This is a genomic window from Bradyrhizobium sp. UFLA05-109, assembly GCF_054185165.1.
On record NZ_JBBIAR010000065.1, the window covers coordinates 1 to 53,112 of the forward strand.

At 63.9% G+C, this 53,112-nt stretch carries 41 protein-coding genes; 19 read left to right on the forward strand and 22 right to left on the reverse strand.

From position 1 onward, the window contains the following. Together Q3C01_RS34910 and Q3C01_RS34915 are read left to right on the forward strand one after the other, a co-directional pair. Positions 1-385 (forward strand): ribonucleotide-diphosphate reductase subunit beta (locus Q3C01_RS34910; RefSeq protein ID WP_458149807.1); only part of this gene is annotated, 385 nt, incomplete at its 5' end. 193 nt (positions 386-578) lie between these two features. After that, positions 579-2,042, forward strand: a complete 1,464-nt coding sequence (locus Q3C01_RS34915; RefSeq protein ID WP_458149808.1) for a GH1 family beta-glucosidase — start codon at positions 579-581, stop codon at positions 2,040-2,042. A 128-nt stretch (positions 2,043-2,170) separates the two neighbouring features. Here the strand turns inward: Q3C01_RS34915 and Q3C01_RS34920 are convergent, their stop codons facing one another. Further along, positions 2,171-4,306, reverse strand: a complete 2,136-nt coding sequence (locus Q3C01_RS34920; protein WP_458149809.1) for an alkaline phosphatase family protein — start codon at positions 4,304-4,306, stop codon at positions 2,171-2,173. Continuing rightward, positions 4,293-5,972: a multicopper oxidase family protein gene (locus Q3C01_RS34925; RefSeq protein WP_458149810.1), complete on the reverse strand. Its 1,680-nt coding sequence runs from the start codon at positions 5,970-5,972 to the stop codon at positions 4,293-4,295. Before Q3C01_RS34925 ends, Q3C01_RS34920 begins: the two co-directional genes overlap by 14 nt. Before the next feature lie 683 nt (positions 5,973-6,655). Between Q3C01_RS34925 and Q3C01_RS34930 the strand changes: the two genes are divergently transcribed. The 3 genes from Q3C01_RS34930 to Q3C01_RS34940 all read left to right on the forward strand — a co-directional run bounded on the left by Q3C01_RS34930 (position 6,656) and on the right by Q3C01_RS34940 (position 9,251). Then, on the forward strand, positions 6,656-7,297 hold the full coding sequence (locus Q3C01_RS34930; protein WP_458149811.1) for a hypothetical protein: 642 nt from the start codon (positions 6,656-6,658) through the stop codon (positions 7,295-7,297). Between the two features lie 138 nt (positions 7,298-7,435). Next, positions 7,436-8,668: an acetyl-CoA C-acetyltransferase gene (locus Q3C01_RS34935; protein WP_458149812.1), complete on the forward strand. Its 1,233-nt coding sequence runs from the start codon at positions 7,436-7,438 to the stop codon at positions 8,666-8,668. Between the two features lie 280 nt (positions 8,669-8,948). Then, on the forward strand, positions 8,949-9,251 hold the full coding sequence (locus tag Q3C01_RS34940) for an HU family DNA-binding protein (RefSeq protein ID WP_027528369.1): 303 nt from the start codon (positions 8,949-8,951) through the stop codon (positions 9,249-9,251). A 237-nt stretch (positions 9,252-9,488) separates the two neighbouring features. Here Q3C01_RS34940 and lon read toward each other — a convergent pair whose 3' ends face one another. Together lon and Q3C01_RS34950 are read right to left on the reverse strand one after the other, a co-directional pair. Further along, on the reverse strand, positions 9,489-11,873 hold the full coding sequence (lon, locus tag Q3C01_RS34945; protein WP_458149813.1) for an endopeptidase La: 2,385 nt from the start codon (positions 11,871-11,873) through the stop codon (positions 9,489-9,491). Between the two features lie 8 nt (positions 11,874-11,881). Next, the gene (locus Q3C01_RS34950; protein ID WP_458149814.1) at positions 11,882-12,268 is read right to left on the reverse strand and encodes an Hsp20/alpha crystallin family protein; all 387 of its coding nucleotides are present in this window, start codon (positions 12,266-12,268) and stop codon (positions 11,882-11,884) included. A gap of 413 nt (positions 12,269-12,681) precedes the next feature. Between Q3C01_RS34950 and Q3C01_RS34955 the strand changes: the two genes are divergently transcribed. Together Q3C01_RS34955 and Q3C01_RS34960 are read left to right on the forward strand one after the other, a co-directional pair. Then, a complete protein-coding gene (locus tag Q3C01_RS34955) occupies positions 12,682-14,493 on the forward strand; it encodes a chloride channel protein (RefSeq protein ID WP_458149815.1) in 1,812 nt (603 codons plus the stop codon). 165 nt (positions 14,494-14,658) lie between these two features. Continuing rightward, a complete protein-coding gene (locus tag Q3C01_RS34960; protein WP_458149816.1) occupies positions 14,659-15,549 on the forward strand; it encodes a dihydrolipoyllysine-residue succinyltransferase component of 2-oxoglutarate dehydrogenase complex in 891 nt (296 codons plus the stop codon). Positions 15,550-15,612: 63 nt separating this feature from the next. Here Q3C01_RS34960 and Q3C01_RS34965 read toward each other — a convergent pair whose 3' ends face one another. Then, on the reverse strand, positions 15,613-16,845 hold the full coding sequence (locus tag Q3C01_RS34965) for an MFS transporter (protein ID WP_458149817.1): 1,233 nt from the start codon (positions 16,843-16,845) through the stop codon (positions 15,613-15,615). 438 nt (positions 16,846-17,283) lie between these two features. Between Q3C01_RS34965 and Q3C01_RS34970 the strand changes: the two genes are divergently transcribed. Then, positions 17,284-17,667, forward strand: coding sequence for a hypothetical protein (locus Q3C01_RS34970; protein WP_458149818.1), 384 nt, complete (start codon positions 17,284-17,286; stop codon positions 17,665-17,667). A gap of 43 nt (positions 17,668-17,710) precedes the next feature. Here Q3C01_RS34970 and poxB read toward each other — a convergent pair whose 3' ends face one another. Then, positions 17,711-19,447: a ubiquinone-dependent pyruvate dehydrogenase gene (gene poxB / locus Q3C01_RS34975; protein ID WP_458149819.1), complete on the reverse strand. Its 1,737-nt coding sequence runs from the start codon at positions 19,445-19,447 to the stop codon at positions 17,711-17,713. 136 nt (positions 19,448-19,583) lie between these two features. Beyond that, entirely contained in the window at positions 19,584-19,802 is a 219-nt protein-coding gene (locus tag Q3C01_RS34980; protein ID WP_458149820.1) for a hypothetical protein, read from the reverse strand. A gap of 228 nt (positions 19,803-20,030) precedes the next feature. On the opposite strand from Q3C01_RS34980, the gene Q3C01_RS34985 reads away from it, so the two are divergent. The 4 genes from Q3C01_RS34985 to uraD all read left to right on the forward strand — a co-directional run bounded on the left by Q3C01_RS34985 (position 20,031) and on the right by uraD (position 22,643). Continuing rightward, positions 20,031-20,306, forward strand: a complete 276-nt coding sequence (locus Q3C01_RS34985) for a hypothetical protein (protein WP_458149845.1) — start codon at positions 20,031-20,033, stop codon at positions 20,304-20,306. Between the two features lie 90 nt (positions 20,307-20,396). Then, positions 20,397-20,810, forward strand: coding sequence for a DUF3830 family protein (locus tag Q3C01_RS34990; RefSeq protein WP_458149821.1), 414 nt, complete (start codon positions 20,397-20,399; stop codon positions 20,808-20,810). Between the two features lies 1 nt (position 20,811). Then, complete coding sequence (gene puuE / locus Q3C01_RS34995; protein ID WP_458149822.1) at positions 20,812-21,744, forward strand: allantoinase PuuE; 933 nt, start codon at positions 20,812-20,814, stop codon at positions 21,742-21,744. Positions 21,745-21,755: 11 nt separating this feature from the next. Then, complete coding sequence (gene uraD, locus Q3C01_RS35000) at positions 21,756-22,643, forward strand: 2-oxo-4-hydroxy-4-carboxy-5-ureidoimidazoline decarboxylase (RefSeq protein ID WP_458149823.1); 888 nt, start codon at positions 21,756-21,758, stop codon at positions 22,641-22,643. Here the strand turns inward: uraD and Q3C01_RS35005 are convergent. Beyond that, positions 22,640-25,366 (reverse strand): molybdopterin-dependent oxidoreductase, encoded by a 2,727-nt coding sequence (locus tag Q3C01_RS35005; protein ID WP_458149824.1) that lies wholly within the window; start codon positions 25,364-25,366, stop codon positions 22,640-22,642. The genes uraD and Q3C01_RS35005 overlap by 4 nt on opposite strands. Next, positions 25,363-26,190, reverse strand: coding sequence for an FAD binding domain-containing protein (locus Q3C01_RS35010; RefSeq protein WP_458149825.1), 828 nt, complete (start codon positions 26,188-26,190; stop codon positions 25,363-25,365). Before Q3C01_RS35010 ends, Q3C01_RS35005 begins: the two co-directional genes overlap by 4 nt. Positions 26,191-26,330: 140 nt before the next feature. Here Q3C01_RS35010 and Q3C01_RS35015 point away from each other — a divergent pair, with 140 nt between their 5' ends. Further along, a complete protein-coding gene (locus tag Q3C01_RS35015; protein WP_458149826.1) occupies positions 26,331-27,677 on the forward strand; it encodes an 8-oxoguanine deaminase in 1,347 nt (448 codons plus the stop codon). A 109-nt stretch (positions 27,678-27,786) separates the two neighbouring features. Here the strand turns inward: Q3C01_RS35015 and Q3C01_RS35020 are convergent, their stop codons facing one another. The 4 genes from Q3C01_RS35020 to Q3C01_RS35035 all read right to left on the reverse strand — a co-directional run bounded on the left by Q3C01_RS35020 (position 27,787) and on the right by Q3C01_RS35035 (position 32,489). Further along, positions 27,787-28,863, reverse strand: a complete 1,077-nt coding sequence (locus tag Q3C01_RS35020) for a BMP family ABC transporter substrate-binding protein (RefSeq protein WP_458149827.1) — start codon at positions 28,861-28,863, stop codon at positions 27,787-27,789. A 75-nt stretch (positions 28,864-28,938) separates the two neighbouring features. Then, complete coding sequence (locus Q3C01_RS35025; RefSeq protein WP_458149828.1) at positions 28,939-29,856, reverse strand: ABC transporter permease; 918 nt, start codon at positions 29,854-29,856, stop codon at positions 28,939-28,941. Continuing rightward, positions 29,843-30,934, reverse strand: coding sequence for an ABC transporter permease (locus tag Q3C01_RS35030; protein WP_458149829.1), 1,092 nt, complete (start codon positions 30,932-30,934; stop codon positions 29,843-29,845). Before Q3C01_RS35030 ends, Q3C01_RS35025 begins: the two co-directional genes overlap by 14 nt. Further along, positions 30,918-32,489 carry an ABC transporter ATP-binding protein gene (locus Q3C01_RS35035; RefSeq protein WP_458149830.1) on the reverse strand — a complete coding sequence of 524 codons (1,572 nt, stop codon included), beginning with the start codon at positions 32,487-32,489 and terminating at the stop codon, positions 30,918-30,920. Before Q3C01_RS35035 ends, Q3C01_RS35030 begins: the two co-directional genes overlap by 17 nt. 567 nt (positions 32,490-33,056) lie before the next feature. Between Q3C01_RS35035 and Q3C01_RS35040 the strand changes: the two genes are divergently transcribed. After that, positions 33,057-34,163, forward strand: coding sequence for a hypothetical protein (locus tag Q3C01_RS35040; protein WP_458149831.1), 1,107 nt, complete (start codon positions 33,057-33,059; stop codon positions 34,161-34,163). Positions 34,164-34,337: 174 nt separating this feature from the next. Here Q3C01_RS35040 and Q3C01_RS35045 read toward each other — a convergent pair whose 3' ends face one another. From Q3C01_RS35045 to Q3C01_RS35070, 6 genes are all read right to left on the reverse strand, one after another. Continuing rightward, positions 34,338-34,823, reverse strand: a complete 486-nt coding sequence (locus Q3C01_RS35045; protein ID WP_458149832.1) for a nucleoside deaminase — start codon at positions 34,821-34,823, stop codon at positions 34,338-34,340. A 13-nt stretch (positions 34,824-34,836) separates the two neighbouring features. Then, positions 34,837-36,369 (reverse strand): ABC transporter ATP-binding protein, encoded by a 1,533-nt coding sequence (locus tag Q3C01_RS35050; RefSeq protein ID WP_458149833.1) that lies wholly within the window; start codon positions 36,367-36,369, stop codon positions 34,837-34,839. Next, positions 36,366-37,049 (reverse strand): biuret amidohydrolase, encoded by a 684-nt coding sequence (gene biuH, locus Q3C01_RS35055; protein ID WP_458149834.1) that lies wholly within the window; start codon positions 37,047-37,049, stop codon positions 36,366-36,368. The genes Q3C01_RS35050 and biuH overlap by 4 nt, the downstream gene beginning before the upstream one ends. Before the next feature lie 110 nt (positions 37,050-37,159). Then, complete coding sequence (locus tag Q3C01_RS35060) at positions 37,160-38,086, reverse strand: ABC transporter permease (RefSeq protein ID WP_458149835.1); 927 nt, start codon at positions 38,084-38,086, stop codon at positions 37,160-37,162. 1 nt (position 38,087) lies between these two features. After that, entirely contained in the window at positions 38,088-39,200 is a 1,113-nt protein-coding gene (locus Q3C01_RS35065; RefSeq protein WP_458149836.1) for an ABC transporter permease, read from the reverse strand. After that, a complete protein-coding gene (locus Q3C01_RS35070) occupies positions 39,197-40,309 on the reverse strand; it encodes a BMP family ABC transporter substrate-binding protein (protein WP_458149837.1) in 1,113 nt (370 codons plus the stop codon). The genes Q3C01_RS35065 and Q3C01_RS35070 overlap by 4 nt, the downstream gene beginning before the upstream one ends. Before the next feature lie 476 nt (positions 40,310-40,785). On the opposite strand from Q3C01_RS35070, the gene Q3C01_RS35075 reads away from it, so the two are divergent. The 5 genes from Q3C01_RS35075 to Q3C01_RS35095 all read left to right on the forward strand — a co-directional run bounded on the left by Q3C01_RS35075 (position 40,786) and on the right by Q3C01_RS35095 (position 47,830). Next, positions 40,786-41,970, forward strand: coding sequence for an allantoate amidohydrolase (locus Q3C01_RS35075; RefSeq protein ID WP_458149846.1), 1,185 nt, complete (start codon positions 40,786-40,788; stop codon positions 41,968-41,970). Positions 41,971-42,069: 99 nt separating this feature from the next. After that, positions 42,070-43,443, forward strand: coding sequence for a hypothetical protein (locus Q3C01_RS35080; protein WP_458149838.1), 1,374 nt, complete (start codon positions 42,070-42,072; stop codon positions 43,441-43,443). A 251-nt stretch (positions 43,444-43,694) separates the two neighbouring features. Further along, positions 43,695-45,749, forward strand: a complete 2,055-nt coding sequence (locus Q3C01_RS35085; protein WP_458149839.1) for an alkaline phosphatase family protein — start codon at positions 43,695-43,697, stop codon at positions 45,747-45,749. A 90-nt stretch (positions 45,750-45,839) separates the two neighbouring features. Then, the gene (locus Q3C01_RS35090; RefSeq protein WP_458149840.1) at positions 45,840-47,405 is read left to right on the forward strand and encodes a tetratricopeptide repeat-containing sulfotransferase family protein; all 1,566 of its coding nucleotides are present in this window, start codon (positions 45,840-45,842) and stop codon (positions 47,403-47,405) included. A gap of 2 nt (positions 47,406-47,407) precedes the next feature. Beyond that, on the forward strand, positions 47,408-47,830 hold the full coding sequence (locus Q3C01_RS35095; RefSeq protein ID WP_458149841.1) for a hypothetical protein: 423 nt from the start codon (positions 47,408-47,410) through the stop codon (positions 47,828-47,830). 7 nt (positions 47,831-47,837) lie between these two features. On the opposite strand, the gene Q3C01_RS35100 is transcribed toward Q3C01_RS35095, so the two are convergent. The 3 genes from Q3C01_RS35100 to Q3C01_RS35110 form a co-directional block, all read right to left on the reverse strand. Next, positions 47,838-49,157 carry a dicarboxylate/amino acid:cation symporter gene (locus tag Q3C01_RS35100; protein ID WP_458149842.1) on the reverse strand — a complete coding sequence of 440 codons (1,320 nt, stop codon included), beginning with the start codon at positions 49,155-49,157 and terminating at the stop codon, positions 47,838-47,840. A 119-nt stretch (positions 49,158-49,276) separates the two neighbouring features. Further along, positions 49,277-51,937, reverse strand: coding sequence for an aconitate hydratase AcnA (gene acnA, locus Q3C01_RS35105; RefSeq protein WP_458149843.1), 2,661 nt, complete (start codon positions 51,935-51,937; stop codon positions 49,277-49,279). Between the two features lie 21 nt (positions 51,938-51,958). Then, positions 51,959-53,112: MFS transporter (locus Q3C01_RS35110; RefSeq protein ID WP_458149844.1), on the reverse strand; the 1,154-nt coding region annotated here is incomplete at its 5' end.

Below are 53,112 nucleotides of genomic sequence, written 5' to 3' on the forward strand. Positions count from 1 at the left end.
GTACATCCTGCGCGACGAGAGCATTCACCTGAACTTTGGCATCGACGTGATCAACCAGATCAAGATCGAGAATCCGCATTTGTGGACGCCAGAGTTTCAGGAGGAGGTCCGCGGCATGATCCGGGAGGCAGCCGAGCTCGAGGCCGCCTATGGTCGCGATACGATGCCGCGCGGTTTCCTCGGCCTGAACGCTGCGTTGTGCGAACAATACATGCACTTCATCGCGAACCGACGCTGCGCGCAGATCGGTCTGCCGCCCGTATTCGCCGTGGTCGAGAACCCGTTCCCCTGGATGTCGGAGGCGATGGACCTTAAAAAGGAGAAGAACTTCTTCGAGACCCGCGTCATCGAATACCAGAACGGGGGAGCGCTGAGCTGGGACTGAAGCCGCACGCGTTCCAAGCGGGGATGAGGGTGACTTTCCGGGAATGCTGCACTCACTTCCAGAAAGGGGGAGGGAGGACGGTTCGGTTCTTGTCTGCAGTTTGCCAACGGGCTCACATGCAACTGCCACTTCTCAAATCGGCCCTGACCCTCCATTGTGCCGGTCCGAAACGAATGGAAGTGGAACAGAACCCATGTCGGACAAGGTCTCGCGTCGTCAGTTTGCGAAGATCGCGGGGCTGTCCGCAGCGGGGATCGCGGCCCCCGGACAATCCGTCGAGGGAAAACCGGCAGCCGCGCCGCGCCCGGCGGGAGGCTTTCCGCCGGGCTTCCTCTGGGGCACCGCCACTTCGTCCTACCAGGTCGAGGGTGCGGTCGCCGAGGACGGGCGAGGGGTCTCGATCTGGGACACGTTTACGCGCGTGGCCGGCAAGATCGAGGATGGCACCAATGGCGACCGGGCGAATGAGCATTACCATCGCTACAAGGACGACATCGCGCTGATCAAGGAGCTCGGCTGCAAGGCGTATCGCTTCTCGATCGCCTGGCCGCGGGTTTTTCCGGACGGCGACGGCAAGCCCAACCCGAAGGGGCTCGACTTCTACAATCGCTTGATCGACGAGCTCCTGGCAAACGGCATCGAGCCGTGGCTCACTCTCTATCATTGGGACCTGCCGCAATCGCTGCAGGATCGCTTCGGCGGCTGGCGCTCGGCCGAGACCTGCAAGGCGTTCGGCGACTATGCAAGCTATGTCGCGCGGCATCTGACCGATCGCGTGAAGAACGTGTTCACGCTGAACGAGAGCGGCAGGTTCGTCTATTTCGGCTATGGCATCGGCATCGACGCGCCGGGGCTGACGCTATCGGAAGCCGAGGTGAACCAGGTCAGGCACAACACCGCGCTGGCGCATGGGCTCGCGGTGCAGGCGGTCCGCAGCTCCGGCCGCCGGGGCACCCGGGTTGGGCCCGCCGAGAACATCGATGCCTGCATTCCAGCGATCGACACGCCCGAGAACGTCCGCGCCACCGAGATCGCGCTTCGCGAGCTGAACGCGAGCTATCTCAACGTGATCATGGAGGGCAGATACACCGACGCCTTCCTGAAATTCGCAGGGCCCAACGCGCCGAAATACACCGATGCGGAGCTGAAGATCATCTCCTCGCCGATCGACTTCCTCGGCCTCAACATCTACGCGCCGCAGCATTACGTCGTGGCCTCCGACAAGGGCGCCGGCTTCTCGCTGCTGCCGATCCCAAAATCGTTTCCGCACATGAATTCGGACTGGCTGCGCGTCGGCCCCGAGACGATCTACTGGGTGCCGAAGCTGGCGGCGAAGATCTGGAAGACGGGCCCGATCTATATCAGCGAGAACGGCACGTCCGGCGACGATGAGGTCACCGCCGACGGCAAGATCTTCGACACCGACCGCATCATGTATTTGCGCAACTACCTCGCCCAGCTCGAGCGCGCGACCGCGGAGGGCGTGCCAGTCCGCGGCTATTTCCTCTGGAGCCTGATGGACAATTTCGAGTGGATCTACGGCCTCAACAAGCGCTTCGGCCTCTATCACGTGAACTTCGAGACCCAGGTCCGCACGCCAAAGCTCAGCGCAAGCTTCTACCGCAATGTGATCGCCAAGAACGCAGCGGGGGTGTGATCTGTCTCCCTTATCTCCCTTGCCGTCGATCCGTTAGTTGATCCCCAATAAGCAACGGCCGCCCGTGAAGGGCGGCCGCCATCATTTGATGATCGTCAGGCTGACTAATGTTCCGGGAATCCCGGCTCTCAGTGGTCCGCGAACTCGAAGAAGTCGAAGAGATCGCTGATCGCCGGACTGTTGAGGGGAACATAGGGATTGCTGAACTCGGCGACCGGGTTCGGGAAGTTGTCGCGACTGCGATGCGTGATCGTCGGCAGCTGCCAATTGCGCTCTATGAATTTGATGATCGAGACGTGATCCGCGTAGTCGTGCGAGATATGGCCCGGCTTTACGAACGGTGACACCACGATCAGCGGAATGCGAGTGCCGTCGCCGAAAAAGTCGAGCGGCTGCACGTAGCCCGAGTCGTAGTAGCCGCCGCCTTCGTCGAAGGTGATGAAGATGGCGGTGTCGTGCGCGTAGGGCGAAGCCTGGATCTGATCGACGATCTTCTTGGTGAAGCCTTCGAACAGATCGAGCTTAGAGGACGCCGGGTGGCCGTCGACGAAGCCGCTTGGCTTGACGATCGAGACTGCAGGCAGGGTCCGAGCGGAAATATCTGCATACAGTTTCGTCGAGTCGTGCAGGTGCTCGGCAACCTGGTCCGGATGCGACATGATGGACGTGTCGTACTGGAACGGATTGCAGATGTTGCAGTATTCATCCGCGGTCGGACCCGTCGCGCCCCAATTGAGCTGGTACGGATCGTCGACGTAGTTGTCCCACTGGTCGCCATAGTACTTCCACGAAATGTTCTTGTCGTTGAGGAGGTCGCCGATGCTGCGGGTCGACGACGGCGGAATGGTGAACGGCGTATTCGACGGATTATGGTCGATGTAGGCGTTCTTGCCGTTGCCGAACCAGCCGGGATTGTAGTTGTTCAGCAGATAATAGTGGCCGGGCTCGCAGTGGGGATCAATCGGGTGAGGCAGTGACTTGAGATAATCCGTGATGGGCTTGACGCCGGGCTGGCTGGGATCGGAGCAATCGCTGTACGAGCCGCCGCCGGAGGCCGGCGAGACAGAGAACGGCGGCGGATAGCCGGAGTTATAGCTGTTGCCGTAACCATCCTCGGTGTACCAGTTGTTGGTGTCGGACGCCGGATTGGGGTTTTCGATCATATGGACGACACCGGCATCGGGGGTGCCGCCGAAGACCTGAACCCCGTTCGGCGGCGCCGCCGGCTTGCCGTCGGAGTCGCTGAACCAGAGCGCGTCGGCATGGCCGAACATGATGTGGTTGGCGCCGGTGCCGCCGTTGACGGATTGGTGGAAGTTGTCGCTCATCGCGTACTTGTCCGCCAGGCTCGTGAAATAGGGCGCGTCACCCTTTTGCACGTTGTAGAAGCCGAGCGCGGTCGAACCTTCTCCCGTGGTCACTGCGCCTGGCGCATATTGGGTGCTGAAGGTCTCCGGCTGCGCAGCGCCGTTGGCACCGGCACCGACGGTCACTTCGACCCAGGCGAACAAATTGCCGGTGCAGCCCGAGGGATTGTCCCGGCTGGCGGAGCCCTTACCGCAATTCAATTGCTGCCACATCTGGTAGAAGCGATGCACCGGGCTCGCTGCGTAGCTCTCGTAGGGGAATGTGTTGCCGTTGGTCAGCTGAAACGGGCCGGCCGGCAGGCTGTTGACGGCGGTGATGCGCTGGTCCGGCGTTTTCGAGGTCTGGCCGGTGCCGCCGGTCAACAGTGAAGAATAGTAGCTCGGGTCCAACCCGGTTTCCGTTTGCTGCGCGAGCGTCAGGCTCGCCTGGCACTGCGAGATCGGCGTGCTGCCGCACTTGTTGGGGATGTAGGAGACCTGGGGTCCGCCGACCAGCGGAGCCGGCAGCTGATCGTTGGGGAAGGTCTGCTTCGGCGGGCTCAGCAGAAACGCATCCTTTGTACCGATGTCCTTTGCAGCCAGCTGATGCGCCTGTTCGAAGTTGGGGCCGGGGACCGCGTTCTTGTTGGCATCGAGCTTGATGATGCCCCTGGAGAGCAGGTTGTCGACGGTGTTCCGGCGCTCCTTCGGTACGTAGGTCGCGAACACGTGGTCGAAGCTGCGGTTCTCGCCGATGATGACGATGACGTGCTTGATCGGCGACCGCGTGTAGTGATCGGCGGAGGACGGCGCGCCGCCGGCAAGCACTGGACTCAGGCAAAATTGCCCCATCGCCAGTGCACTCAGCCCGATGCGGCAACTGTCCAGCAAACGTGACTTGCGTCTATTTAAACTCATTCTGCGCTCCCTTGGTAAGTTGTTGACCTGACGACTGGGTGGAAACGGCGGTGTCGGTCGGCTCGACACGGATGCGTCCCATCATGCCGTTGTCCTCATGCTCGAGGAGGTGGCAGTGATAGACGAAGGTGCCGACGATGTTCGGGTCGCGAAAATCCATGCGCAGCCGTACGCTCGGATATTGCAGCATGCGGCCGTTGTAATAAGGGACGTTGACGGTATCGCGCACGAACGGCTCGTTGACCTGCATGCCCGACCATTCGCGCAGCTCGAAGTGAAGCTGGTGGGTGTGGAAGTCGTGCAGCTCCGTCGAGCGGTTCTCGATGATCCAATCCTCGACGTCGCCTTGCTTGACGACGATGTCCGCAACGTCGGAACCGGCGTCGAACGGCTTGGGCTTTTCGCCGTCCACGGTGATGTAGAACGTCACCGGGCTGTTGGGATCGTCCGGATTGGCCGGCTGCTCGGAGAAGTACAGTTTTCTGACGCGCACTGGCGCAACATCTCCGATCCATGGGCGAGCGACTAATGGCAGCGGCTGCGGATTTGCCGGCAGCCTCGATTGCGGTTCGGGCGCATCGGCCGCCGCCGTGATCGACACGAGCGCGCGGTTGGGATCGTTTTCACCGGCCGGTCCGGTATCGACCGTTCGCGTCACGAGCAGCGCCGGCACGCCGAGCGGTGGGCCTTCGGCGATGAATTCGACGCGGGAGCCGGGGGGCACGCCGATATGATTGACCCACTCGACCGAGCGCGCCGGGCTGCCGTTGAAATGGATCGGCACGCCATCGATGGCGACGATGCCGAGCGGTTGCGGCGCGCGCCGGAACACGAGTGCGAGATTCAGATAGGTGATCGCCGAGGCGTTGAGAACGCGCCAAAGCTGTCGCTCGCCCGGCTTCATCTCTAGCGATGCCGGCGGATAATCGGGATAAGGCACAGGCAGGAAATTGACGGACAGGTCTTTCGCCGGCCTGCCGAAGCCGGTGCCGTTGTTGGTGGTGTCGCCGTCACTGTCGAGCTGATTTTTCGGGACGACCGGCTCGGATTTTGCCGGCGGTGCGTCGGGATTCAAAAGGTCGAGGTCGCGGATCACCAACACCCGCTCGGGGAGTCCAGCCAATTCCGGAGCAGCCCGCTCGACGCCCTCTATGATCAGGGCGCCTGACGCTCCGCCGAGCACCTGCGCCTTGCTGTAGCCGTGAATATGCGGGTGATACCAATAGACTCCGGGCGGCTCGTCGGCGGGAATGCGCAGCCGATATTCGAATGGCGGATCGTCCGGCTGGATCGAGGTCCTCAGCACATCGTCCTGATGGCAAACCGGCGGGGCCGTCAGCCCGTGAAAGTGCAGATTGGCCGAGGTCGGTCGCATGGCGTCGCTGCCGCACGGATCCGATATCTTTCGCGACACACACAACGGCGCCGGAAACGGCAGCGCTGGCGGCTGATCAGCAACCGGGCGTGCCGGCGCAAGCTCGGTGAGATCATTCTTGAAGCGCACGATCAGCAGATCGCCCGGCTTGACCCGCAATGTCGGCGACATCTCGCCATCGGGCGTCAGGTAGCAGTAACGGGTCGAGCCGTCCGGTTGCTTGCTGTTGTGAATGGCCAGATCGACCTGCAGGACCCCGTCGTTGCTGCGAAGGTCCCGCGGTTCCTCCAAGGCGCTTCCGGACGTTGGTCGCCGACAGGGGTCGCGTTGCGGTTGCAAAGTCTGCGTAAGTCCGCTGGTTCCGAGCAATGTCGCGAAGCTGATCGCTCCGAGCCCTAGTATCGCGAACCAGGTCACGACAGCGAATACGCCAACGGACCATCGTCGCGTCGATCGACTTCGGCTGGTCCGACCAAGCCAACCCAGTGAGCGCGCTTCGGAATCAATCATTGATAGACCCGGTCCCGCTTCATTGAGGATGACGGAAAAATGACGGTCGCTGCGTCGTATCGACGCGCGTGTTTTGTATCACCCGCTCTCTGACAGGTTGTTTACACGACGATGACACGCGCGATCGCAGTCGACCGAATTCTCATCTGGCAGGTGACGACGATCAGTGCTGTGCTGGAGGCGAAGACGAAAGACTTCGCAAGCAACGTCCGACGGCGTCGTGTACTTTGCGCGAGAGACGTCGATGCTTGCGTGCGATGTCGGATTGGTCGATCTGCTTGATCAAGGTCACGTCGCATGTAATAACGCCGGCCCGCGATCAATCACCGGAACGGCGTTGGGCCAACCGATCGGCTGGAATCTGACGATGCTTGGCTTGGCTTGGGTCGCGGTCGCCAGAATTTGCGAATGGTTTCAGCTCGGTGATACCGGCACGGGTGCGCTGTATGGCGGGGCGGACAACGATGCTGAAACCGACCTGGTGCCTGTTCCTGGTCTCGACGCTCTGCGTGCTTGCTCCGAATGCGGCGCTGGCTGCGGACAATTTCAGTGAAGAAGCAGCGCGCGGCGCCGGTGATTTGGCCGCAACGCCGTTCGGGGATTCCACCGCAGTTTCCGTTTGGGTGCCGAGCGCGCCTGCCCAGCAGCCGGGCGGCCGCGCGCGACGCGGCAATCCGCTGTGGGAGGTCTCGCTCGAGAGTCTCAGCGTGACGCGCGAGCGTCCGGTGTTTTCGTCCTCCCGACGGCCGCCACCAGCCGCTGTGCCTGAGATCGCCGTCGCGAAGCCGCCGTCGCTGCCGAAGCCGGCGCAAGAGGAGCGTCCTCTGCAGCTATCGCTGGTGGGCACCGTCACTGGCGGCGACCGGAGCCTTGGCATTTTCGTCGACCAGATCTCAAAGTCTGGCTTGCGTTTGAGAATAGGCGAAGAACATCAGGGCTGGACGTTGCAGGCGGTGCAGGGCCGCGCGGCGACGTTCGCGCGGGATCAGCAGAGCGTCGTCCTGAATTTTCCGGAGCCCGGCACAGGGGCGCCGGCGCCACGCGTCGAAGTTGCCGATGTGGCATCTCCGGTCGACGAGCCCAGGCGGCCGCATGTCCATCGTTAGCCGATCGGCACCCGCGGTTCTACTTTGCATGGGGTTGTTTTCGGCTTTTTGCAGCGAGGGCGTCCGCCACCGCGCATTGACTCCGTTCTGCCCCTGATTCAAAACCGTCCTCAACACTGATAACAAAGGACAACGCCCGTGACCGACGCGCTGATCATCGATGCCTGCCGCACCCCGCGCGGCGTCGGCAAGGCCGGCAAGGGGGCGCTGTCCGGCATCCATCCGCAGCAACTGGGTGCGACCGTGCTGCGTGCGCTCGCCGATCGCACCGGCATCGACACCGCAGATGTCGACGACATCGTCTGGGGCTGTAGCGCGCAGGTCGCAACGCAAAGCGGAGACCTCGGGCGGATGTCGGCGCTCGATGCCGGCTATGACGTGCGCGCCAGCGCGGTGACGCTCGACCGCTTCTGCGGCTCCGGCATCACCAGTGTCAATATGGCCGCGGCTTCGATCATGGCCGGTGCGGAAGACCTCGTCATCGCCGGCGGCTGCGAGATGATGTCGATGGAGGGACGGCGCGGCGGCGGTCCCATGATGATGGATTCCGGCAATCTGCGCCTGCGCGCAAAGCATCCGCAGTCGCATCAGGGCGTCTGTGCGGATGCGATCGCGACCATGGAGGGTATCACACGAAGGGATGTCGATGCGCTCGGGCTGGAGAGCCAAAAGCGCGCGGCGCATGCGATGGCCAATGGCCACTTCAAGAAGAGCCTGGTGCCGGTCTATCGCGAGGACGGCAGCCTCGCGCTCGATCACGAGGAGTATCCGCGGCCACAGACCACGATGGAGGGACTTAGCAGCCTCAAGCCGGCATTCCCTGCGATCGCCGACTATGCGCTCGACGACAAGGGGACGACGTATCGCGGCCTGATCCTGCAACAATATCCCGACCTCAGAATCGACTTCGTGCATCACGCCGGCAATTCGTCTGGTGTCGTCGATGGCGCCGCCGCGATCCTGCTGGCTTCGCCGGCCTATGCCAGGGCGCACGGGCTGAAGCCTCGCGCCCGCGTGGTCGCAATGGCGAATATGGGGGACTCGCCGACCCTGATGCTGAACGCGCCGGTGCCGGCGACCCGCAAGGTGCTGGCCAAGGCCGGGCTTGGCATCGACGACATCGATCTGTTCGAGATCAACGAGGCCTTTGCGGTGGTTGCGGAAAAATACATCCGCGACCTCAGGCTCGACCGCGCCAAGGTCAACGTCAACGGCGGCTCGATTGCGCTCGGCCACCCGATCGGCGCCACCGGCTCGATCCTGATCGGCACCATCCTCGACGAGCTCGAGCGGCGCGACCTGAAGCGCGGTCTCGTCACCATGTGCGCAGCCGGCGGAATGGCGCCGGCGGTGATCATCGAGCGGGTTTAGCCTTATTTTATAGAGTGAATTGCGCTCCTCCTTGCACAAAGGGGGCGCTCGTCGCTTGTCGAGAGCATGGAATCAGCTTTAGCAAGGGCGTCGCGGGCCTTTGAAATAAGGTAAAAAGCGCTGTTTTGGCTACCACCCGCTCTGGAAGTGGCTAAAAAGCAGGGTTTTTTGTCACAGCGGGACAAAAAAGCCCGTAATTTCGCGACAAAACTGTACAGAAGGCTATAGGCCTTCAACGGTTGGTCTAATATGCAACCGGCAACGAATCAGAGGAGACACGATGCCAACCCAACTGTCCAAATCGCAGCTGATCGAAAAGATCGCGACTGCCACCGAGCTTTCCAAGCGCGACGTCAAGAACGTCATGGAGACCTTGACGGACGTCGGCCACAAGGAGCTCAAGAAGAACGGCCTCTTCCTGGTGCCGGGCTTTGCCAAGTTCGTGGTCATCAAGAAGCCCGCGACCAAGGCGCGCAAGGGCACCAACCCGTTCACGGGTGAAGAGATGATGTTCAAGGCCAAGCCGGCCCGGAAGATCGTTCGCGCACGGCCCGTGAAGGCCGCCAAGGACGCCGTGGCCTAACGGCTAAAAGCAAAGGCCCCCTCCACAAGAGGGGGCCTTTTGTTTGAGGTGCCGCAGGGGCGAGGCGGAGGGGTCAGCCCCTGCGGTATCTGGCTTTGACCCTAACGGGCCGAAGCTGACCGCGCGGCGCAGGGATCTGCTCCCGGAGCCGGCCGATCGCGCGATCGAGCCATTGCCGCAACCGCTGCACCGTCCGCTTCGTCTTCGTCCTTTTCAACACCATCGTCATCACCGTTCTCACTCGGCTGCCTCGACCTGCGCCTTGGCCGGGTCAAGCGCTTCGGCGACCGCCTCGTCGACCCGTTCGAGCCAGATGAATTCGAGGCTCTCGCGCGCGCTCTTCGGGATGTCGTCGAAATCCCGCTTGTTGCGCGCCGGCAGCATCACCCGCTTCAGACCTGCGGCTGCGGCCGCCACCACCTTCTCCTTGATGCCGCCGACCGGGAGCACCAGGCCGCGCAAGGAGATCTCGCCGGTCATGGCGGTGTCGTTGCGCACGGTGCGGTTGGTCAGGAGCGAGGTCAGCGCCGTGAACATTGCAACGCCTGCGCTCGGGCCGTCCTTCGGGGTGGCGCCTGCCGGGACGTGAACGTGGATGTCGCTCTTCTCGAACAGCGCCGGATCGATGCCGAGCTGGGTCGCGCGGCTCTTCACGAGCGTCAGTGCGGCCTGCACGCTCTCGCGCATGACGTCGCCGAGCTGGCCCGTCAGGATCAGGCTGCCCCTGCCGGGCACGCGCGTCGCCTCGATGAACAGGATGTCGCCGCCGACCGGCGTCCAGGCAAGCCCGGTGGCAACGCCCGGCACGCTGGTGCGTAGCGCAATCTCGCCCTCGAAGCGCGGCTGGCCGAGCACGGGCGCGATGTCCTTCGGCGTGACCGCGACCTTGGTCGCAGTGCCCTCGGCAATCTGCACCGCCGCATGCCGGAACACCTTTCCGATCTCGCGCTCCAGCCAGCGCACGCCGGCCTCGCGTGTGTAGCCCTTGACGATCAGCTTCAACGCCTCCGGCTCGATCTCGGCCTGTTCTGTCGTCAGGCCATTGGCCTCGAGCTGACGCCGCACCAGATAGCGCGTGGCGATCTCGAGCTTCTCGTCCTCGGTGTAGCCGGCAAGGCTGATGAGCTCCATGCGGTCCAGCAGCGGTCCCGGGATCGAGTCCAGCATGTTGGCGGTGGCGATGAAGACCACGCGCGAGAGGTCGAAGGGCACACCAAGATAGTTGTCCCGGAACGTGCCGTTCTGCTCGGGATCGAGCACCTCCAGCATCGCGGCCGACGGATCACCCTGCACGCCGCGGCCCATCTTGTCGATCTCGTCCAGCATCATCACGCAGTTCCGGCTGCCTGCCTTCTTGATGCCCTGGATGATGTTGCCGGGCAGGGCGCCGATATAGGTGCGGCGGTGGCCGCGGATCTCGGCCTCGTCATGCACGCCGCCCAGGCTGACGCGCACGAAGGGGCGATCCATCGCGCGCGCGATGGACTGGCCAAGCGAGGTCTTGCCGACGCCCGGGGGGCCGACGAAGCACAGGATCGGCGCCTTGCCCTGCGGCGCGAGCTTGCGCACCGCGAGATACTCGATGATCCGGCTCTTGATCTTCTCCAGGCCATAGTGGTCCGCATCGAGGATGCGGCGCGCCTCCGCGATGTCGATCGGCTTCTCCTCGGGCAGCGCCCAGGGCAGTTCGATCAACCAGTCCAGATAGGTGCGGACCATGCCGGCTTCGCCGGCGGCCTCCGGCATGCGCTCATAGCGGCGCAGCTCCTTCTTCGCATGGGCTTCTGCCTCCGGCGACATTTTTGCTTTCGCGATCGCCTCGGTCAGCTCGGCGACCTCGGCCGCCTTGCCATCTCCTTCGCCGAGCTGCCGCTGGATTGTCGCCATCTGCTCGCGCAGGATCGCCTCGCGCTGGCGCTCGTCGAAGGCCGCCTTGGTTTGCTGGCCGATTTCGTTGGAGATGCGCAAGACCTCCAGCCGCTCGGCGAGCCGCTTCGACACCTTGTCCATGCGGACGGAGAGATCGACAGTCTCCAGGATCTCCTGCTTGTCCTGCGGCTTGATGTCCATATAGGCGGTGGCGAGATCAGCCAGCGCGCCGGGCGCGGTCGTACCCTGGAACATCGCCACCAACTCGGGCGGCACCTGCGGCAGAAGCTGGATCGCCTCGATCGCCTGGCGCTGCAGGTTGAGGAAGCGCGCCTCGATCTCCGGTGACGTCGTGGTCGGCTCCGGAATTTGCTGGATGCGCGCAGCCGGGAACGGCGTCCCCGGCAGGAAGTCGAGGATGCGTGCGCGCTGCACGCCCTGACAGACGATGTGATGGGTTTCGTCGGGCGCGGTGATGTAGCGAACGATGTTGGCGATGGTCGCGATCCGATAGAGGTCGTCCGGCGCGGGGTCGTCGATGTCGGGGTTGCGCTGGAGCACGATGCCGATCGGCCGCTGCTCGCGCAGCGCCTGCTGCGCGGCGGCGATCGACTTCGGCCGCCCGATCGCGATCGGTGCGATCACGCCTGGAAACAGCACCATGTTGCGGACGGGGATGACGATCAGTGCGTCGTCCGGGATTTTTGCGGCTTCGCTGGTCAGGGTGGTCTCGGTCTGTTGTTCGTTGGCCATGGTCGACCTCAGGCGGATTTGGCGAGGCGTAGCGCGACGCAGCCGTCCATCACGAAACGACTGATCGCATAGCGTCCAACTGGCAGTGCAATACGGCGCTCGAAACGCCCCTGCGGCAGCTCAAGCCGGTGGATGCGCGCGTTGCGCAGCTCCGGCGGCAGCGTGCGCCGGCCCGAGATGATGAGCACCCCGTCATGGATCACCGTTTCGACATTGTCGGGATCGACGCCGGGTAGGGCAACGAGGATCAGGAGCTCCCGGTCGGTCTCCAGCACGTCGATCGGTGGCTCCCAACAAGACTCCTGGCGGCCGAACTGCTGGCGCAGCCGCTCGCCGCGATTGAGCTGCTCCAGGGCTTCGGAAAGCATCCAGTCGAGGGGATTTTTGGGTTGCATGGCGCGGGCTCTGGGATGGAAAGGCTGCATATGGTGCGCCCCCTGCAAAAATCCAGCGCGCCTGCCGGGTAGCGGTCGCCCCCTCCGCTTCGCAATCGTTCCTCTTAGTCCCGCCGGCTCAGCATCCTGCTTGCGGTCCATTCGGCGCAGTTCGTGCTGAGCAGCGCGGCCGCGGTCCGCGCCGATCTGTCGTGGGATCAATATATTGATTTTCTTGTAATTTTCGCGCGACGCCCGGGGCGGACATATCACCCTCCGCAAAGCCGTCCGCTTTCTCTTGCGCAGCCTCATGGCTTTGACGTAACTCGGGTCGGTGAGGGCGCGGAACGCGCGCGTCGCCAGGATGCCGATCCCGATGACAAACCAGCGCATGGCCGGCGACGGCACGGCCGCAGAATAGAAGAGCCTCGCCGGTGTTCGCGCGGATCAGGCACATCGTCGATCGCAAGAGATCGCACAAGGGATCGAACAAAGCGTCGAACCGGATGCTGGTCCGCATCCGCGCCCTCCTGCGCAGCAATGAATTCTACCTGATCCCGCTCGCGCTTCTGATCGGCATCGCCACCGGCGGCGTCGTGACGCTGATGGCCGAGATCGCGCAGATTGCGCACGTCCTGATCTTCGGCATTCCCGTCGACGTGCGGCTGTCGGCGAACGCCTATGTCAGCCCGTGGGCGGCGCTGAGCGCGCCCGCCCTTGGCGGCCTGGCGCTCGGGATGATGGAATGGTCGCGGCGGCGGCTGAAGATCTCCAGCGCTGTCGACCCGATCGAGGCCAACGCGCTGCGTGGTGGCAATCTGTCCCTGCGCGACAGCGTGGTGGTCTCGAGCCAGACGCTGATCTCCAACGGCTGCGGCGCCTCCGTCGGCCTCGAGGCCGGCTACACCCAGATCGGCTCCGGCATCGCCTCGCTGCTCGGCCAGTTCTTCAACCTCCGGCGCAACGATCTCCGCCTGATCGTCGGCTGCGGCGCCGCGGCCGCGATCGCAGCCGCCTTCGGCGCTCCGATCACCGGCGCGTTCTATGCCTGCGAGCTGATCGTCGGCGTCTATGCCGTCGGCAGCGCCGCGCCGATTTTGGCTGCCTCACTCGCCGGCGCGTTGACCGCGCAGTGGCTCGGCGGCGCGCCGTACTCCATCGAGATACCGAAGGTGAGCACGGTCGGCATCGAGCAATATCTGGCGCTGATCGGGCTCGCGCTCGTCACCGGCGGCGTGGGCATCGCCGTGATGCGCTCGTCCTCGACGTTTGAGCGTCTGTTCGCCTGGCTACCGGTCTGGCTGCGCCCGGTGATCGGTGGCCTCATCGTCGGCTCCTTCGCGATCACCACCCCGCAGGTGCTGGCGGCCGGCCACGGCGCGATGGTGCTCGATCTGTTTCACGACATGACGATCGGCCTGATCGCGCTGATCATTGCGCTCAAGCTGACGGCGTGCCTGATTTCGCTGGCATCTGGCTTCCGCGGCGGCCTGTTCTTCGCCTCGCTGTTTGTCGGCAGCCTGATCGGAAAATTCTTCGCTGCCTTGCTGCTGCTGATCAGCCCCAGCTTCGCGATCGATCCGCTGGTTGCGATGCTCACGGGCATGGCGACGCTCGGGGTCGCCATCGTCGGCGGTCCCCTGACGATGTCGTTCCTGGTGCTGGAGATGACGCGCAATGTCGACGTCACCGCCGTGGTGCTGGCGGGCTGCATCGTCACCTCGATCTGCGTGCGCTTCATGTTCGGCCATTCCTTCTCGACCTGGCGCCTGCATTTGCGCGGCGAGACCATCCGCAGCGCCAACGACGTCGGCTGGCTGCGCAACCTCACGGTCGAGCGGATGATGCGGAGCGACGTCGGCAAGGTGCCGTCCTCGACGACAATCGCCGCCACACGGCGCGAGTTCGCGCTGGGCTCGCGTCCGGGCATCGTCGTCGTCAACAACGCCGACGAATATGTCGGCCTCGTCATGCTGCCCGACCTGTTCTCCAGCGACCTCGACACCATCGCCGACGACATCCAGGTGATCGAGCTCGCCCGCTACACCGACATCGTGCTGATTCCGGAGATGAACGTAAAAAGCGCGATGGCGGTGTTCGACGAGGCCGAGGCGGAGATGCTGGCGGTGGTCGAATCCGCCGACAGCCGCAAGGTGATAGGCTTCCTCACCGAGACCTTCGCCCGTCGCCGCTATGTCGAGGAGATCGACAAGGCCACCCGCGGCGTGTTGGGCTCGTTGTCGTAGCACTCAGCGGTATTGGAGGAGGGGTGCCGCGGCGCTCGCCGCCACCCGGCCTCACACTTTCCATGATGGGGTCTTGCTTTGGACAAACCGCATTGGCGATGATGAGCCAAGCGGAAATGCGACGAACGCTCTTCGGGGCGACATTGGGCTGGGGTAGGAGCGCCAATGAATTCCGTGTCAGATCCGACACAAGTCGAGCCACATTTTGTGCTGTCCGCGCGAATGGACCAAGAGCTCACACACACCTACGAGAAGATCAGAAGCGTGGATGAAGAAATTGCGCGCGCCAGCGAGCAGCTTTCCAGGCTGGAGCGCGAGGAGCGACAGGAGCGTGATGAAGCGCGCAGCCGCCCGCCGCGCGGCCGGCCAGCGCTCCGCGGCTTCGTTGGCTTGGCGCTGGCAGCGGGGATTGGCACCGCGGCCCTGGTCTCGCAATCATCCCACGGTGATGGGATCAGGCAGATGATCGCAGGCTGGGCACCGCTGCATGCTGCGCTGCCCTCACCTTCGCAAGCAGAGCCGGTGCTTGCCGCGCAGCCCGGCCTGGCGCCTGTTCAGCTGGCCCAGGCATCGCCCGCATCGCCGCAACCGGAGCCCCCCTCGCAGACCGTCCCGGAGGCGGTCGCGCCGACCGCGACCGTGCTTCCTCCGCAGGTGACGGAATTGCTCGAGAAGATGGCGAGCGATCTCGCCAACGTGCAGCAAGGCATCGAGCAGCTCAAGGCAAGCCAGGAGCAATTGAAGGCGAACCAGCAGCAGATGTCGCTCGACAACCTCAGGGTTGCCGATGAGTTGAAAGCGAGCCAGGAGCAAATGGCGCGCCTTGTTATGAAAACGCCCGATATCAAGACGTCGGTCAATGCCCCTGACCAGACGGCGGGAAAGCCTGTTCATCAGACCTCCGATCCCAACACGCGCCCGAAGACGGCCGCTGCCGCCGTGCCTCCGCCGCGCCCGGCTGCAGCATCGTCACCCAAGCCGGCGCAGGCGGGTCCCGCGCCGCATCCGGCGGTGCGACGGCCAGCTCCGGTGCAACTGGAGTCCGCACAACAATAGCTTGTCGGTGCGGCTCTTGATCTCGGCCCGCGGACGCCGTCCGTGGGGATCGAGGGGTAAATCTCACTCCAGTCGGTCGACCTGGCGCAGGATTGGGAACAGCTTCATCCACGACAGCGCCACTGCGATGGTGCCGATGCCGCCGAGCAGCGCTGCAGGCATTGCGCCGAGCAGGGCGGCGACCATGCCGCTCTCGAATTCGCCGAGCTGGTTCGAGGCGTTGATGAAGAGGAAATTGACGGCGCCGACGCGGCCGCGCATTGCATCGGGTGCGGCGAGCTGCACCAGCGCGACTCGGACGATGACGCTGATCGTGTCGGCCGTACCCATGGCCATCAGTGCAGCGATCGACAGCCACACGGTCTGCGACAGAGCGAAGACGATGGTGGCAAGCCCGAACGCGATCACCGCCTGGAACATCCGCAGGCCCGCACGACGCGCGATTGGATGGCGCGCGATCACCGCCGTCATCAGAAGTGCGCCAACGGCCGGCGCTGCCCGCATCACGCCGAGCGCCCACGGGCCGGCATGCAAGATGTCCTTGGCATAGATCGGCAACAGTGCGGTCGCGCCGCCGAGCAGCACGGCGAACAGATCGAGCGAGATCGTACCGAGGATAGCGGGATTGCTGCGCACGAACTCAAGGCCCGCGAACAATTCGGCGAGGTTCGGCGGCTCAGATTCGGCGGGACGTTCGAGCTCGATCGCACCGACGAGCACCATTGCCAGGAGTGAGCATAGCGCCATGATGCCGTAGGGCGCGCCAGGTGCGAGTGCGTAGGCGATCCCTCCGAGCGCGGGACCCGTGATCGTAGCGAACTGCCGTGTGCCGGTCGCCATGGCGGTCGCGCGCTGGAGCATGCCGTCCGGTGCGACGCCCGGCAGCAGCGCGGAGGAGGCCGGACTTTCGAAGGCGCCGGCGAATCCGAGGATGGCAAGGACCGCGAAGATCTCCGGCGCCGTCACCGCTCCCGCGAACGTGCGGACGCCGAGCCAGGCTGCAGCCAAGGCTTGGATGAGCTGGCAAAGTTGAACGATGCGGCGGCGGTCGTAGCGATCGGCCGCGTGCCCCGCGATGAAGACGAGAATGGCGCTCGGAATGAACTGCACGAGACCCGCCATGCCGAGATAGAAGGCGCTGCCGGTGAGTTCATAGATCTGCCAACCCACGGCGACGGTGGCGACGTTGTGAGCGAATTCCGAGAGCGTGCTGGAGCCGACATAGAGCAGCAGCGGGCGATGCCGCGTCAGCGTCTCGGCCGGATTTGCGGCAGAAGCCGTTTGGTCTGAAGTCATTTGATCCAAGTTCATGCGAGGTAGGGCAGGGACGGCGGGCGCGGCCGGCATCCGGTCAGCGACCACGAAGGCGACGATCCGGCGGACAGTGGCAGGACTACCAACAACAGGCGCATAGCGCGCCGGAAGTTTGCGAACCGCAACATCTGATCTCTTTGGGAAAGGACGCGCCGGTCACGTCGAACCCTGAAAATTGCATCGATCCCGACCGCGTCGGTTGATGCGTTGGTTCACGTGAAACGCTTACGGCGCCGAAGAACAGCGCGCCGGTTTCATAACGGCTCCGCTGAAGTCGATCAAGCCGGATTTGCCAGGCAGCATTACAATCGTTCAAATCGGCGCGGCGGATTGCCGCGATCGGGAAACCACATCGCTGGGTTGTGGGTTAAATATCGTTTGCTTAACTTGGTTCTTGATAGCGAACGGAGGAAGGCTCAGATGACGGATCAGGCCATGATGTCCTTGAAAAGCAGGAGCGTCCTGCTGGCTACGCTCGCTGGCCTTGCCCTCGTCGCGGCGTCGGCGGTGCCCTCGGCTGCGGCTACACGCACGCTCGCGAAGGCTGCCACAGTGGCCCCGGCATCCGCCGCTGCGACTGACTTCAGCGCCGCACGGCGCCGCTATTACCGTCGCGGACCGAGTGCTGCGGGCCTCGCCGTCATGGGCGCGGCGACTGGCCTGATCGCCGGCGCGATCGCCGAGCAGCGCCGGCAGGATTACTACGAGAACAACTATTACTACGGTCCGGGTCCGTATTACGGCCCGGGCTATTACGGCGGCGGTCCTTATTATGGTGGTCCGCGCTACTATCAGCCGTACTGATCACGAGGGCTTGCCAACAGAGTTCGCGCGGACAAGCGCGTCTCTAGCGGGGCAGCAGGTTTGTCTTGGCGAGATCGACGACTTCGTCGCCGCGGCCATTCATGACGGCACGCAGGACCCAGAGACTGAAGCCCCTGATCTGCTCCGGGGTGATCGTTGGCGGCATCGAGAGTTCCTGCTTGGCGGTGACCACATCCAGGAGTGCTGGCCCGTCATGCGTCAGGATCTCCTGTATCGCGCCCGGGAGCTCGCCTGGGTCCTCGACGCGACGACCCATGATGCCCATTGCGCGCGCCATGGCCGCAAAGTCAGGGTTCTTCAGATCGACGTTGGTGTCGACGAAGCCTGCAGCCTTCATCTCGAGCGCGACGAAACCGAGCACTCCATTGTTGAAGACGACGACCTTCACTGGCAGCTTCATCTGGGTGAGCGTGATCAGGTCTCCCATCAGCATGGTGAAACCGCCGTCGCCCGAGAGCGAAATGATCTGACGTCCTGGCTGTGCCGCCTGCGCGCCGATCGCCTGTGGCATGGCATTGGCCATGGAACCGTGCACGAATGATCCGATCAGCCGGCGGCGTCCGTTCATCTGCAGATAGCGCGCCGCCCAGACGGTCGGTGTGCCGACATCCGCGGTGAACACCGCATCGTCGGCAGCGTGATCGCTGATCAGCTTCGCGAGATATTGCGGATGGATCGGCTTGCGGCCCGGGGTGCCCTCCGCGAGCGCGTCGAGGCCTTCGCGCGCCTTCTTGTAGTGCCCAATCGCATTGTCGAGGTGCCGTCGTTCGGTCTTGACCTTCAACAGCGGCAGCAGCGCCTCGATGGTCAGCCTGACATCGCCGATTACGCCAAGATCGAGCTTACAGCGCCGGCCGAGATTTTCCGGCCTGATGTCGATTTGCGCGATCTGGCAGTCGGTCGGGAAGAACTGCTTGTAGGGGAAATCAGTGCCCAGCATCAGGAGGACGTCGCAGGCATGCATCGCTGCATAACCGGACGAGAAGCCGATGAAGCCGGTCATGCCAACATCATAGGGATTTTCGTGTTCGACATGCTCCTTGCCGCCGAGGGCGTGTACGATGGGGCTCTTCAAGGTCTCGGCCATCCGCATCAGCGGTGCGTGAGCGCCGGCGCATCCCCGGCCGCAGAACAGCGTGACGCGCTCCCTGCCGTTCAAGAGAGACGCCAGCGCCTCCAGTTCGCTGGTCTCGGGCACGATCTTCGGTGTGGACAGCGCCAGGCCCCGCGCGGTCGCCAGAGCACGTTTGGGTGGCGCGCGAAACGCGACGTCGCCAGGTATGGCCACGACCGCAACTCCGCGCAATCCGACCGCCGCGCGGATGGCATTTTCCAGCACGTAAGGCAGTTGGCTTGGATCCGAGATCAGCTCGCAATAATGGCTGCACTCCTGGAACAGATTTTGCGGATGGGTCTCCTGAAAATAGCCGCCGCCGATCTCGGCCGAGGGAATCTGGGCTGCGATCGCGAGCACCGGAACGCGGCTGCGATGAGCATCGAACAAACCATTGACGAGATGCAGATTGCCCGGTCCGCAGGACCCCGCACATACTGCAAGGCTGCCCGTCATCTCGGCCTCGCCGGCCGCGGCAAACGCTGCGACTTCCTCGTGCCGCACATGCACCCACTCGATGGTGCCACGGCGGCGCAGCGCTTCCGTGAGGCCGTTGAGGCTGTCACCGACGATACCATAGATCCGCTTGACACCCGCCTGCTCGAGCGTTGCCACGAAGAGGTCGGCCACGTTGTTGATCGCCATCACGTTCTCTCCGTATCGCTGGTGTTGTCGGGCCAACGGCCGTTTATCCGTCGAAGCTCCCCATGTGGCATGTTACACCCCATGGCCCCGCTCCGCACGATGACCGATCTAACAGTATGGTCGCGCGAGCGAGCAATCACCGCCCTGCGGGCGCCGAGAGCGCGCCGGTCGAGTAGCGCCACCAGTCGATTTCGCGTGGCTCGGTCGGCCAGACGGCAGCGTTGGAGTCGCGGAAGGACTGGGTAGCGGGGGCGGGGGCCTTGCGGGCGTGGTGGCGCTGGCTTGCCGAGGCCGTCTGGATCGTGAGGGCTGCGAGCAGCGTCGTGGCGAGCAGGGTCAGTGTTGTTGTTCGCATCATGGTCTCCCTTGTCTGACGCCGAGCGAGAGAAATGTCTCGTGCCGGTGTTGCCGCTTATCGGAGATGGCGATGCGTCTTGCCGAATATCACGGTTTCGGCCATCACGAAGCGGCGAGCCGAAATTTTGGTCGCGGCTAAATAATCGGCAATGCCGCCCGTGGCCTGATGGACTCGCCGCCCGCGATCCGCTTGAATGGGCACGAGTTGATGGATCGAGCCACAACGATGTGGAAATATTTCCTGGTCTTGCTGCTGGTGGCCTCGCCCGCCGCAGCGCAGGTCAAGCCGACACCGAAAGCCGCGACGGTGGGGCATCCCGACCCTTGCGTGCCGATCGGGCGTACCGCGGACGGCAAGCTGGTCTATTCCATGAAATGCGAAAACCTTCCGGCGGCGCCGCCGCCGCAAGCGGAACTGAAGGAGGGGCCCCTACCCGCCGCTGAGCCGGAGCCCGAGACTCGGCGAAGCGGCATTTTCGGCTGGTCGTATGACCGCAGGTAGCGCGGGGCCCTTGCATAGGTCCTGCTGGAATGCTCTTTGCTTGAAAGTTCCCCTTGGAGGGTCGAAGCCCTCCAACCCTAGAGAGATGAGATGAGCAAACTCGTTATCCGCGCCGGCGATTTCACCTTCGATGCCCGCTTCGAGGAGCAACTGGCGCCGAAGACCGTCGCTGCTTTCCGCAAGGCCATGCCGTTCGAAAGCCACATCATCCATGTGCGCTGGAGCGGCGAGGGCGTCTGGATGCCGCTCGGCGACCTCGATTTCGGCGTCGGCTACGAGAACCACACCAGCTATCCCGCGCCGGGCCAGATCATCCTCTATCCCGGCGGCATCAGCGAGACCGAGATCCTGCTCGCCTATGGCGGCGTGCACTTCGCGAGCAAGATGGGCCAGCTCGCCGGCAACCACTTCATCACGCTGACGTCGGGTCTGGAGAATCTGGCGACGCTGGGCAAGAGCGTGCTGTGGAAGGGCGCCCTGCCGATCCGCTTCGAGGAAGCCTGACTTGTCCGAGCCCCGCTATCCCCGTGATCTGCGCGGCTACGGCCGCAACCCGCCGCATCCGCATTGGCCGGACGGGGCCCGGGTCGCGGTGCAGTTCGTCGTCAATTTCGAGGAGGGCGGCGAGAACAACATTTTGCACGGCGACCGCGCGTCGGAAGCGTTCTTGTCCGACGTGCTGGGCGCGCAGCCCTGGCCCGGCCAGCGCCATGCCAACATCGAATCGATGTTCGAGTATGGCTCGCGCGCCGGCTTCTGGCGGCTGTGGCGGATGTTCACGATGCGCAAATGGCCGACCACCGTGTTCGGCGTTGCTACGGCGCTGAAACGCAATCCCGAAATCGTCGCCGCGATGCAGGAGGCGGGCTGGGACATCGCCAGCCACAGCCTGAAATGGATCGAGCACAAGGACATGACCGAGGCGCAGGAACGTGCCGAGATCACCGAGGCCATCCGCGTGCATAGCGAAGCGACCGGCGCTCGGCCGCTCGGCTGGTACACCGGCCGCTCCTCGATCAATACCAACAGGCTGCTGATGGAGGAGGGCGGCTTCCTCTATCTCTGCGACTCCTATGCCGACGATCTGCCCTATTGGATCAAGGGCGCGGGCCGCAAGCAGCTCGTCATTCCCTATACGCTCGACAACAACGACATGCGCTTCATCAACGCGCAGGGCTTTGCCGAGGGCGAGCAGTTCTTCACCTATCTGAAGGACGCCTTCGACGTGCTCTATGCCGAAGGCGAGAGCGCGCCGAAGATGATGTCGGTGGGCCTGCATTGCCGCCTGGTCGGCCGTCCCGGCCGCGCGGCAGGGCTGATGCGCTTCCTCGACTATATCGGGAAGCACGAGCGCGTCTGGGTGCCGACGCGATTGCAGATCGCGCAGCACTGGCACGACCGTCTCGCCCATCTCGCCGACGACGCATTCGAGATCTAGGCGAGGGGGCGATGTCGCAGGTCTCGCTCTCCGATCTCAACGCTGCAAGCGAGGCCGATTTCGTCGCCGCGCTTGCCAATATCTTCGAGCACTCGCCATGGATCGCCGAGCGCGCCGCGGACCAGCGGCCCTTTGCCGGCATTCATCAATTGCTCGCAGCGATGACGGCGGCGGTCGATGGAGCTGCGCCGGAATTGCGGCTGGCGCTGATCAAGGCGCATCCCGATCTGGCCGACAAGACGCAGCGCGCTGCTGGATTGACCGCGGACTCCAATGCCGAGCAGAACAGCGTTGGGCTCGACCGCTTGTCCGACGCCGAATACACGGCGTTCGAACGCATCAACAATGCCTATCGCGCAAAGTTCGGCATCCCCTATATCGTGTGCGTGCGCCGCCACACCAAGGATTCGATCCTGCGCGATTTCGAGCAGCGTCTGCCGAATGATGCCGCGACCGAGACGCAGCGTTCGATCGCCGAAATCTGTCGCATCTCGGCGCTGCGACTGGACCAGCTCGTGGTTGCTGACGATCGTCTGAAGGTCCACGGCAAGCTCTCAACCCACGTGCTCGACAATCACAGCGGCACGCCCGCGCCGGGCATCGCGGTCGAACTCGTCGAGCTCGCGGCCCTTGGCGAAAGCCGCATCATCGCGCGCGCGGTGACCAACCATGACGGTCGCACCGATCAGCCCTTGATCGGTGGTCGTCCCTTGCCGATCGGCCGCTACGAGCTTCGCTTCAGTGTTGGCAAATATTTTGCTGCGCGCGGCGTGCCGACGTCGGACCCGCCGTTCCTCGACGAAATCCCGCTGCGTTTTGCGATCAGCGAGCCCGAGGGCCACTATCACGTGCCGCTGCTGGTCACGCCCTGGAGCTATTCGACCTATCGCGGGAGCTAGCCGCCGAACTTTTCGTGCAGTGCCGGGAACAGGCGGTCCGGCTTGAACGGTGTCGACGTAAAACGAATGCCGGTGGCATCCGCGATGGCATTGCCGAGCGCGGCAGAGACGGGATTGTACGGACTTTCGCTCATCGATTTTGCGCCCATCGGTCCGATCGTGTCTGATGTCTCGGCGAAAAGCACTTCCGTGTGCGGCACGTCGGCGAAGGAGGGTAGGTGATAGTCGCGGAATTTGGCGTTGATGATGCGCCCCTGCGCGTCGATCACCATCTCCTCGTACATCGCTGCCCCCAGAGCCTGTGCTACGCCGCCCTCGACCTGGCCGCGGCACTGCATGGGATTGGCGACGACGCCAGCATCGGCCGCCTGCACGCTCTTGAGAATTTTCAACTGGCCGGTGGCCTTGTTCACGGCCACGCGAAAACCCTGCACGTTGAACGCGACCGAGCGCGGGGTGCCCTGAGAATTGCCGCTCGCGGCGAGCACCTCGCCTTGCTCCTGCGCGTTGCTCGCAAGATCAGCAAAGGAGATTCGCCTGACGCCGCTGACGATGGAATTGTCGTCGAGTGTGCAGGTTGCGGCATCGCATAGCCACGCCTCGGCTGCGGCTGCCTTCAACATGTTCGCAAGACGCTCCGCCGCCGCATGCGTCGCCTTGCCGGCAACGAAAATGCCGGCGCTGCCATAGGCGCCGGTGTCGTGACCGCCATGAACAGTGTCGGATTGCTTGAGGCGGATGTTGTCCACAGTGGTCGCGAGCGCGGTGGCCGCAATCTGCCGGTGCACAGTGCTGGTGCCGTTGCCGAACTCGGCGGTGCCGACGGTGAGATCGAAGCTGCCGTCGTCGTTGAGCGCGATCATCGCGTCCGCGATGTGCCCGGCCGGCGGCACGGTGTCGATCATGGTCAGCGCGATGCTCTCGCCAATCAGCCAGTCCGGCGACAAATCGGGCCGGGGCGCATCCGCCTGCATCGCGCGCTCGACCAGATCGAGGCATTGGTCGAGCCCGTAGGAGCCATAGGCGACGTCGTGATACTCCGACGGGGGTGGCGACAGCATGGGATCACCGGGCCTGACGACGTTGCGGCGGCGGATGTCGTATGGGCTGACGCCGAGCTGCCTTGCCAGCTCGTCGATCGCCGCTTCCACCGCTACCAGCGTCTGGGGCAGGCCATAGCCGCGAAATGCGCCTGCGGGCACCGTGTTGGTGTAGACCGCGACTGCGTCGACCTTCTTGTTCGGACAATTGTAGACGCTGATCGACTCGGCCACCGAGTGGCCTAGCACCGGACCGGCATGATTGCCATAGGCGCCGGTGTTGGAGAGCACATCGAGTTGGAGCGCCGTGAGCTTGCCGTCCGCATCGGCGCCGGCCTTGATATGGACGCGCATCGGATGGCGCGTCGACGTCGCGATGAACTGCTCCTCGCGCGTCAGCTCGAGCTTGACGGGCCGCCCCGTCTTCAGCACGGCGAGCGCCAAGATGTCCTCGACGAACATCTCCTGCTTGCCGCCAAAGCCGCCGCCAACGCGCTCGCAGAACACGCGGACCTTGTCCATCGGCAGATCGAAAATGTCAGACAGCGCGCGCCGCGTCAGGAACGGCACCTGCGTGGAGGAGCGGACGTTGAGCACGCCGGACGGGTCGAGCCAGGCAAGCCCGCCATGCGTTTCCAGCGCTGCATGTTGCACGCGCTGGGTCGTGAAGGTGCCCTCGTAGGTAACGGCGGAATTCGCGAGCGCCGCTGCGACATCGCCAAACTCGCCATGAATCTCCGCGACGATGTTGCGCTTTGCGTTTGCGACGCGATGTTCGGTTGTGCGGTCGGGATGAATAACCGGCGCGCCCGGCGCCATCGCCTGCTCGGGGTCGACGACGGCAGGCAGGACGTCATAGGTGACCTCAAGGCGCCGGCACGCTTCCTCTGCGGCGGCCTCGGTCTCCGCCACGACGGCGGCGACCTTTTGGCCGACGAAACGGACGACGTCGTCAAGGACGCGCGTATCCTCGGGGTCCATCCAGTCCTTTTCGTGCCGCGCGGTCGAGAACAGGCGGTCGGGTACGTCCTCGTGGGTCAGCACCGTGTGGACGCCGGGAACGTTCAATGCCGCGGACTTGTCGATCGAGGCGATCTTCGCGTGCGGATGCGGAGAACGCAGGAGCTTGATGTGGAGAAGGCCATCGATCTCGGTGTCGAAGGTGTAGCGCGCCTTGCCGCGCACGATGTCGGGGCCGACGGGCACGGGAAGGCTGCGGCCGAACGCGCCGCCGGCCTCGACGCCATCGTCGACATTGATCTTACCGTCGAGCGCATCCGCGATCGCGCGATAGCCGGTGCAGCGGCAGATGTTGCCCTTCAGCGCCGCGCCGAGTTCGGTGCGCTGCGCCTGGTTCAGCGACGCACAGGTCAGGATCATGCCGGCGGTGCAGAAGCCGCACTGAAACCCTTGCGCGTCGAGAAAGGCCTGCTGCATCGGATGCGCGCCGTCGTCGCCGCCCAGTCCTTCGATGGTGGTGATCGCGCGGCCCTCGGCGCGGAAGGCCGGGATCAGGCAGCTGTGCACGGGCTCGCCATCGACCAGCACGGTGCAGGAACCGCAATCGCCGGCGTCGCATCCTTTCTTGACGCCGAAGTGCCCGAGCTCGCGCAGGAAGGTTCGCAGGCATTGGCCTGCGCGAGGCCTCTCCGAAAACGGCTTGCCGTTGATCTCGAAGCTCATTGGTGCGCGCTATCCAGCAATTCGCGACGGATCTCCTCGGCAAGGTGCAGCGTCATGTGCTTGCGCCAGAACGGCTTGCCGTGGACGTCGTCATGATAGAGGCCGTCGGTGATTTCGACCGCGATGGCTGCGCTCAAAGCTTTCGCATCGGGCGGCTTCGGAAACGGCAATCGGATCGGGCGCACGGTCGATGCAGTCACCGTCAGGTTCAGCGTACCATCGCCATCGAGACTGCCGATCAACAGCGCTGCGGAGCGGCCGACCGGCGTCAGCGAGATCTGGCGGAACGCCGAACGTCGCTTCAGCGCCGCGAGGGGGATATCGATTTGCCGCAACAGGTCGCCCGGCATCAGGCGGTTGCGCTGGTTGCCGGTGACGAAATCGAGGACGGGAAGTTTCTGCTCGCCGCCGCCGGCCTTCCAGATCGTGCAGACGCCGTCGAGCGCCGAGGTCAGCGAGATCATCGGACCTGCCGGCAGTGACATACAGAGATTGCCGCCGACCGTCGCCGTCTTCCAGATCTTGAACGAGGCGAGGAAGGCGCGGCAGCATTGGCTGATCAGCGGTGCGGCGAGCCACTCGGGCGGACTGGTCAGCGTATCGAGCTCTGCGATGGTGCAGGTGGCCGCGATCGTCAGATGGGTATTCGTGATGGTCAGTGCCGGCCATTTGAGGTCAGCGAGATCGATCAACCGGGACAGGTGGGCCTGCGGCTCCGAAAACAGCCAGGTTCCGCCCGCGAGCCAAGCATCACCTGCCGTCCAAGCGGGCAGTTGGGCACGGCTCTCCGGATGGGCCACCGACGTGATGGTATTCAAGTCCATGAGTACGCCAACGCCTTAGATAGGATCGATCGCCTGAAAAGGAGTCTTGCAAGTCCGGAGCCAAGTCGCAACAAGGACGCAAGCGGCTGGCCTTCGCCTTGCAGGCGAAAATGCCGGCCAACGTCAGGAGAAACGGGATCATGGATAACGCAAAGCCGGTCTGGATCAAGGATCCGCTCGCCATTCTGGCCGACGGTGCCGAGCGCGGCATCGTGGTGCAGGATGGCCGGATCATCGAGCTTGTGCCCGCCGGCGGCAAGCCCGCAGCGGACGCCGAGGTCATCGATGCGGGCGAGCATGTCGTGCTGCCGGGGCTGATCAACACGCATCATCACTTCTACCAGACGCTCACGCGCGCGCTGCCGGCAGCGATGGACCGTGAGTTGTTTCCCTGGCTCAAGGCGCTCTATCCGGTCTGGGCGCGGATGACGCCGGAGGCGCTCCAGCTCGGTGTCACCGTGGCGATGTCGGAGCTGTTGCTGTCGGGCTGCACCACAACGACGGATCATCACTACGTGTTCCCCACAGGCTTGGAGGACGCTGTCGACCTCGAGGTCGCCGTTGCGAAGCGGCTTGGCGTGCGCGTGCTGCTCACGCGCGGCTCGATGAACCTGTCGCAGCGCGACGGCGGCCTGCCGCCTGACAGCGTGGTGCAGGACGAGGACACGATTCTCGCCGACAGCGCGCGGGCGGTCGCAAAGCATCACCAGCACGGCGCGGATGCGATGGTACAGATCGCACTCGCGCCATGCTCGCCGTTCTCCGTGACGACGTCGTTGATGCAGGCCACCGCCGATCTCGCCGACAAGCTCGATGTTCGTCTGCACACCCATCTCGCCGAGACCGAGGACGAGAACAGGTTTTGCGAGCAGATGTATGGCTGCCGTCCGCTCGATTATCTCGAGCAGTGCGGCTGGCTCAATGCGCGGACCTGGCTCGCTCACGGCATCTTCTTCAATGGCGATGAGATGAAGCGTCTGGGCAAGGCGAAGACGACCATCAGCCACTGTGCCTGCAGCAACCAGCTTCTCGCGTCCGGCTGCTGTCCGGTCTGCGAGATGGAGGAGGCCGGTGTCGGCATCGGACTGGGGGTCGACGGCTCGGCCTCCAACGATGCGTCCAACCTGATGCAGGAGGTGCGCTCCGCGTTCCTGCTCCAGCGTGCCCGCTATGGCGTGACGAGGATCAGTCACAAGGACGCACTGCGCTGGGCTACCAAGGGCTCGGCCGCCTGCGTCGGCCGTCCCGAGCTCGGTGAGATCGCGGTCGGCAAGGCCGCCGATCTCGCGCTCTACAAGCTCGATGAACTTCGCTTCTCGGGCCATGGCGATCCGATTGCGGCCGTTGTGCTCTGCGGTGCGCATCGGGCTGATCGGGTCATGGTTGCGGGCAAATGGGCCGTGGTTGACGGTGCGATTCCGGGCCTGGACGTCGCCGACCTGATCCGCCGCCACAGCGCGGCGGCCCGCGCGATGCAGGCAGGCTAGGCGGGCAGGATAGAGAAGAGGGGGCAACCACCATTGCCGGGTATTGGTGGCTACCCCCTCAGACCTCCTCCGGGAGGGAGCAGGTGATTTTACCGATGCAAGAAGCGTGCTACTTGCCCGGCACCTTGTCGTCGATGCCCTTGACGTAGAAGTTCATGCCGAGGATCTGGCCGTCATCGAGGTGATCGCCGCCCTTGCATTCAACTTCCTTGCCGTCCTGCCCGACGACCGGACATTTGAACGGCAGCACCTTGCCGTCGATGATGCCGGCCTCGGTGTCCATCGCTAGCTTTTTCACGTCGTCAGGCATGTTGGTATAGGGCGCCATCACCACCATCTTGGATTTCAGCCCGCCCCAGACGTCCTCGGACTTCCAGGTTCCGTCGAGCTCGGCCTTGACGCGCTCGATATAATAGGGCGCCCAGTTGTCGATGATCGACGTGAGCTGGGTCTTGGGCCCGAACTTGATCATTTCGGAGTCTTGGCCGAAGGCGAGCTTGCCGCGCTCGGAGGCGATCTGCATCGCCGCCGGGCTGTCGGTGTGCTGCATGATGACGTCCGCGCCCTGGTCGATCAGCGCCTTGGCGGCATCGGCTTCCTTACCCGGGTCGAACCAGGTGTTCACCCAGATGATCTTGACCTTGATGTTGGGGTTGACGGTTTGCGCGCCGCGCATCGTGGCATTGATGCCCATGATGACCTCGGGAATCGGGAACGAGCCGATGTAGCCCAGCACGCCGGCCTTCGACATCTTGCCCGCTATGATGCCCTGGATGTAGCGGCCCTCGTAGAACCTGCCGTTGTAGATAGACATGTTCTTGTCGCGCTTGAAGCCGGTCGCGTGCTCGAAATGCACGTTGGGATATTTCTTCGCGACCTTGAGCGTCGGGTCCATGTAACCGAACGACGTCGTGAAGATCAGCTTGTTGCCGGCACGGACCAGCTGCTCGATGGAGCGTTCGGCGTCCGGCCCCTCGGAGACGTTCTCGAGATAGGTCGTCTCGATCTTGTCGCCGAACTCCTTCACCAGCGCTTGGCGCGCGAGCTCATGCTGATAGGTCCAGCCCAGATCACCAACCGGGCCGAGATATATGAAACCGACTTTCAGCTTGTCGGCGGCAGAGGCTGCGCCGATGCTGCCGGCGAGCAAGAGCCCCGCGACAGCCGCAAGAAGTGTTTTCCTCATCGTCAATCTCCAAACAGTCGGGGAAAGCTACACTCCGCAGCGTGCACGCCCCATCGTGCACGTTGCGGAAAAACTCTAACGATCGGGCACAAAGACAGTGCCAAGCGCGGCCGGCGCGGTCGAGCCGCCCGTGCGCGCCCGGGAGAGCAGGACCAGAACGATTACGGTCGCAAGATAAGGCAAGGACGACATCAGTTGCGAGGGAATGCCGATTCCCCAGCCTTGCGCGTGCAATTGCAGGATGCTCACCGCGCCGAACAGATAGGCGCCGACGACAAGACGTCCCGGCCGCCATGACGAGAATACCACGAGCGCGAGCGCGATCCAGCCGCGGCCCGCGGTCATGCCGGGAATGAAGAAGGGTGTGTAGGCCAGCGGCAGATAGGCGCCTGCAAGTCCCGCGCAGGCGCCGCCAAACATTATGGCCAGTGTCCTGATGCGCAGGACCGGATAGCCTAGCGCATGCGCGGAGATGTGGTTATCGCCGCAGGCGCGAAGGATCAGCCCGGCGCGCGTGCGGTAGAGGAACCACCAGACACCGACGATCAGTGCCAGCGAGAGATAGACGAAACCATCTTCTCCGAACACGACGCGGCCGATCAGGGGAATGTCGGTAAGATACGGAATATTGAGGTGCGCCGCCGGCGTGATGCGCATGCCGACGAAGCCGGCGCCGATCAGGCCTGACAGGCCGATGCCGAGAATGGTGAGCGCCAGTCCTGTCGCGACCTGATTGACGGCGAGGCCGAGCGTCATCAACGCAAAGATCAGTGACATCAGCGTGCCCGCGAGGATGCCGCAGAGCGCGCCGATGATGATTGAGCCACTCAGCCAGGCACCACCGAAGCCGCAGGCCGCGCCCATGATCATCATGCCTTCGACGCCGAGGTTGAGGACGCCGGAGCGCTCGGTGACGAGTTCGCCCGTTGCCGCGATCAAAAGCGGCGTCGAGGCGGCAAGCACCGACAGGATGATGGCTTCAACCAGTTCCACGGGCCACCTGACGGTTCGGGAAGACCAGCCGAAAGCGGTAGAGGATCAGGGAATCGCAGGCCAGCACGTAGAAGAGCAAAATCCCCTGAAAAACCTTGGTGACATCCAGCGGGATCTTCATTGCGATCTGGGCCTGTTCGCCACCGATGAAGGTCAATGCGAGGAAAAGGCCTGCAATTAATATTCCAATCGGATTCAGCCTGCCGAGGAAGGCGACGATGATGGCGGTAAATCCGTAGCCTGGCGAGATGCCGGGCTGGAGATGCCCGACCGGGCCGGCGACCTCGATGATGCCGGCAAGACCGGCAAGCGCGCCCGAGACGGCGAAGGTCAGGATGATCAGCTGGTTGGCCTTGAAGCCGCCGAACCGCGCCGCTCGCGGCGCAGCGCCGACCACGCGGATCTCGAACCCCTTGATGGTTCGTCCCAGCAGCACCGCAGCTGCCGCTACGACCAGGAGTGCGATGATCGAGCCGAGATGAAGCCGCCCACCTTCGATCAGCACCGGGACCGTCGCCACGGGATCAAACTCGGCCGTGGTCGGGAAGTTGAAGCCGTGCGGATCGCGCCAGGGGCCACGGACGAGATAGTCGAGGAAGAGGTCGGCAACATAGACCAGCATCAGGCTGGTCAGGATTTCGCTGGCGCCGAACTTAACCTTGCAGATGGCCGGGATCAGCGCGTAGAGCGCTCCTGCGATCGCGCCGAGCAGCAGCATCGTCGGCAGCACCCAGGCGCCGGCGTCGGTGCCCTGCGTCCTCACCGCGATCCAACTTCCGGCGACGGCGCCGATCAAGAACTGCCCTTCGGCGCCGATATTCCACGCGTTCGCGAGATAGCAGAGCGACAGTCCGATCGCGATCATCACCAGCGGCGTCGCCTTCACTGCGATCTCCTGGAGCGAGTAGCCGTCGGTCAAAGGCGCGATGAAGTAGGCTTGGAGGGCAAGCAGCGGATTCTTGCCGAGGACCGCGAACAGGATGCTCATGGTCACGATCGTCAGGCCGATCGCGATCAGCGGCGAGACCAGCGCGATCGCGTTGGAGCGCTCGGCGCGCTTCTCAAGCACGAGCTGCATGCTCGACCTCCTTCTGATCCAGGCTGCTGCCGCCCATCAATAGGCCGAGCTTCTCGCGTGTCGCTTCGCGGGCCGCGAGCGGCGGCGACAGCCGGCCGTGGAACATCACGGCGATACGGTCGGCGATTTCGGCGAGCTCGTCGAGATCCTGGCTCGTCACCAGCACCGCCGCGCCGCTGGCGGCGAGATCCAGGAGCGCCTGGCGGATGACGGCGGCCGCGCCTGCGTCCACGCCCCAGGTCGGCTGGCTCACCACCAGCACGGCCGGGTTGCGCAGGATCTCGCGACCGACGATGAATTTTTGCAGATTGCCGCCGGAGAGGCTGGCCGCTTCCGGATCCCGCTTGGCCTTGCGTACGTCGAAGGTTTCGGTCGCCTTGTCGACGGTTTTCAATGTGGCCGCCGTGTCGATGAAACCGTGCCTGACCATGCCGCTTGCGGCGTGGCCCGTCAGCAGTGCGTTTTCCGACAATCGCATGCGCGGCGCGGTGCCGTGGCCGAGACGCTCCTCGGGGACGAAAGCCGCGCCGAGCTTGCGGCGCTGGGTGATCGACAAATGGCCGGCGGCGATACCTTCGATCACCACCGTGCCGGGATCCTTCGACAGCCGCTCGCCCGACAAGGCCGCGAAGAGCTCGTCCTGGCCATTGCCGGCGACGCCTGCGATGCCCAGGATCTCACCGCCCTTGAGCTCGAGCGAGATGTGCTCGAGCCGCACGCCGTGCGGCTCGTCGGGGGCGAGCGTGAGATCGTTGACAACGAGCCGCGGTACCGTTGTCTGCCTGCCGGCCGCAGCCCTGACCTCCTTGATCTCGCCGCCGACCATCATGCGGGCGAGCGAGGCTGCCGTCTCTTGCCGTGGATTGCAGGTCGCTACCTTCCTGCCGCCGCGCAGGATGGTGGCGGTGTCGCACAGCCGCTTCACCTCTTCGAGCTTGTGGCTAATGTAGAGGATGGCGTGGCCTTCGGCCTTGAGGCGTTCGAGCACGATGAAGAACTGGTCGGCCTCCTGTGGCGTCAGCACGGCGGTCGGCTCGTCCAGGATCAGGAATTTGGGGTCTTGCATCAAGGCGCGCACGATCTCGATGCGCTGACGCTCGCCGACCGACAATTGCCAGACCTCGCGCTTGGGATCGAGCGGCAGGCCGTAGGTCCTGGAGAGCTGCTCCAGCCGTGCCGACATGTCCTTGAAGGATTCCTTGCCGTCGAGCCCGAGCGCCACGTTCTCGGCGACGGTGAGATTCTCGAACAGCGAGAAATGCTGGAACACCATGCCGATGCCGCGGCTGCGGGCCTCCGACGGACCGGACAGAACGATGCGCTCGCCCCGCCAGCGAATCTCGCCGGCGCTCGGCTGGATCAGGCCGTAGATCGCCTTGACCAGCGTCGACTTGCCGGCGCCGTTCTCGCCGAGCAGGGCATGGATCTCCCTGGGGAAGACATCAATGTCGATCGACGCGTTGGCGACGAAGTCGCCATAGCGCTTGGTGAGCCCGATCGTCTGGAGCAGCGGTGGCTCCCCGGTATGCAGGCTGTTGGGCATCGCGTCTGACATTCGCCGTCACGTGGGTCGAGTAAAGTGTCTCTGCCTCAATAGTGAGCTAGTTTGATCCGCCGCGTAAGTAGCGAAAAAACGTCATGCCTTGCTCAACGCTTCGGCAAACGAGGGGATTCGCTGTCCATTCGCGATTCTCAGGCGGCAGTTTTAGCGAGTCCGTAGTTGTGCTGTAAGGGTCTGTTGCAAATTTGTGACGGTCCAAACCCAAAACGGAACCGCCTGTGCAGCGTTGATGCCAAGTTGGGCAAGTGATGCGTTCGGCTTGTATGCTTTGCGCTGATGCGATGCCCCCGTGCACTCGAGCCCGCTTTCTCGTTTTTTGCCACGCACAAAAGGCAAATGAAAACAATCGGGATACTCCGGCAACCGCTTGCGCGCGGTTCTGGGGCGAAGCGCGCTGCCGCGCGTGAAGCTTGGCGCAAAAATCCTGAACCCGGTGAGCCTTCTGCTGAAACCTGCAGCAGGCGTTGAAACAAGTTGAGGCTTCTCACCTCTGGGGAACGGCGCAAGTGTCGCACCCAACGGGGCTTGATTTCTAAAGCTTCAACATTGGGGGTGTTCAGGATGTCGTTTCGTTTCAAGGCAATTGCAGCAACGGCGCTGTCTCTTGCTACGCTAGCCACCGGCGGCTTGGCTCATGCGGCGGATCTTCCGGTCAAGGCCGCAAAGAAGGCTTCGGATCTTCCGTTCTTCCTGGTGATCGACGACCGGGTGTCGTTCTCGTATATGCCGAAGGGCACCGACCCCGGCATGTGGAGCGTGCGCCCGGACGGAAGCATCAACGGCACCACGCCCAAGCAGGTCTACTCCTTCACGCATTTCGACCTCTGGGCCTACGGCACCAACTTCTTCACCATCTCGATGTTCAAGTCGGGTCACAACGACCCGGCCAGCCCTTGCGTTGCGCCCGGCGTGACCATCACCGGCGGCGCCGCCGACTGCGCTGGTGCGACGGAGATCTACGGCCTGTTCCGTTCGACCTTCGGCTGGAACGAGCTGTTCAACACCAAGGCCTTCACCGCCGGCCCACTGCACAACATCTCGTTCGAAGTCGGTATGGACGGCAACACCGAGAACAACTTCCTCGCGCCCGCCAAGCGCGATGTCGTGGCCGGTCTGCAGTTCGCCTTCGATCTTCCCTACAAGGGCTATATCAACGTCGCGCCGTTGATGTACTGGGAGTTCTCGAACCACAACGCCTTCACCCAGTGTGGCCTGTTCGTCGCTGGGCCGGCGGGGGTTGTCTGTAACTCGGACGGCAATGTCAGCTACAACCCGACCTGGGCGGTCGAGATCAACTACTACATGGACCTGGGCTTCCTGCCGCCGAACATGCAGTACTGGTCGATCAGCGGCCGTGCCGGCTGGTATGGACCGAAGGGCGACTCCAATGGCCTTCCTGCGCTCTCGGGCGTCGGCCGGTTCTCCACCGCGTCCAAGACCGAGCTGAATAGCGAGCCGATCCGCCTGACCTTCGACGCCTCGAAGGCGGCGTGGGGTGATAAGTACTCGCACTTCGTCGACCTCTGGGTTGCCTACCGCTACTGGCAGAACAAGTTCGGCCTCGACCACAACGCCATGCCCGGCGTTTGCACCGTCGCCGCCACCGGCCAGAGCACCAAGAGCTGCACCGAGTCCACGGTCTATGGCGGTGTCACTCTGAAGTTCTGATCGAAGCTCTCTGCTGAGGACGGAGCCGCACAGGAATGCGCGGCGCCGTTCGCGCATGAGACGTAGAATTGTAGGGTGGGGTTAGCGAAGCGTAACCCACCTCTTCTGCCTCCGCGGACATAGACAGTGGTGGGTTACGCCTTCGGCTAACCCACCCTACGATTGAGGCGCTGGCTACTTCGACCACACGCCGTCGTGCAGGGCTTCGGCTTCGTCTTCCAGGAGCGGACCAACGACCTCGGTTGGCCGCTGGCCGCTGGCAAAGACCTCGCGGCAGGGTAGATCGAGGGTCGGGTTTTCCGCGTGATTGCCGGTGACGCCGCGCAACCGATGCTCGCTCAAGGCATAGACCACGCGGCCGATGCCGGCCCAGTAGATTGCGCCTGCGCACATTGCGCAGGGCTCGGCGGAGGAATAGAGCGTCGACTTGGCGAGCACGTCGTGGCTCAGCGTGCGGCAGGCTTGCGTCGCGGCGAGGCGTTCGGCGTGCGCGGTGCCGTCGTGGTCGGGCATGTAGCCGTTCTCAGCCTCGATCAGCACGTTGCCGTCCACATCGACCACGAGGCAGCCGAACGGGTGGTTGCCGTGGGTGAGGGAGCGGCGGGCGACCTCAAACGACAGCCTCAAGAAGTGATCGTCGCGTTCCGATGCGCCGCTCATCGCTGCTCCGCGGTTAATGTCCCGCCATGTGCCGGCCGACCACGGTGAGGTCGGCTTCGCTGGTTCGTGCTTCATACACGAATTCGCCGTGGAACATCACCACCAACCGGTCGGACAGCTCGAGCAATTCGTCGAGATCCTCGCTGACCAGCAGCACCGCCGCGCCACGATTGCGCGCAGCCATGATCTCTGCGTGGATTTGCGCAACCGCCGCGAAATCGAGGCCGAAGCAGGGATTGGCGGCAATCAGCACCTCGACGTCGCCGCCGAGCTCGCGCGCCAGCACCGAGCGCTGGACATTGCCGCCTGACAGCGCCGAGATCGGCGTGTCCGGTGTGCGCGTCTTGATTTTGTATTGCGCGATCTTCTTCCTCGCGTCGTTGCGGAATGCGCCGCGGTTGAGCCACCAGCCGAGGCTCGCAAAGGGCGCTCGGTCGAACTCGCGGAAGGCGATGTTGTCGGCGACGCTCATGCCGCCGACGCAGGCGTTCTTGAGCGGCTCCTCCGGCAACAGTGACATTTTGTGCCGGCGCATCTCCTCGCGGCGCGCGTGATAGGGATCGTCGGCGACGCGGATTTCGCCGCTCTCGCGGTCGCGCTGGCCGGCCAGCACCTCGACGAGCTGGCGTTGGCCGTTGCCTGATACACCGGCGATGCCGACGATCTCGCCGGCGCGCACCGTGAGGGAGACGTCGTGCACGGCAATCGCGCCGGCATCGTCGAGCGCGCGGACCTTTGCCAACTCCAGTCGCGCCTGGCCTGTTTCGCCCGTGCGCGGGGGCTGCACGGTCAACTGCTCGGCGCCGATCATGGTTCGCGCCATGGCATCGGGCGTGAGCTCGGCAACCTTGCCCTGGCCGGCGAGCTTGCCGCGCCGCAGGATCGTCACCTCGTCGGCGAATGCCATGACCTCGCGGAATTTGTGCGTGATCATCAGGATCGTCAGCTCGCCCTTGACCACCATGCCGCGAAGCATGCCGAGCACCTCGTCGGCTTCGGCCGGCGTCAGAACCGAGGTCGGCTCGTCCAGGATCAGGAAGCGCCGCTTCAGATAGAGCTGCTTGAGGATCTCGCATTTCTGCCGCTCGCCGGCGGAGATGTCGGAGACCTTCGCGTTGAGCGGTACCTGGAACGGCATCCGCGCCAGAAACGCCTCAAGCTCCTTCTTCTCTTTGCTCCAATCCACCACTGCCGGAACGTCGTCGCGGGCAAGCACGAGATTTTCGGCAACCGTCATCGCCGGCACCAGGGTAAAATGCTGGTAGACCATGCCGAGCCCGAGCGCATGGGCATCCCTGGGATTGCCGATCGTCTGCTGGCGGCCGCCGATCAGAATATCGCCTTCGGTGGCGTGGTAGTAGCCCATGATGCATTTGACGAGCGTCGACTTGCCAGCGCCGTTCTCGCCGAGCAGGGCGTGGAACGAGCCCGGCCGGACCTTCAGCTCCACATTGTCCAGCGCCAGGAAATCTCCGAAGCGCATGGTCATGGCGAGCGCCTCGACGCCGAAGGCGCCTGCGGGCGGTGGCGTCTCCCCGATGATCACGAAATCGCTCCGATCAGCGCGTTCGAGGTTGAAACCGCGCCGAACACGCCGCCCTGCATCTTGATCATCTTCAGCGCGTGGTCGTGGTTGCTTTTGTCGGTCGCGCCGCAGCAATCGTGCAGCAGCACGCATTCGAAGCCGCGGTCATTGGCCTCGCGCATGGTGGTGTGAACGCAGACGTCGGTGGTGATGCCTGTCAGCACGATGTTCTCGATGCCACGCACGCGCAGGATCAGTTCGAGATCGGTGGCGCAGAACGAGCCCTTGCCGGGCTTGTCGATGATGGGTTCATCCGGCATCGGTGCGAGCTCGGGGATGATCTCCCAGCCGGGCTCGCCGCGCGCGAGAATACGTCCGCACGGGCCGGGATCGCCGATCCCGGCGCCGATCTGCCGCGAGCGCCAGCGCTTGTTGGCGGGCAGATCAGCGAGATCGGGGCGATGGCCTTCGCGAGTATGTATGATGTGGAAGCCCTGCTTGCGCATCACCGCGAGCAGCTTCTTGATCGGCTCGATCGGCGCTCGCGTCAACGACAGGTCGTAGCCCATCTTGTCGACATAGCCGCCGACGCCGCAGAAATCGGTCTGCATGTCGATGATGATCAGCGCCGTGTTCTCTGGTCGCAGATCGCCGTTATAGGGCCAGGCGTAGGGCTCGGACTTGATATGGCGCTCGGGCATTGTTGGCTCTCTGCGGCTCTAGAGCATGATCCGGAAAAGTGTGCGGCGGTTTTCCGAAAAGATCATGCTCAAACAAAAGGAGCTAAGGCGCGATAATCATTCATCGCGCCTTAGCGGGTGATCGACAATTCGGCCGGCGCGCCTGTCAGCGTGCGCTTCGGCGAGCAGGTGATGATCATGATCGCCAGCGTCAGGATGTAGGGCGCGGCGTTGAAGAGGTGATAGCCGGAGGTGACGCCGACCGATTGCAGCGCGGGGCCGAGCGCCGCGGCGCCGCCGAAGGCGAGCGAGGCCCACAGGCACAGCATCGGATCCCAGCGCGCGAAGATGACGAGCGCGACCGCCGTGATGCCCTGTCCGGAGGACAGTCCCTCGTTCCAGCTTCCGGGATAGAACAGCGACAGGAACGAGCCGCCGATACCGGCGAGGAAGCCGCCGACCATGGTGGCGCGCAGCCGGATCAGGAGCACGGAATGGCCCATGGCGCGCGCGGCGTCCGAGCTTTCGCCGGCGGTGCGGATGAGCAGGCCCCAGCGCGTCGTACGGAACGCCCAGTAGAGGATGGGCGCGAGCGCGACACCGATCAGGAACATGACGTTGATGCGAAGCGCCGCCCGGACCTGCGGGATATCGCTCCACCAGCCGAAATCGATCGCGGGCAGCCGCGGCGCGGTTGGCTCGATCAGCGGTTTGCCGAGATAGAAGGCGAGGCCCGTGCCGAACAGCATGAGCGCGATGCCGACCGCGATGTCGTTGACGCGCGGCAGCGAGCAGATGCCGGCATGCAGCGCGCCCAGCAACGCGCCGGTAACACCGGCGGCGAGCACGCCAAGCCAGGGCGAGCCGGAAAGATAGGAGATGCCATAGGCGCTCATCGCACCCATCACCAGCGTACCTTCGAGGCCGAGATTGATGCGGCCGGAACGCTCGGTGATGCATTCGCCCAGGCTCACGAACAGGAACGGCGTAGAGACGCGAATGGCGCCGCCGAACACCGCGAGCGGCACGGTCCAGAGTCCGATCGAGCTATCCGCCATCTCAGGACTTCCCCTTGAGAAAACCGATGCGTCCGTACAGCGCATCGCTTGCCAGCACGAAGACGAAGATGATGCCCTGAAGCACAAGCACGGACGCATCCGGCAGCCCCAGGCGGCGCTGCAACAGCCCGCCGCTGGCGCTGATGCCGCCGAGCAGGATGGCGACTGGAATGATCGCAAGTGGATTTTGCCGCGCGAGGAAGGCGACCAGGATTCCGGTGAAGCCATAGCCGGCGGCGAGGTTGGCATTGGTGCGGCCCTGCACGGCCGCGACCTCGACCATGCCGGCGAGCCCCGCCGCGCCGCCGGCGACAAAGCAGATCGTGAGGATGAGCCTGTTGACGCTGAGCCCGACGATCTTTGCAGCGCGAATGTTGCCGCCGGCAACCCGCGCGGCGAAGCCGAACACAGTGTGGTAGATCAAGATGTAGGCGGCGATCGTGGCGACCAGGCCGAAGACGAGCCCCCAATGGACGTCGGTGCCGGGGATGCTGCCGATCATGTTGGCCGCGCCGATCTCGCGCGTTGAGGGCTTGTTGAGGCTCGCGGGGTCACGCATCGCGCCTTCGACGAGATGGTTGAGGATGGCGAGCGCGATATAGACGAGCAACAGGCTCGATATTGTCTCGTTGACGCCGCGATATTGCCGCAGCGCGCCGGACAACATGATCCACAGTCCGCCGCCGATCACGCCGCCACAGACCATGGCGATCTGGATCACGAGCGGCGGTGCACCTTGCAGTGCCAGCGCCGCGCTGGTTGCCGAGAGCGCGCCGATCAGCAGCGCACCTTCGCCGCCGATGATGACCATGCCGAGCTGCGCTGGCAGTGCCGTGCACAGCGCGGTAAGGATGAGCGGTGCTGCGCGTGTCAGCGTGTTCTGCCAGGAGAACCAGGTGCCGAACGCGCCCTGGTACATGTAGAAATAGAGGTCGAGCGGGTTCTTGCCGAACAGCGCGACGAAGATGCCGAACACCGCGAGCGCGCCGACCAGCGCCGCGCCCGGGATCAGGACGTACTCAATGCTCGCGCCGTGGCGCTGGAGGAAGCCCGCGTCAGCAGCCGGGGCGAGAGCCTCGACTGCTCCGACGGGATCCGCCGCTTCCGTTGTCACGAAGTCGCTCCGATCACGCCCTCGACGAGATAGTCCATCTTCTCGAGTTCGGGATCCTTCTGGCCGCGCTCGGTGCTGGCGGTGATCACCGTCTTGCCCTTGTTGTCGAGCAGCGGGCCCTTGAAGATGGCAAAGCCGTCCGCAGACAGGAATTTGGCCTTGGCCTCGTCGGCCGCCTTGCGTGCCTCGGCCGAAACAGCTTCGCCATAGGGAGATACCTTCACGATCTCTTCCTTCAGGCCGCCGCGGTAGAAGTTCGGGATCTCTTCGCCGGCGGCGATCATCTTGACGAACTTCGGATAGAGCGCTTCCCAGTTCCACTCGGCGCCAGTGAGATACGCCTTGGGCGCCAGCGCCGACTGGTTGGTGTGATAGCCGCAGACGAAGGCGCCGCGCCGCGCGGCGTTCTCGACCATGGTCTTGGGACCGTCGACATGACAGGTCAGGACGTCCACACCCTGGTCGATCAGGCTGTTGGCGGCCTCCGCCTCCTTGACCGGCATCGACCAGTCGCCGGTGAAGATCACCTGCGTGGTGGCCTTCGGATTGACGGACCTGGCGCCGAGCGTGAAGGCGTTGATGTTGCGCAGCACCTGCGGGATCGGCTTGGCTGCGACGAAGCCGAGCTTGCTGCTCTTCGAAGTCAAGCCCGCGACGACGCCGGAGATGTACTGGGCTTCGTCGATATAACCAAAATAACTGCCGGCGTTCTTCGGGTCCTTGTCGGTCCAGAGGCCACCGCAGTGCTCGAAATGCAGCTTCGGGTACTTGGTCGCCATCTTGATCATGTGCGGGTTGTAGTAGCCGAACGAGGTCGGGAAGAGCAGGGTGGCGCCATCGAGATTGATCATGGACTCGATGGTCTTCTCGACCGCATCGGTCTCCGGCACCTTCTCTTCCTCGACCACCTTCAGGCCCGGAATCTTCTTCAGTGCGGCGGCGCCCTGCGCGTGCGCCTGGTTGTAGCCGTAGTCGTCACGCGAGCCGACATAGATGAAGCCGATCGTCGTCTCGGCCGCGAAAGCCGGGCGGACACCAACTGCGGCTCCCAAGGAGAGCGCCGCGCCACCCTGCAACAAATGCCGTCGTGAAATCCTGCCAAAATCCATTGGATTCTCCCTTGGCGGATGGACCGCCCCTCTCTCCTGGCCACCGCCGGTCTGGGGCAGCCGGAAGACGGTGTCGCAAGCTTCGTGCCAGAGGTTATCGAGCGGGCAGATGCATATAAACTACTGTAAAATAATAGCTTTGCTTCAAGTTCGAATCTTGGGCAGCTGACGGGCAGGTTAAATTATAGGCAGTATCTCAATATTGTATGCAAGGTAGTTAAGCAGCCTTAACCGGCTTCCCTTGGACTATCCGCCTGCCGGATGGCCTGTCGACGCTGTGTTCATGCTAACCGGTCCGTGTCGTACCCTGCGCGTGAGGCGCGCTGGCACCGAACTTGTATCGGTGGTCATCGGGCCTCCCTTGAGCGGTTGCGCCCCGCAGGATGGAAAGTTTGAGCGAGATGGCTCCTGGTATCGCCGTTCAAAATGGCTCGCTCGGCGAGGAGATCGTACGCCGCATCAATTAGCTTGGCGCCATTTCGGAGGACGCGGACAAGCTCACCCGGATTTATCTCAGCAAGGAATTGCGCATCGCTGCCGATCTCATCCTCGGCTGGATGCGCGAGGCGGGCATGCGCGCGCATCTCGATGCGATCGGCAACGTTTGCGGCCGTTACGAGGGCGAGCGGCCGGGCTTGCCGTGCCTGATGCTGGGCTCGCATTACGACACCGTGCGCGATGCCGGCAAATGGGACGGCCCGCTGGGCGTGATCACCGCGATTGCCTGCGTCGCCGAATTGAACCGCCGCGGCAAACGCCTGCCGTTCGCGATCGAGGTCATCGGCTTCGCCGACGAGGAGGGTGTGCGCTTTTCGTCCACGCTGCTCGGCAGCCGCGCGGTCGCAGGTACGTTCGACGAGAGCGTGTTGAACACGCGTGACCGCGACGGCGTGTCGATGCGCAATGCGCTCGTGCAGTTCAGCCTCGATCCCGACCACATCGGCGCGGCGGCGCGGACGCGGCGTAAGCTACTCGCTTATCTCGAACTGCATATCGAACAGGGACCGGTGCTGGAAGCGCAAAATCTCCCGGTCGGCGTCGTCACCGCAATCGCCGGCGCGACGCGCCTCGCCGCGCGGCTGACCGGCATGGCTGGTCACGCCGGCACCGTGCCGATGGCCCTGCGCCGCGACGCGCTGACGGGTGCAGCCGAATGCATCGCCGCGATCGAACAGTTCTCCCGCACCGATGAAGGCGGGCTCGTCGGCACCGTCGGCTACATCCACGCAAAGCCCGGCGCGACCAACGTCATTCCCGGTGAGGTGTCGTTCACGATCGACATGCGCGCGCCAACCGACATGCACCGCAAGCGCGCAGTCGCCGACGTCGTCCGTCAGATCGAGGCGATCGCAAGGCGCCGACAGCTTGCACTGCAACTCGACGTCACCCACGAGAACCGCACCGCGCCGTGTGCGCCCTGGTTGAAGGACCAGATCGCGCAGGCGATCGCCGGGGAAGGATTTGCCGTGTTCGAATTGCCGAGTGGCGCCGGCCATGACGGCATGGCGATGATCGACATCACCGATGTCGGCATGATCTTCGTCCGCTGCCGCGGCGGCGTCAGCCATCACCCTGACGAGCACGTCGAGCCCGCCGATGCCGATGCCGGTGCCCGCGTGCTGCTCCGGGTGATCGAGAACTTCCGGCCGCGGGAGGGGTAGGCCCGCTCCCGCAAGTCACCGGATAGAGACACGAATCAGACAGGTCTAGAATAGTGACCGCCCGCCACCGGGATCACGAGACATCATTCGACAACGCATATGAATAGTGACATCTCTTTTCCATCTTATCGCGAAAACCGCTTTTATCAGGGACTGACCGCGACCGTTGTCGCCAACGCTCTTCAGGCGGTGAATTTTCTCGGTGACCGCTTCCTGAGGAAGTCGCATCAATCGTTGTCGGCCATCGAGGATCTTTACCGGCACTCGATGGACAGTGCCTTTTCGGTGACGGAGTCCTTTCTTGTCACGGGCGCGCCGCACGCATCCGCTTACTACCCGCGTGACTTCGCCTGGTTCTATCCCGACGTCCTCGATCCCGAGACCATCATGGATGCGCAGGACGCGGTCCGGCGGGCGCGGTTGCTTGAAAAGAGCGTCCGTCTCCTGCTGGAGGCGGTTCGCGCCGACGTCGTCACGACGACCATCGTTCCGGCGGGACGCGCGCGGTATCTCGGCGTAAACTATTTCTCGCGGCCCTCGGATACCCTGCTCGGCATCCTTGCGGGTCTTCAGCAGATGCTCTCTGCCGAGGAGCGGGCGTCGTCTTATCTGGCGATGTCCCAATGCGCGCATGCCGGGCGTCTGTTGTTGGCCGAATATGGCGTCGACCTGAAACGGGCGATCTTGCAGCTCGCAAGTGAGCTTGAGCCGTTCAACGATGATGGAGCCAGTTATTTGCTGTGCGACGTCGGCACCCCTCGTTCCGCGGCAACGGACACGCGGGCCGAACGCAGGCGTTTCGTCACTAACGCCTGTGTCTACACGACGTTCGTGTGGGGCGTGAAGCTCGGCGTCGTCGACGAGAGCGAACTGAAGATACTGCTCGGACGTGAGCTCGTGCAGTACAAGAAGGAGCTGCTCCGCCTGTTCGGCAAAGAGGGTTATATCAGGCACTCCCTGGATGGCCCGGCGGGCTCGCCGGTTTCCTCTGTCGCGCTGGATTTCGTCAGCGTGCATCGCGGATTCTGGGATCTGGGTGAGGCGAGCGAACGTGCGCTGTTTGCGGCCACGACGGATCTGATTATTGCCGAACCTCGTTTTCGCATCCCCAGCACGTTCCACTTCCTGGTGTCCGCGGATAATCCGCGCAACAAGATGATCCACAAGATTGCGGCGCCCGCCTATCAGGGACGCTCCTCCTGGCCGACATTCAACGTCGAATTTGCCGATCGTATGCTGGACTACGATCAGCACGCGGGGAGCGATATTTATCGGGCCTGCGCTCAGGGGATATTGAAGGACATTCGCACTGCGACCGAAGTCCATGGCGGTTATCAGGAACTGATCTCGGAATCAGGACTGAAATATCGCACCTGGGCCTACCGGGGAGCCGTGGCCCATTCCTGGTTTCCTCGCTTCCTGTCTGTCTGGAGCAGGGCCTTCGGAGCACCGTTGCTCCGTTGGAATGACTGACCCGGTGCCGCGCCCGTGTCGCGCTGAAACTCGCGCGGCATCACCGAGAAGCCATTGACCGTAAACCGATAAGCGCCGCGCGACGGTCGCGCCGGTTGCGACAATTGGTCTCTGCACGTCGTCATAATCCAGTAACTGAAATGACACGTCCGCGCAGCACGTCTGACAACTCCGCCCCTTAGCCTGACACGTATTGAAACAATTCTCTGCATTCAGAAAACGAACAGAGGGGCGCGCAAATGCTTTCGAAAATGACACGACGATTACGCGATCGCACCGTGGTCACGGCTGGGATCCTGGCGCTGATGGGATGTGACGTCTATGCGATGGACGCCAACGCACTCGGCGGCAACAACGCCAACGCCAACCGGACCGAAACCCCGATCAAGCACGTGATCGTCATTCTCGGCGAGAATCGTACCTTCGACCACGTCTTCGCCACCTATGAGCCGCGCGCAGGCGAGCGCGTCGACAATCTCCTCTCGAAGGGCATCATCACCAAGGACGGCAATCCGGGTCCGAACTATGCCAAGGCGGCACAGTTCTCTGCGGTCGTCAACAATACTTTCTCCATCAGCCCCGGCCAGAAGACGCCATACAACCACACGACCAACAAGGTGCAGGCCCCGGGAACCTCCTACGCTCCGCAATCCTGCTACACTTCAGTCGATCAAGCCGCGCTCAATGGTCCGGGCTGCCTCACCACGTTGCAACTCGCGGCCCAGGCCGACTATGGCCTGAGGAAACAGGACCTGCCGTTGCTGACGACCGGTGCGACGGGACTCCCCGGCAATTCGCCGGACTCGCGCATCGTGGATTCCGACAATCTGCCGAACGGCCCCTACCCATTGGTCACCCTCCCGCAAGGTGACGAAATTCCGGTGAGCCTCTACAAGACCTACGGCGGCAGCCCGGTGCATCGTTTCTACCAGATGTGGCAGCAGCTCGACTGCGATGTCGGCAAAGCCACTCACCAAAATCCAAGCGGATGCCAATCCGACCTGTTCACCTGGGTCGAAGAGACGGTCTCTTCAGGTAGCAATGGCAACCCAACGCCGAAGCCGCTCAAGGAAGGTGATATCGCACTCGGCTTCTACAACGTCGCCCGGGGCGACGCGCCTTATCTGACCGAGCTGGCGCGCAAATACACGCTCAACGACAACTATCATCAGGGCGTGATGGGCGGTACTTTCGCCAACCACATGATGATCGGCTACGCCGACGCGCTCTATTATGCTGACGCCAAGGGCGACCCGGCGACACCGGACCACGTTCTGGTTCCCGGCTCAAACCCGCCGCAATATGTCAACGAGATCGAGAACCCGAACCCGGCGCCGGGCACCAATAATTGGTATCTCAACGACGGCTATGGCGGCGGCAGCTACTCGAACTGCTCGGATCCGAACCAGCCAGGTGTTGGCCCGGTCGTCAACTATCTGAACGCCATCCACGTGTCGCCGCGTTGCGCGCCGCACGCCTACTATCTCCTCAACAACTACGTTCCGGCCTATATCGGCAGCGGCGCCACCGATCCCGTCAACAACGGTCCGTTTACTCTGCCGCCCGTGATCAAGCAGCGGCACATCGGCGATGCACTGACACAGGCGGACGTCTCCTGGGCCTATTTTGGCGAGCGCTGGAACGACTTCAAGACCGCGCCGGGCGAAGGAGCCAATTTCGGCGCACTCGATCCGGTGGCCTACCTCTATTGCAATATCTGCAATCCATTCCTCTTCTCCGCCTCGGTCATGACCGATGCGGCGCAGCGCAACGCACATCTGAAGGACACGCTCGATCTCTATGACGCCATCGCCGACGGCAAGCTGCCGGCCGTTTCCTTCGTCAAGCCGAGCACCTTCAACGACGGCCATCCGTCGTCGTCGCGGCTCGACATCTTCGAAGCTTTCGCCAAGCGGATCGTCGACCAGGTGAAGTCGAACAAGGAGCTGTGGAAGTCGACCGCGATCGTCATCACCATGGACGAGGGTGGCGGCTACTACGACTCCGGCTATGTCCAGCCGGTCGACTTCTTCGGCGACGGCACGCGCATCCCCCTCATCGTGGTCTCGAAATATTCGCGCGGCGGACATATGTCGCATGAATATTCCGACCATGCCTCGATCACCAAGTTCATCGAGCGCAACTGGCACTTGAAGCCGCTGGGGCCGAAAACGCGCGATACGTTGCCCAATCCGGTGGCTTCGGACGACAATCCCTACGTTCCGACCAATCGGCCGGCGATCGGCGATCTCTTCGGCAACTTCAACTTCGCCGATCGACACGACGACGATCGCGACGATGATTGATCGCGGCCGATAGGCTTCATCCGCACGACCCGGCGGCCGCACCGCCGCCGGGTCAATCTCGTTTTACTCATCGCAGCATGGAGTCATCGGGTGGACGTCACGCTATCGCCTACCGCGGGCACCGCTTCGATCGACGCAGCGCGCCTCGCCTTCGCAGGCGGCGATCTGGCGGCGACCGAGCGGATGTGTGCGCAGCTCCTGGCCGGCAATTCGTCGGACTGGCGGATCTGGGCGCTCCTGACCGAGACCGCGCTCTCGCGCGGCCGGCAGGATGCGGCGACCGTCAGCGCGGATCGCGCCGTTGCGCTGGCGCCAGCCAATCCGATCGCGCTGGCGTTGCGCGCCAAATGTCTGTTCCTGGGCGGTGAGACGCGCCAGGCCTGCGAGGCGACGGAGGCCGCGGCGAAGCGCCTCGGCGATGCACCGGACGCGCTTGATGCGGTTGGCGCGATGTTCGGGCTGCTCGGGCTCCAGCAACGGGCGAGGGAGCTGTTCCGCCGCGCGGTCGAGCTGCGGCCCGGCGTGCCGCAATATCTGTTCAATCTTGCCGCGGCCGAGCGGATGATCGGTGCGCTCGATGATGCCGAAACGCATTGCGACGCGGCAATCGCCTGCGAACGCAACTACGGCCTTGCCCATTACCTGCGCTCGGACCTTCGCATCCAGACCGCAGACCGTAACCATATCGACGAGATGGAAGCGCTCATCGTCGAGGGGCGGCTGTCGGCGGCGAGCGAGGTGACGCTGCGCTTTGCGCTCGGCAAGGAATGCGAGGATCTTGAGCTCTGGGGCCGCGCCTTCGATCACGTCGAGGCCGGCTGCCTCTTGCAGCACCGATCGCTGCCGCGCGACCCCGCGGCCGAGATTGGCGAGATCGACGCGATCATCCAGGCGCACACGCGTCGCTGGATCGCGGCGGCGCCGCGCGGTCACGCCGAGGCTGCGCCCGTTTTCGTCACCGGCCTGCCGCGCACCGGTACCACGCTGGTGGAACGGATCATCGCCAGCCATTCCACCATGCACTCGGTCGGCGAGACCAGCGCGTTCGCGGCCGAGATGCGCCGTACGATGGTGGCGCGCCCGGGCGGCCGGGACCTCGAAGGCATCGGCAGGCGCTATCTCGATACGGCCGCAGCGCTGCGCGTGCCGGGCAACGTCCGCTTCATCGACAAGACGCTGGAGAACTATCTTTATTGTGGCCTGATTCACGCGGCGCTGCCGTCGGCGAAGATCATCCTGGTGCAGCGCCATCCGATGGATTCGTGCTGGGCGATCTACAAGGCGCACTTTCGCGGCAAATTCTCATTCGCCTATCACCAGATCGAGCTCGCAGAGTATTTCCTGGCCTATCGCCGGCTGTCGCAGCATTGGCGGAGCGTACTGCCGCCGGATGCGCTGATGGAGATCAACTACGAGGATATCGTGCGGGACCAGATGGCGGCGAGCCGAGAGATCATCCGTTTCCTGGGGCTTGCCTGGGAGGACGAGGTGATGCGGTTTCACGAAAGCCCGGCACCGTCGGCGACCGCCAGTGCCGTCCAGGTACGCCGGCCGGTCTACGCATCCTCGGTTGGCAAATGGCGTCACCATGCCGAACGGTTGGCGCCGCTGCGCGAACGCTTGGCGAGGGAGATTCCGGAGGCGGAGCTGGTATGACGATGCGGCGTCTCCTTCTACTGCTCATGACCGAAGCGATCATCGTCGCCTTCAGTCAGGCGGCATCGGCGGAAGTGCAGGTCGGCGGCAGGCTGGATGCCGTGCATATCGAGGCCCGCGACGCCACCCTCCGTGACGTCCTGGTGGCGCTGCACGAGCGCTTCAATCTGCGCTATCGCGCGAGCAACACGCTCGAAACGCAAATGACCGGCGTGTTCGATGGGCCACTATCGCGCGTGGCAGCCAGGGTCCTCGATGGCTACGACTATGCGATGCGGATTACGCCGGATGGTGTCGACCTGCTCGTGCTGGCACGGCAGCAGTCCAGCGCCGCCGTCGTGGTTGCGGTGACGCCGGCAAGTGCGGCGAGGCCGCCGCTCACGGCGGCGGAACGCAGGCACTACGAGCGCGGGCACCTGCGCTAGCGCCGGCTTAACCCGCCGTCACGTCCACCGTCTCGCCGCCGTCCAGCACTTGCGCCGCCTTGACGCGGTCGAGATCACCTTCCCAGGCCGCGACCACGACGGTGGCGACGCAGTTGCCGATGAGGTTGCCGACGGCGCGCGCCATGCCGATGAACCAGTCGACCGAGAGCACCAGCACGAGGCCGATCGCGGGAATGCTCGGCACCGCGTTCAGCGTCGCCGCGAGGATCACGATCGCCGAGCCCGGCACGCCGTGTGCGCCTTTCGACGTGATCAGGGACACGCCGAGCACCAGCAGGAGATCGCCAAAGCCCAGTGGCGTGTTGGTTGCCTGCGCGATGAAGACTACTGCAAGCGTCAGGTAGATCGAGAACGCATCGAGGTTGAAGGAATAACCGGTCGGGATCACGAGACCGACCACGGAATCCTTCACGCCCATCCGCTCGAGCTTATTCATGATCTGCGGCAGCACCGCATCGGAAGAGGCGGTTGCGAGCACGATGGTCAGCTCCTCGCGCAAGTAGGCGAGGAATTTGAGGATGTTGATTCCGGCGAGCGCCATCACGCCGCCGAGCACGCCAAGCACGAAGATGCCAACCGAGACGTAGAACAGCATGACCAGCGACACGAGCTGTTTCAGCGAACCCACGCCGTATTTGCCGACGGTGTAGGCGACCGCGCCGAGCACGCCGAGCGGGGCAACCCGCACGATCAGCCCCATGACGCGGAACAGTACGGTGGAGGCCGCATCGATGATGGTCGTGACGAGCTTGCCCCGCTCGCCGCCGACGAGCGCGAGGCCGACGCCGAACAGCACGGCGAAGAACAGCACCTGCAGCACGTCGTTGCGCGACAGCGCATCGAACGAGGTCGACGGGATCACATTGAGCAGGAAGGCGCCGACGCCAGCGCCTTGCAGCTTGTGGGCGTTGTCGGCATAGGTGTTCAGCGCCTTGGCGTCCAACGTCGAGGGATCGATATTCATGCCGTGGCCGGGGCCGAAGACGTAGGCGAGGATGAGGCCGACCACGAGCGCCACCGTCGTCATGGCCTCGAAATAGACCAGCGCCTTGACGCCGACGCGGCCGACCTTCTTGAGATCGCCGGCGCCGGCAATGCCGTGCACGACCACACAGAAAACGATCGGCGCCACGATCATCGAGATCAGCTTGAGGAAGGCGTCGCTCAGGATCTTGAGGCTGATGGCGAAGTCCGGGAACTTCACGCCCAGGATGATGCCGAGCGCGAGCGCCGCCAGAACCTGGACGAACAGCGAGGTATAAAGCGGCTTCGGCTCTGCGGCCGGCGCCGCGGTGATGGTCGACATGGTGAACTCCCCCGGTTTGACGCGTCTTGGACGCCAAAAAGGAGCAACAACCGTGCCAGATTGTCGCGGTGGGAACGGGAATTCGTTCGTTTTTCTCGATTTTTCCCCCGCGCTTCGCTTCAAACCGAGGGAATGATGGTCCCTTCGAGGGATGCCCCGCCGGCCTGTTGGGTCGGGCCGTCCGAGTGCCGCCTCAGGATCAGCGGCAGCAGCCCGCCGACACGCAGGGTCTCACATTCCAGATTGGTTTCCACCGCGGCGACGGCAACAAAGCGGTCGATCTCGGCATCGTCCCGCAGGATGCGAACGTTGACCGCGGCGCGCGGCTTGAGCGTGTCGACGGGTGCGTAGATCTCCAGCCTGTCGTCCGGCCTGAGGCGCAGCGTTTGCGGTCGGCGATCGGCCGGCAGGAGCAGCGGCAGAATGCCCATGCCGATCAAGTTGGAGCGGTGGATGCGCTCGAAGCTCAACGCCAGCACGGCACGCGCGCCGAGCAGCGCAACGCCCTTCGCCGCCCAGTCGCGCGACGAGCCCATGCCGTAGCGCTCGCCGGCGACGACAACGACCGGGCGCTGCTGCTTCTGATAGTGATCGGCAGCAAGCCGGAGCGACAGCCGTTCACCGGAGCCTGCAAGGATCGTCTGACCCGGCGCCAGATCTGGGGCGAGCAGGTTGCGCACGCTCTTGTTGGTGAAGAGCCCGCGCAGCATCACCTCAAAGTTTCCGCGGCGTGACGCGAACACGTTGAGATCATGTGGGTCCTCGCCGCGCGCGACGAGGTGACGCGCCGCCTCGCTGTTCGCGGCGATCGCGCCTGCCGGCGAGATGTGGTCGGTCGTGATGTCGTCGCCGAGCACCAGAAGCGGCGTCGCCGCATAATGTCCGAGGTGCGTGCCACGGCCGAAATCCGCGAAAGGCGGGCGGCGGATATAGGTGGAAGCGTCGTCCCAGGGGAACAGCGCCGTGCGGGGAGCCTCGACGGACTTCCAATCGGCGCTGGCTTCCGCGGCGTCGTAGGCGCGGCTGTAGTCGCTCGTTTCGCGCGCAAGCGCCAGCGCCGTATCGATCTCGCGGCCGGTCGGCCAGAGATCGGCAAGTCGCACCTCGGCGCCGGCTGAACTGCGTGCGATCGGATCGCGCAAAATGTCGCGTGCGACATCGCCGGCGAGTGCGAAGGCCACGACGAGCGGCGGCGAGGCAAGAAACCCGAGCTCGATCTGTGAATGCACGCGGCCGGGGAAATTGCGGTTGCCGGACAGCACGGCGACCGGCGCCATCTGCTTTTCGGCCATCGCGCTGGCCATGCGCGGTGCCAGCGGCCCGGAGTTTCCGATGCAGGTTGTGCAGCCATAGCCGACGATGCCGAAGCCGAGCGCCTCGAGATCGTCAAGTAGGCCTGAGCGTCGCAAATATCGTTCCGCGGTCGGCGAGCCCGGTGCGAGCGAGGTCTTCACCCAAGCGGGCGGCATGAGCCCGAGCCGCCGCGCCTTGCGCGCGAGCAGGCCCGCGGCGATCAGGAGCCTTGGCTCCGAGGTGTTGGTGCAACTCGTGATCGCGGCGATCGCGATCGCACCATTGACCGGCGGATCGTCGCGCTCCACGTTGGTGGTTGTAGCGGAGCCTCCGAGCGAAAGTGCCTCGGCGGTCTTGCCGGCAGCGATACGGTCCTGCGGGCGGCGAGGGCCGGCGAGGCTGACCTCGACCTCGTCGAGATCGATGTTGATCGTCTCGGTGTAGCGGGGTGCGGCCTCGGGGTCGAACCAGAGTTTTTGGCGGCGCGCATAGGCTTCGACCAGCGCGACCTGCTCGCGCGATCGGCCGGTCTGCCCGAGATAATCGAGCGTCCGCGCGTCGATCGGGAAGTAGCCGGAATTGGCGCCGAACTCCGGCGTCATGTTGGCGACGACGGCCCGGTCGCCGGCCGAGAGCGCAGCGACGCCTGGCCCAAAGAATTCGACAAAGCGGTCCGCAAGATCGATTTGCCGAAGGCGCTCCGTGACGGTCAGCGCGAGATCGGTCGCGAGTACGCCTTCACGCAGCCGCCCGGTTAGGCGTACACCGACGACATCAGGCACGCGCATCGCTACGGGCATGCCGAACATCACGCTTTCGGCTTCCAACCCGCCAACGCCCCAGGCAAGCACGCCGATCCCGTTGATCATGGGGGTGTGGCTGTCCGTGCCGATCAGCGTATCGGGCGTGGCCCAGGTCTCGCTGTCGCGGCTCAAGATCGTCACAACGCTCGCAAGTCGCTCGAGGTTCAGCGTGTGCATGATGCCGGTGCCGGGCGGATGCACGCGCACGCCACCGAGTGCCTGACTGGCCCATTTCATGAAGCGGTAGCGCTCGCCATTGCGCTTGAGCTCATGCGCCATGTTCAGCGCCATGGCGTCTGGTTGCGCAAATACATCGACGCCGAGCGAATGATCGGTCGAGACGTCGACCGGCAACACGGGATTGAGCCGGGTCGGATCGCCGCCGGCTTCTGCAAGGGACGCGCGCAGGCCTGCGATATCGACCAGTGCCGGACCGCAGGTCGTGTCGTGCATGAGAACGCGCGAGGGCTGGAAGGTGATCTCGCGGTCGCTGCGTCCATCGGCGAGCCAGCCGAGGATGGCGGCAACCGATGCATCCCGGTCCGCACCGCCGATGCGCAGCACGTTTTCGAGCAGGATGCGGTGGATCACGGGCAGGCGAGTGAGGTTGTCGCCGGCGACTACCGTGATGTCGGCGATGCGATAAACTTGCGTGCCGCTAACGAGCGTCGCGAAATCGGTCATCCTGATGTCCTCGCTATCCAATCAGGCGTGTTGCTCGGCAGCTTGCGTCTGCGCTTCATCCGCGTTCCCCATCCGGGCGAACCATGTCATCAGGAAGGACACGAACAACAATCCGCTGAGGAACAGGAGCCCGCCATAGGTGCTGCCGGTCCATTCCTTGATCGCGCCGATGGCGTAGGGGCCGGCGAAGCCGCCGAGATTGCCGATGGAGTTGATCGCCGCGATCGACACCGCCGCGGTCGAGCGGGTCAGGAAAAGGCCGGGCAGCGACCAGAACGGCGACTTGAAGGCATAGATGCCGGCGAGCGACAGCGAGATTAGCGTCATGGCGACAGCGGGTTGTGCGACGAGCCCGGTGAGCGCCAGCGCGGCCGCACCCCACAACAGCGGAATGGCCGAATGTCTCTGCCGCTCGCCGGTGCGGTCGGAGTTGCGCGACCACAGCACCATCACGATCGTCGCAAAGGCATAGGGCAGCATGGCCACGAGGCCGATCTCGAAATTCGTCAGCGAGGACGAGAGGCCCTTGATGATCTGCGGCATCCAGAGTCCGATGCCGAGATTGCCGACCTGGTAGATGAAATAGATCACCGACAGGAACAGTACTTTTGGGTTGGTGATCGCTGCAACGATGCCGAGATGCTGAACGTTACGCCGGCCGGCGTGGTCCTTTCGCAGCTCCTCGGTGAGCCAGTCGCGCTCCTGCTGCGTCAGCCATTTGGCCTGCTCCGGGCGATCGGTCATGATGAAGTAGTTGACGATTCCGGCGACGATGGCGGGGCCACCTTCGAGCAGCAGCATCCAGCGCCAGCCACTGAGGCCAAAGGCTCCGACGTGATCCATGATCCAGGTGCTGAGCGGTGCGCCGATCAAATACGACACCGGGATGGCCGCGGTGAACAGGGCGACCGTGGTCGCCTGCTCCTTGGCGCGGAACCAGTAGGTCAGATAGATGATGATGCCCGGGAAGAAGCCCGCTTCGGCGACGCCGAGCAGGAAGCGCAGGAAATAGAGCTGCATTGCGCTCTGCACGAAGGCGCTTGCAGTCGCGACGATGCCCCAGCTGATCAGAATGCGCGAGATCCAGATCCGCGCGCCGTATTTGTTGAGCGCGATGTTGCTCGGCACCTCGAACAGGAAATAGCCGATGAAGAAGATACCGGCGGCAAAGCCGA

Coding starts and splice junctions, on each gene's coding strand:
- Q3C01_RS34980 (WP_458149820.1), bottom strand. CDS start 19,802: ATGCGAACAACAACACTGACCCTGCTCGCCACGACGCTGCTCGCAGCC.
- Q3C01_RS34915 (WP_458149808.1), top strand. CDS start 579: ATGTCGGACAAGGTCTCGCGTCGTCAGTTTGCGAAGATCGCGGGGCTG.
- Q3C01_RS35030 (WP_458149829.1), bottom strand. CDS start 30,934: ATGCAGCTCGTGCTTGAGAAGCGCGCCGAGCGCTCCAACGCGATCGCG.
- Q3C01_RS34950 (WP_458149814.1), bottom strand. CDS start 12,268: ATGCAACCCAAAAATCCCCTCGACTGGATGCTTTCCGAAGCCCTGGAG.
- Q3C01_RS34985 (WP_458149845.1), top strand. CDS start 20,031: ATGTGGAAATATTTCCTGGTCTTGCTGCTGGTGGCCTCGCCCGCCGCA.
- Q3C01_RS35010 (WP_458149825.1), bottom strand. CDS start 26,190: ATGGACTTGAATACCATCACGTCGGTGGCCCATCCGGAGAGCCGTGCC.
- Q3C01_RS34930 (WP_458149811.1), top strand. CDS start 6,656: ATGCTGAAACCGACCTGGTGCCTGTTCCTGGTCTCGACGCTCTGCGTG.
- Q3C01_RS34940 (WP_027528369.1), top strand. CDS start 8,949: ATGCCAACCCAACTGTCCAAATCGCAGCTGATCGAAAAGATCGCGACT.
- Q3C01_RS35070 (WP_458149837.1), bottom strand. CDS start 40,309: ATGGATTTTGGCAGGATTTCACGACGGCATTTGTTGCAGGGTGGCGCG.
- Q3C01_RS35040 (WP_458149831.1), top strand. CDS start 33,057: ATGTCGTTTCGTTTCAAGGCAATTGCAGCAACGGCGCTGTCTCTTGCT.
- Q3C01_RS34960 (WP_458149816.1), top strand. CDS start 14,659: ATGAATTCCGTGTCAGATCCGACACAAGTCGAGCCACATTTTGTGCTG.
- Q3C01_RS35020 (WP_458149827.1), bottom strand. CDS start 28,863: ATGAGGAAAACACTTCTTGCGGCTGTCGCGGGGCTCTTGCTCGCCGGC.
- Q3C01_RS35085 (WP_458149839.1), top strand. CDS start 43,695: ATGACACGACGATTACGCGATCGCACCGTGGTCACGGCTGGGATCCTG.
- Q3C01_RS35095 (WP_458149841.1), top strand. CDS start 47,408: ATGCGGCGTCTCCTTCTACTGCTCATGACCGAAGCGATCATCGTCGCC.
- biuH (WP_458149834.1), bottom strand. CDS start 37,049: ATGCCCGAGCGCCATATCAAGTCCGAGCCCTACGCCTGGCCCTATAAC.
- Q3C01_RS35015 (WP_458149826.1), top strand. CDS start 26,331: ATGGATAACGCAAAGCCGGTCTGGATCAAGGATCCGCTCGCCATTCTG.
- Q3C01_RS35060 (WP_458149835.1), bottom strand. CDS start 38,086: ATGGCGGATAGCTCGATCGGACTCTGGACCGTGCCGCTCGCGGTGTTC.
- Q3C01_RS34965 (WP_458149817.1), bottom strand. CDS start 16,845: ATGACTTCAGACCAAACGGCTTCTGCCGCAAATCCGGCCGAGACGCTG.
- acnA (WP_458149843.1), bottom strand. CDS start 51,937: ATGACCGATTTCGCGACGCTCGTTAGCGGCACGCAAGTTTATCGCATC.
- uraD (WP_458149823.1), top strand. CDS start 21,756: ATGTCGCAGGTCTCGCTCTCCGATCTCAACGCTGCAAGCGAGGCCGAT.
- lon (WP_458149813.1), bottom strand. CDS start 11,873: ATGGCCAACGAACAACAGACCGAGACCACCCTGACCAGCGAAGCCGCA.
- Q3C01_RS35035 (WP_458149830.1), bottom strand. CDS start 32,489: ATGTCAGACGCGATGCCCAACAGCCTGCATACCGGGGAGCCACCGCTG.
- Q3C01_RS34970 (WP_458149818.1), top strand. CDS start 17,284: ATGACGGATCAGGCCATGATGTCCTTGAAAAGCAGGAGCGTCCTGCTG.
- Q3C01_RS35080 (WP_458149838.1), top strand. CDS start 42,070: ATGAATAGTGACATCTCTTTTCCATCTTATCGCGAAAACCGCTTTTAT.
- Q3C01_RS35005 (WP_458149824.1), bottom strand. CDS start 25,366: ATGAGCTTCGAGATCAACGGCAAGCCGTTTTCGGAGAGGCCTCGCGCA.
- Q3C01_RS34920 (WP_458149809.1), bottom strand. CDS start 4,306: ATGAGTTTAAATAGACGCAAGTCACGTTTGCTGGACAGTTGCCGCATC.
- poxB (WP_458149819.1), bottom strand. CDS start 19,447: ATGGCGATCAACAACGTGGCCGACCTCTTCGTGGCAACGCTCGAGCAG.
- Q3C01_RS34990 (WP_458149821.1), top strand. CDS start 20,397: ATGAGCAAACTCGTTATCCGCGCCGGCGATTTCACCTTCGATGCCCGC.
- Q3C01_RS35045 (WP_458149832.1), bottom strand. CDS start 34,823: ATGAGCGGCGCATCGGAACGCGACGATCACTTCTTGAGGCTGTCGTTT.
- Q3C01_RS35100 (WP_458149842.1), bottom strand. CDS start 49,157: ATGTCGACCATCACCGCGGCGCCGGCCGCAGAGCCGAAGCCGCTTTAT.